Raw genomic sequence first — 54,883 nt, 5'->3', positions numbered from 1 at the left:
GCCCGTCGTCTCCCGCCCGCAGGTGCGGCTCCAGGCTCTCCACGGCCAGCCGCAGGCTGGTCAGCGGGTTGCGCAACTGGTGGGAGGCGTCCGACACGAACGCGCGCTGGCGTTGCACGGCGTTCTCGACCGCGTCCATCATCGTGTTGAACGACTCGGCCAGCCGCCGCAGCTCGGGCGGCCCGGCCTCGGCGTCGGCGCGGATCGTGAGGTCTCCCTGGGAGATGCGCGAGCTGGCCGCGTCGAGTTCGCGTACGGGTCGCAGCACCCACGCCGAGACCGGCCAGGCGACGGCGACGAGCGCGATCAGCGGCAGCAGCCCGAGGCCGGCGAGCTGGGCCCAGCGCAGCAGGATGCGCGAGCGCGTCCTGGTCAGGTCGGAGATCGTCACGACGGCGCCGACGACCTCGCTGTCGCGGCCGACCGGTTCGGCGACGACGAAGGCGGAGTCGTCCCAGGGCGCCCACTGCCCGGACGGTTCGGGCCTGGCCCCGGCGAGCGCGGCGGTGACGATCCGGGGCAGGGTCGGCTCGGCCCGCGCCGCCTGCCGGTACGCGTCCGCCGGGCCGAGCAGCACGGCGCCCGATTTGTCGATCACGGCGACGGGGATGCCGTACAGCTCGTGGTAGCGGGCCAGCTCCTGCTGGAGGGCCTCGGTACGCCCGGTGGACAGCGCGGTCTCGGCCAGCGACGCGAACCTGCCGACGTCGTTGAGCCGGTCCACGTACGTCTCCTGCATCTCGCGCTCGGCGACGGTGACGCCGAGCGGGACCCCGAGGGCCGCGACGAGCAGGACCGCGAGGGGCACCAGGACGACGAGCAGGCGGCGGTGCACGGGACGTCAGCCGTTCGGCTCCGCCGTCAGCCGGTAGCCGACCCCGTGGATGGTGCGGATCAGCGTGGCGGGCCCCAGTTTGTGGCGGAGCGCGGCGATGTGGGTGTCGAGGGTGCGGCTCGACGACTCCCAGGTGGCGCCCCAGATCTGGTCGAGGATGACGTCGCGGCTGACGACGTTGGGCGCCCGGCGGGCCAGCAGCAGGAGCAGCTCGAACTCCTTGCGGGTCAGCGTCACCGGGACGTCGTCGACGGTGACCTCGCGGGTGCCGACGCCGATGCGCATCGGACCGACGACGAGGGGCCCGTCGGGGTGGCTCATCGCGCGGGCGACCCGGGTGCGCCGCAGGACGGCGTCGATCCTGGCCAGCAGCTCGGGGACGCCGAACGGCTTGACGATGTAGTCGTCGGCCCCGGCGCGCAGGCCGCGGACGCGCTCGTGCTCCTCGGAGCGGGCGGTGACGGCGATGACGGCGGTCTCGGGGCGGTCGCGCAGCTTGCGGATCACGTCGAGGCCGTCGCCGTCGGGCAGGCCCAGGTCGACGAGGACGACGTCGGACGGGGCCGCGCGCACGGCCTCGGCCGCCGTGGCGAGGCGGTGCACCTCGAAGCCCGCCTGGGCCAGGACGGTCGCCAGACCCCGCGCCACGCGGTCGTCATCCTCGATGATGGTGATCCGCATACCGGATTGTACGGCCGGGGTCAGCGGCCGGGCCATGCCGTTTCTTGGGATTTCTCTGACATTCACCGCATTCCTTGGGATTCCTCTGACACCATGCGCGCCCTTGTCACCCCAGACTGAGGCCGCGCACTGACGAGGAGCCCCGATATGAGAACGACCAGCAGGTATCCAGCCGCCGCCCGGATGATCGCCGTGATCGGCGTCGTCTCGCTCGCCGCCGCCTGTTCCGGCAACGGCGGCGGGGGCGGCGCGACCGGCGGAGGCGGCGAGGGCGGCGCCTACCCCAGCCAGAACATCACGTTCGTCGTGCCGTTCAGCGCGGGCGGCCCGACCGACACCGTCACCCGCATGATCGCCGAGCCGATGGCCGCCAAGCTCGGCACGAAGATCGTCGTCCAGAACGTCGAGGGGGCGGGCGGCACCATCGGCGCCGGCGAGGTCGCCCGCGGCGAGCCCGACGGCTACACCGTGCTCATGCACCACATCGGCATGTCCACCGCGCCCGCCCTCTACCAGGACCTCGGCTACAAGCCGCTGGAGAGCTTCGAGACGGTCGGGCTCGTCACCGAGGTGCCGATGACGGTCGTCGCCCGCAAGGACTTCGCCCCCGCGACGCTCCAGGACCTCGTGGCGCACGTGAAGTCCAACGCCGACAAGGTCACGATGGCCAACGCCGGCATCGGCGCCGCCTCCCACCTGTGCGGCCTGCTGTTCCAGACGGCCACCGGGGTCAAGCTCCAGGAGGTCCCGTACGAGGGCACCGGGCCCGCGCTGACCGACCTCGTCGGCGGCCAGGTCGACTTCATGTGCGACCAGACGACCAACACCAGCGGCCAGATCTCCGCCGGCGAGGTCAAGGCGTACGCGGTCACCACGCCCGAGCGGGTCAAGAGCCTGCCCGACGTGCCCACGACCACCGAGGCCGGGCTGCCCGGGCTCAAGGTCAGCGTGTGGCACGGCCTGTACACCCCGAAGGGCACGCCGCAGGACGTCGTCCAGAAGCTGTCCGAGGCGCTGAAGTCCGCGCTGGCCGACCAGAAGGTCATCGACCAGATGGCCAAGCTCGGCACCGCGCCGGTCGCGGCCGAGTCCGCGACCCCGCAGGCGCACCGCGCCAAGCTGGAGGAGCAGCTCACCACCTGGGGCAAGGTCATCGCCGACGCCGGGATCAAGGCGTCCTGACGTGGAGCGTCGCCGGTCCTTCCCGGACGTACTCGCCGGGGCCGTGTTCATCCTGATCGGTGGCGCGTTCGTGGCAGGGTCGCTCGGCTACGAGCTGGGCACCCCGCTGCGGATGGGCCCCGGCGCCTTCCCGCTGCTCGTCGGCGCGGTCGTGGCGGCCCTGGGCCTGGCCATCGTGGTCAAGGGCCTGGTGGCCGGCGAGGTGATCGCGTTCGGGCCGATCCCGTGGCGGGCGGTCGGCGTCATCGTGCTCGCGCTGGTGTTCTTCGGCTTCACCGTACGGGGTCTCGGGTTCGTCCCGGCGTCGTTGGTGACCGCCCTGCTCACCACGGTGGCCAGCAAGCGCGTACGGCCGCTCATGGCCGTGGCGGTGGCCGCCGGGCTGACCCTCGCGGCCACGCTCATCTTCGTCGTCGGACTGCAGCTGCGGCTCCCGCTCTGGGGCCCGTGGCTGGGATTCTGACGCGGAATCCGGATTGAGGCATGGAACTACTCGACAACCTCGCGCTGGGCCTCTCGACCGCCCTGCTCGTCCAGAACGTCCTCTACTGCTTCGTGGGTGTGCTGCTCGGGACGGCTGTCGGCGTGCTGCCCGGCATCGGGCCGACGGCGACGGTGGCGATGCTGCTGCCGATCACGTTCAGCTTCGAGCCCGTCACGGCGCTGATCATGCTGGCGGGCATCTACTACGGCGCGCAGTACGGCGGCTCGACGACCGCCATCCTGATCAACCTGCCCGGCGAGTCGTCGGCGGCCGTCACCGCGCTCGACGGGCACGAGATGGCCCGGCAGGGACGGGCCGGCGCCGCGCTGGCCACGGCCGCGGTCGGCTCGTTCATCGCCGGGACCGTGGCCACCGTCGTGCTCGCGGTCGCGGCCCCGCCGCTGGCCAGGGTCGCGTTGCAGTTCGGCCCGGCGGAGTACTTCTCGCTGGTGCTGCTCGGCCTGATCGTGTCGATCGCGCTGGCGCGCGGCTCGGCGCTCAAGGCCCTGGCCATGATCTTCCTGGGCGTCCTGCTCGGCACCGTCGGCCAGGACATCTACACCGGTACGCCCCGGTTCACGTTCGGCCAGCGCGAGCTGTACGGCGGGATCGACTTCGTGTCGGTCGCCGTCGGCATGTTCGGCGTGGCCGAGATCCTGCGCAACCTGGAGAACGAGCAGACCCGCACCGCGATCGTCAGCAAGGTCAAGAACCTGTGGCCCACCCGCGAGGACCGGCGCCGGATCGTCGGCCCGATCCTGCGCGGCACCGGTCTCGGCGCCGCGCTCGGCGTCCTGCCCGGCGGCGGTCACGTGCTGGCCTCGTTCACCTCCTACGCCGTCGAGAAGCGCGTCTCCAAGCGGCCCGAGGAGTTCGGGCACGGCGCCATCGAAGGCGTCGCCGGGCCCGAGTCGGCCAACAACGCCGCCGCGCAGACGTCGTTCATCCCGCTGCTGACGCTGGGGCTGCCCGCCCATCCCGTGATGGCGCTGATGATCGGCGCGTTCATCGTCCACGGCATCACCCCCGGGCCGAACGTCATCACCGAGGAGCCCGCGCTGTTCTGGGGCCTGATCGCGTCGATGTGGATCGGCAACGTGCTGCTCGTGCTGCTGAACCTGCCGCTGATCGGGCTCTGGGTGCGGATGCTGCGGATCCCGTACCAGGTGCTGTTCCCGATGATCATCCTGTTCGCGGCGATCGGGACGTACTCGCTCGGGTTCAACGCCTACGACGTGTACGCGATCGTGTTCTTCGGGCTGCTCGGGTACGTGCTGATCAAGTGCGGGTGCGAGCCGGCGCCGCTGCTGCTCGGCTTCGTGCTCGGGCCGCTGCTGGAGGAGAACCTGCGGCGGGCGCTCATCATCGAGCGCGGCGACGCGACGGTGTTCCTGACGCGGCCGATCTCGGCGGTGCTGCTGGCCCTGGCGGCAGCGGCGCTGGTGGTCGCCGTGCTGCCGGCGATCCGCAAGCGCCGCGAGGTGGTGTTCGCCGAGGAGGACTAGGAGCCGCCGGGCAGGGCCCCGGGCTCACCAGGGCTCGGCGGTCCGCCCGTCGGCGTCGAGGCCGTAACGCGACAGCAGGTCCCATCCCTGCTCCTCGGCCAGGCGCAGCAGCGGGTAACCGTAGCCGGCGTCGGCGGCACGGCGGATCAGCTCCTCGGCCTCGGCCTCGGGGCTGCGCCAGGCCAGGTCCAGGAGCGAGTGGACCTCGTCGGCGAAGGGGTCGCGGGGTGGCAGCGCCACCTTCCGCCGTGGGGCGGGCTCGGCCACCGCCCGGCTGGGCGCGGGCGCGGCCGGCTTCACCGCCGCCGCGCTCTCCGCCAGCCGGGCCGCCTGCTCGCGGGCGCCGGCTCGCCGCCGCAGGCGTGCCAGCACCGCCAGCGCGTGGCCGTCCCCGTGACGGGCCGCGCGGTGCGCGAGCGACTCGGCGGCGGCGTGGTCGCCCGCACGCTCACGCAGGACGGCCAGGGAGCGCAGGGCGGCCGTGCTCCCGCGTGCCGCGGCCTCGGCGGCGAGCCGTTCGGCCGCCCGGCCGTCGCCGCGCCGCTCCCGCATCCAGGCGAGCGTGCGCAGGGCCCGCGGGTCGCCCATCGCCGCGGCCCTGGTGGCCAGGCGTTCGGCCTCGTCGGGGTGCCCCGCGGCCTCGCGCAGGCGGGCCAGCGCCTGCAGGGCGAGCAGGTCGCCCGCGTCCGCGCCCGCCTGGTGGACGCGCGCCGCCTCGCCGGGATCCCCGCGCCGTTCGTGCCACCTGGCGATTGCCCGGAGCCCGGCGTGGTCCCCGGCCAGGAGGCAGAGGCGTTCCGCGTCCCGCCCGGATCCGGCCCGCCGGGCCAGCGTGCGCAGCGGCCGTACGTCACCGGCGTCGCGGGCCAGGAGCGCGACCCGTTCCGCGCCGGGTGCGTCGCCCGCGTCGGCGCGGCGCAGCGCCAGCCGTCCCAGGGGCTGGGTGAATCCCGCGGCGGCCAGCTCCGCCGCCAGCGGCATGACGGCCGCGTCGTCCCCGGCGTCCATCCGCAGCTCGGCGATCCGGTCGAGCGCACTGAGCCCGGCCGCCGCGAAGACGGCGTTCAGCCGCTCGGCGCCCTGCCGGTCGCCTGCCTGCTCGCGCCTGCCCACCAGACGCTCGGCGTGCGCGTGGGGCGGGATCAGATAGTAGCCGGCGGCCAGGGCCTGCGTGACGTAATGCTCGCATTCCGCGTCCGAGCGCCAGGCCATCTCCCACATCGCGTCGACGACGCCCGCGTCGGCGGCGGCCCGGTAGAGCCGCTCCGCCTCGGCCGGATCGTCCGTCACCGCCGCCAGCAGCGCGAACGCCTCCGCCTCCCCCGCGTCGGCGGCGATCCGGTACAACCGGCGCCGACCTTCCCGATCACCGATCGGAATGCGGGCGGCGACCGCCCAGAGCCCGCGCCGATGCCCGAGCCCGTAGGCCCGGACGGCGAACCGCTCGACGTGGGCGGTGTTCCCGAACCGCCAGTGGGCCTCGACGTACCGTTCCACCAGCTCGTCGCCGGCCGCGAGGACGATCCGCTGGGCCTCGGCCTGGTCGCCCTCCTCCTCGCGGAGCATGGCGAGCCCGTAGAAACCGTCGGCGCCCCCGGCCTCCGCCCCGATCCGGTAGAGCCGTTCCGCGCCGTCCCGGTTGCCGGCGATCTCCAGCTGCAGCGCGACCCTGTACAGCGCGTCGAACCGGCCCGCGGACGTGGCCCGGCCGGCGATCAGGGCCGCCTGGCGGTAGCGCAGCCGCTGCAGGGCGGCGGTGGCCAGGGCGTGGAGGTCGTCCGCCGAGGTGACGTGCCGGGCCGCCGCCCGCCAGAACGCCTCGGGCGGCACCGCGAACCGGCGGCTCTGCCTGCCGTGCTGTTCGAGGTAGTCGGCCAGCCGGCAGCTCGGCGTTCCGGCGGATTCGTCCGGACGCGGGCGGTTGAGGGTGAGCGGCCCGGCCACACCCCGGCACGGCGCCGACGTGTAGGCCAGCGCGCGCTCCAGCCAGTCGTCGCCGGCCTCGTTCCACTCCTGGTCGGTGAGGTAGCCGGGGGCGGCGTCGCGGAGCAGCCCCAGCGGCAGCGCGACCCCGGCCCCGAGGCGGCGGGCGTCCATGGCCGCGTGGATCAGCGCGCGGGCCGCCGCGGGGGCGTTGTCGTAGCGCTCCATGAGCACCGGGACGCCCGCCAGATACTGGGTGATCCGCCCCCGCTCGGCCCCGTCGAGGGCCTGCCGGAGCTGGGGGCCGGCGTCGGCGGCGGCCCGTACGGCGGACAGCTCGGCGGTGGAGAAGGCCGGGCGCACCCGGATCGCGCCGCCGATCAGCAGGCGGCGGCCGCGCTCGTACGGGTCCTCGGCCTCGGGCTGCGGCGGCGTGGTGAGCGTGTCCCAGTGCTGCGGCCACAGCGTCCCCAGCACCAGGACCGGCGCCCGGTCGGGGTCGTGCAGCAGCTCGCGCAGCCGGCCGGCGACGTGGTCGGACTTGAGCAGGAACCGCTGCGACTCGTTCAGCCACACGACGGTACGCGGCGCGACCGCGTCCAGCTCGGCCAGGAGCGCCTCGGCCGACTCCGGCGCCCACAGCCGCCAGCTCGCGGGCAGCGCCCTGAGGCACTCCCAGCAGGCGCGGGTCTTGCCCACCGAGGACTCGCCGACCAGGACGGCCAGCCCGCTCCTGCCTCCGGCCGCGCGCCGCGCGACCTCGCCCAGCCGCTGGTCGTGCTCGCGGGGCAGGTACGGCGGCAGCTCCGGGAGGCCGCCGTGGCCGCTGACCTCGACGGCCTGGTGCACGCCCAGCGCGAACGGGTCCGCCACCCGGGGCAGCGGCCTGCCCGGCGGCGCGGCCGCGGTCGCGACGGGACGGCGCTCGTCCTGGGCGGCTTCGACGAGGTCGTTCCACCGCTGCCGGTTCGGCCGCACCCGAGCCCACTCGCTCCAGATCTCGATGAGGTCCCAGACGCGGTCGGAGTCGCCGGGCACGCGCCTCCTGGCCGGGTCGGGGTGCAGCCACGAGGCGATGCGCTGGTCGTGCAGGGTGGCCCCGGTGCGGCGGCGCACCTCGCGGACGGCCGCCTTGCGCGAGGCCGGCTCGCCGTCGGCCTTGCGGGCCCGCCGCGCCCGCTCCTCCAGCGCCGCCAGCTCGTCACGCAGCCGCTGCCCGGCGCCCGCTGCGGGCGCCGCGGGCGGGCCTCCGACCAGCCGCGTCGCGTCTTCTACCCTCATCGCCCCCATTCCCGGTGCGCCGCCGCGTTTCTGATCCATTGTTGCGCTTCATCCACTTCCGGACGAGAGCAAGGAGAACCCCATGGCCGGCAAGCGCGGTATCGTCGCCAGGCTCAGCCGCACCGCCCTGTTCGCCCTCGTACGCGGGCTCGCCGCCGCGGCCGGGTCGGCGCTGGTCGGGCTGGCGGTCTGGTGGCTGCAGCACCGATGACGGCGGCTCAGGAGAACACGACAGCCGAGATGATCACCAGCACGAGCACCAGCAGCAGGCCACCCGCGACCGCCAGCAGGCCGATCATGCATCCCAGGCCGTTCCACGGCTGGGGCGCGGGGCCGAGGGCGCCCTTGGAGTAGGCGAACAGGGGCGCGCGGTACTCCACGTCCAGCGTCCCGCCCGGCTGCAGCCAGATCGACACGTCCGCCGGCCCGATCTGCGCCGGCATCAGGTACGGCAGGTGGACGTGCAGGTGATACTGGCCGGGCGGGAGCGGGATCACGTTGCGCCCCCACCGCCCCAGCATCCGGTGGCCGTTGAGGACGATCACCGGGGAGATCATCTTGAGCATGAACCCGAGCGCGTGCGCCTTGATGTCGAGGGCCAGGTGCGCCTGCCCCGGCTGGGTCCACTGTTGGTGCGGTGCGGGGGGATGCATGGGGCACATGCTACTGATGTGACGTTCTCCGCAAAGCACCTCACAATCGGGCCCGCTGCCGCGTCGGGGTAGAGAGGGCAGTAGCGACCGAGGGAGCCAGGATGACCAGCCCGCCCGACCCGGGCCTCAGCGCGATCATGAGCGAGCGGCGTCAGCTGATCAACCTCGCCTACCGGCTCCTGGGCTCGCTGGCCGACGCCGAGGACGTCGTGCAGGAGACGTACGCCCGCTGGTACGCCATGTCGCGCGAGCAGCAGGAGGAGGTCGGCAACCCCGGCGGGTGGTTGACGAAGGTGGCCAGCCGCATCTGCCTCGACCTGCTCAGGTCGGCGCGGGCCAGGCGGGAGCGGTACGTGGGCGAGTGGATTCCCGAGCCGCTGCCCGACAGCAGCGAGTGGACCAGCACCCCCGCCGGAGGCGACCCGGCCGACCGGGTGACGCTGGACGAGTCGGTCAACATGGCCTTCCTCGTCGTGCTCGACGCGATGACGCCGGCCGAACGGGTGGCGTTCATCCTGCACGACGTGTTCCGCTACCCGTTCGCGGAGGTGGCCGAGATCGTCGGCCGCACGCCCGCGGCCTGCCGCCAGCTCGCCTCGTCGGCGCGGCGGCGCGTCCGCGCGGCCCGCTCCCCCGCCGACCCGCCGACCCCGCCCGCCCGGCAGGCCGACGTGGTCAGGAAGTTCAAGGAGGCGTGGGAGCGCCAGGACATCGACGCGCTCATCGGGCTCCTCGACCCGGACGCCACGGGCATCGCCGACGGCGGCGGCCTCGCCAGCGCCATCCTCCGGCCGATCCACGGCAACGAGCAGATCGCGCACACGTTCGCCAGGCTCGCCAACCGCGGCCTGTCGGTCCTGGAGCGCACCGTCAACGGGCAGCCGGGCCTGGTGGCGGAGCTGGACGGCGTCATCGTGGTGGTCGTGGCGTTCGAGGTCGTCGGCGACCGGATCAAGCACATCTGGGCGGTCCGGAACCCGGAGAAGCTCCGCCCCTGGACCACCGGCTAGCGACCCGAACGTGACCGGCGCCCGCCTAGCGCCTGCCGCCGAACTCCCAGCTGTGCACCTCCACGCTCTCGTACAGCCCGGCCCGCCCGCCGGGGCCCTGCGGCAGCACGGCCTCGGCAGCCTCGCGGTCCGGCAGCTCGGCCATGAGGGCGGTGCCCATCCATTCGGCGCCGTCCTCCGACAGCAGCGTGCCCGCGACGATCACCCGATCCCCCAGGCCCGAACCGGTCAGGTAACGGCGGTAGTCGTCGTCCAGGCCCTCGCGGACGGCGGCCCGGCCCAGCCTGGCGTGACCGATGACGAGGAAGCGCTCGTAGCCGTCGACGCCGCCGGTGTAGTCCCACATCCGGCCGCCGGCGATCGTCCGCCAGCGGCGCATCAGCACGTCGCCGTACACGCCCGCCCGGTAGTTCGGCTCGTCGAACGCGAACGCCCGCGCGGCGGCGGGGTCCGGCAGGTCGACGACGTGCATGCTGCCGGTCGCCGTCTCCTCGTCCAACAGCGTCGGCCCCCGCGCGATCATCGCGTCGCCGTACGGGTCCATGAACGACCAGTGCGCCTCGACCAGTTCCATCCGCCGAGGCATGGAACCGGTCCGGTCCCGGCAATATATGAAATATTCCACTAACGGATCATATGACCTGGTCAGCCGATGCCGCAGAATCGACAGCATGGACCGGCAGGAGATCGCGAGGCTTCGAGGACAGCGCGCCGTGCGGCGGGCGACGCGGCACAAACGCGCGGTGCGACGGGCGCTGAGGAAGGCCGAGGTGGTCATGGGCGCCGCCGCCCTGGTGATCATGCTGCTGGTGGCGCTCGTACTGGAGCTCACGTAGGGCGGGCTCTGGACAAGGGGGGCGTTACGTGATCTGACGGAGAGAGAGGCCGACGATCACGAACAGGAGCACCTGGACATGAGCGACACGCCGCGACTGCACACCGCCGGAACCGACGTACTGGACCGGGCGCGCGCGTTGCGCCCGCTGATCGAGCGTGACGCCGCTGCGGCCGAGGCGCAGGGGAAGCTCACGGAACCGGTCGTGGACGCCCTCCACGAAGCAGGACTTTTCGGGATCTGGGTGCCCGTGCCGCTCGGCGGCGCGGAACTGTCCCCCCGCGAGCTGCTCGACGTGTTCGCCGAGCTCTCCTACGCCGACCCGTCGACGGGCTGGGTCGTCATGGCCACCACGCTGGAGAACGGCACGGCGGGCGCCTACCTGGGCGACGAGGCCGTGGAGCGGATCTTCAAGGGTCCCCGGATGCCGCTCTTCGCGGGCCAGGGCACCCGGCCGGGCGCGGCCGTGCGCGAGGACGGCGGGTTCCGGCTGAGCGGCCGGTGGAGCTTCGCCTCGGGCATGCGGCACGCCCAGTACGTGCACAGCCTGGGCGCCGTCGAGGGCACCGACGAGGTGCGCATCTTCATCACGCCGATCGAGGACGCCGAGCAGCTCGGCAACTGGGACGTGCTGGGGCTGCGCGCGACGGGCAGCATCGACTACGCCATCGACGGCGCCTTCGTGCCGGAGTCGCAGACGCACCTCTTCACGCAGAGCGAGCCGCTGCGCGGCGGCGCCCTCTATCGGCTGGGCCTGCTCGACCAGGCGCTGATCTGCCATTCGGGCTGGGCGCTCGGCGTCGGCCGCCGCCTGCTGGACGAGCTGATCGGCTACGCCGGGGCGCGGGCCGGGCGGCCCGGCCAGATCGCGGGCAGCGACGCCTTCCACGCCGACTTCGCCAGGACCGAGGCCGCGTACCGGGCCGCGAAGGCGCTGGTGCACGAGACGTGGGCCGACGCCGAACGCACGCTGGACTCGGGCGGGACGCTCGACGTGCGCCAGGAGACGATGGTGCGGCTCGCGCTCAACCACGTCACCTCGACGGTCGCCGAGGTGGCCCGGTTCGTCTACGCGTCGGGCGGCACCTCGGCCCTGCGCGACGGGCTGGTCCAGCGGCTGTTCAGGGACGTGCACGCCGGCACGGCGCACATCACCTCGGGCCCGCAGGTGCTGCGCGAGTGCGGGCGCGAGCTGGCCGGCCTGGCCCCGGGCGAGTCGTGGGTGATCTTCGCACTGGAGCCGTGAGACCGGTTCCGGAGGTCAGCGGAGGGTGGCGGTGAACGTGCGGCCGTAGGCGTGGCGGGTGGCCGCCCGCACGAGCGTGCCGCCGGGCACCCGTCGCACCGTGACGCCCTCGTCGGCGGTGACCAGCCGCAGCGGCCGGCCATGGATGACGACGGAGACGCTGTCGCGCTTCATCGTCGGGTCCGACAGGGCGACCGTCGTACGGCTGCCACGCCGGACGATCACGGACGCGGGGCCGTCCACGACCAGGCGCTCGGCGTGGCGGGGGCCGTCGGCGAACACGTTGGCCGCGACGAGGCCGAGCCCCTCGTGCTTGACCGCCTGCACGTGCCGGTCGTTGACCAGCACCTCCGGAGGCGCGTAGCCGCGCACGCGGGCCTCGGTCGCGTTCGGCACCAGCGCGTACGCGACGGCCGGGACGCCGCCGTCGGCAGGATGGGTGATCGAGGCGGTGAACACGTTCTTGGCCACCGCCGTGTCCGGGTTGGACGCGCGGACCACCCGGCGGCTGCGCGTCACCGTCTCCAGCCCGGCGGCGACCGGCTGCCTGGTGAGGAAGGCGTAGCCGATCGCGGTGCCCCGGGCGGCGTTGGCGTAACGCAGCCAGCGCGGCGGCGTCGCGGCGCCCGGCTGCCAGGCGCCGCCGTCCCAGCCCTCGCCGGTGAGCGCGACGGTGTCGCCAGGGGCGGCGATGCGGCTGTCGACCGTGGTCACCGCGTCGCGCCCGCCCTGGCCCGAGACGCCCGCCACCAGCACCACGACCTCGTCGTCCAGCATGAACCACGACTTGGTCGCCCGCGCGTTGCGGTAGGCGACGAAGTCGGCGGGCAGCACGCCCTCCTGCTTGGCGGTGTAGGCCACGTCGTCCGACTGCACCATGCCCGCCACGCCGTACGCCCCCAGCGTGGCCCCGCCGGAGAACGCGTTGCCGCCGCGCGGGAAGTACACGTAGGTGTTCTGCGACTCCGACGACGAGGTGAAGCCGAGCGGGTGCCCCGGGTTCTCGTACCAGAACCGCCCGTACAGGTCGGGCACCGTCCGCCGCTCCTCCACCGGCGCGGTGACCCCGGCCAGCCGGTACGGGGAGACGGCCGTGTAGTAGTCGACGCCGAACACCTCCCGCTGGTCCTCGCCCGCGAGGTAGAGGTAGTAGGCGCCGTCGCCCTGGAACCAGGGCATCAGGTTCTCGCCGTTCATGTACTCGTACTTGCTGATCCGCTCCGAGCTGCGCGCCAGCGCGAACGCGTAGCCGGGGCGGCGGTGGACGGCGCGGTCCATGGCGTTGAACGCCACCGAGCGCTCCGGCGCGTTCAGGTCGGCGGCGGGGACGGCGGTGTCGGCGCGGATGTCGGCGTAACGGGCCAGGCTCACCGGCGAGACGAACGCGGCGGTGTCGGCGGCCGGGAGGTGGCGGACGTACTTCTTCAGCGCGAGCGCCTCGGCGGCCCCGACGTGGCCGGTCAGGTCGGCGATGGCCTCCACGATCACGCCGACGTCGGTGTAGCCGGTGGTGGTGCGCGACACCGCCCGCCCCTTGACGATCTCCATCATCCAGCCCTCGAAGATCAGCGGGGCGAACCCGTCGGCCACCCACCGGTACACCACCTGGGCCAGCCCGGCCCCGCCGTCGCCGGTCGCGCCCTCCAGCATCTTGAGCGTCTGCACCACGCGGGTGAGCAGGATGCGGCCGTAGGAGCCGGTGTAGGCGACCGAATGGTGCTGGATGAACGAGCCGTCACGGTAGTAGCCGTCGGTGACGCCGTGCTTGAGGTCGTACGGGTCGATCGTGGCGAAGACCGTGGCCTGGTCGGCGACGGCCTTGCCGACGCGGGCGTCGTCGCCGGTGAGCGCGCCCTGGAGGATGCGGTTGGCGGTGATGTCGGCCAGGTTCGCGCCGGTGTGGAAACGCGAGTCGAGGTCGACGTCGCCGTTCTTGCCGTTGCGCAGGTAGGCGTCCATCGTCGGGAGGTACGTGGCGGTCAGGTCGCCGCGCACGGCTTCGGGCAGCAGCACCAGCGTCCGGGTGACGTGGGTCGGGATGCCGATCTCCCAGTTGTGCCAGTTGCCGTAGTAGCCGGCCGCCTGGTCGCCGAAGTGGCGCTCGTGCAACCAGCGCAGGCCGTCGGCGACGCGGCGCTGCGCCGTGGCGTCCCCGTCGAGCTCGCCGCCCGGGGTGCGGGTCGCGAGCGCGATCTCGTACAGATACTGGTACGCCTGCCGCAGGTTGACGTCGTTCGAGCCAAGCGCGAGACCGGCGAACAGCTCGCCGTCGCCCGCCTGGTCCATCGCGGTCAGCCGCTGCGCGGCGGTCCTGACGATCGCGGCGACCTTGCCCGCGACCTCGGGCCGGGCGTTGACGTCCGGGGTGCCGGCGAAGATCGACACGGTGTTGGCCAGCAGCCGCGCGTGATCCGTCCCGGCGAGGGCCGACACGGCGGAGGCACGCGCGGGAGAGCTCAGGGAGAGGAGGCCGGCGGCGGGGAGCAGGGAGAGAACCTGGCGGCGGGACATGTGCGGCACGGCGGGCTCCAGGCCGTTGGTGGATATGCCGCGCTCACCATACATGATCTACATTTGCCCGCCCAGGAGCGGCAGGCATGGAGCCAGCCCGTGCACCTCGACGGGGACGGTGCGGTGGCGGTCCCAGTCGTCCCTGGTCAGGCGCAGCCGTTCCTCCATGACCAGCCGCCCGTCGAGCGCGTGCCGCTGGTGGCCGTCGTGCCGGTAGCCGAGCTTGCGGGAGACGGCCAGCGAGGCGGCGTTGTGCGCGAGCGCGCCCGACAGGGCCTCCTCGGCGTCCAGACCGGCGAACGCCAGGTGGAGCACCGCCGCGCGCATCTCGGTGCCGATCCCCTGCCCCTGGTGGCGCCGGCCCAGCCAGGACGTGGTCCGCACCTGCCGCGTCACGCTCAGCTCGCGCGCCGCGAGCACCTGCAGCCCGACCACCGTGCCGGAACGGAACACGGCCAGGTTGAGCGTCCAGTCGCGCGGCGTCCAGGTGCCCAGCAGCTGCCAGTGGCGCTGGATCACGCTGCGGGCGGCCTCGGCCGGCGGCGCGTCGGTCCAGCGCACGAGGAACGGCGAGTCGCCCGCGTCATGGATGCCCTCGGCGGCCACGTCGGCCTGCTCGGCCAGTTCCTCCGGCGAGGGCAGCCGGAGCTCCAGTCGCGGCGTCGTCAGCCGCAGCCCGACAAGCGGGAAATGATCAATCAGCATGGAGCCATCATGCGCCCAGTGCCGAGAAGAGGTCGTTGACCCAGCCGGCGACCATCGCCGGCTCGGTGATCAGGGCATACACCATGATCCCGGACACCACGATCGCTGGCACGAGCACCACGTAGCCGAGGATCAGCCCGGCCACCGCCAGGCCGTGCCCGCCCCTGAGCCCCGGCCGCGTCTTGCCAGTGGCCGCGTGCCCCAGCACGATGGCCACGATCGACGGGATGCCGAACAGGCACCCGCAGCCGATCAGCCCGATGATCCCGAACACGAGGCTGGCGGTGGCGAGTCCCGACGTCGGCGCCTGCCGGCCGTGCGGATCGCCCTCGTAGACGGAACTCATGCGGCCTCCGATCAGGAATGACCATCAGGCCGCCAGAGTCCACCACTTCGGGCACCCGTGCAAGAGCCCGCCGCGAGCGCGGCACCGGCTCCGTCAGCCCTGCTCGGCCTGCTCGGCCCGCTGCGCGTCCTTGGCTCCGAAGGCGTACGAGAGCGCGACGCCGAAGCAGAGGGCCAGCGACACGCCGAGCAGGAGGTCACCGATGGTGGTGCCGAAGCCGAGGCCGATCGCCGTGCCGGCCGCCATGCCGAGCTTCCAGTTGGGGGAGGTGGTCTGCTTGTTCGTCATGCCCATATCCTCGCCCGGCGCGCAGTCCCGGAAATAGATCACGCTGTCACCGGCTGCGAATGACAACTGTCATCCCGTGGACTCTCGCGTATGGGATTGAGCGGGGTGTGCATGGACCGTCTCATCCCGGGTGCGTCATGATTCCAGCATGCTCGTTCTGCCTCTCCTCGCTCTCGTGCTGCACGGCGCCCTCGCGGGCCTCTTCTACGCCTTCTCCATGTCCGTCATGCCGGCGCTCAACGCCGTCGAGCCCGCGCAGGCCGAAACGGTGATGCGCAGCATCAACCGCAAGATCCTCAACCCCTGGCTCTACGTCGCGTTCATCGGGGCGCCGCTGGTGACGCTGGTGGCGGGGCTGCTGGCGGACGGCCCGGCGGCGATGTGGTTCTTCGTCGCCGCCGGGGTGAACTTCGTCGGCTCGTTCCTGGTCACGGCGGGCATCAACGTGCCGATGAACAACGCCGTCGACGCGGGCACGCTGCCGTGGCAGGACTACTCGCCGCGCTGGGTGCTCTGGAACACCGTGCGGGCCGTGGCCTGCTTCGCGAGCCTCGTCCTGGTCGGCGTCGGCCTGGTCAACCTGTGATCAGCGGGCGGCCCACAGCATGCCGCGTTCGATGACGGTGCGGACGCTGTCGTGCCGCAGCACGTCGAGGCTGTGCCCGGGGGTCGCCACGAAGATGCGGCCGTCGCCCCACCGCCGCGTCCAGATCGCCGGCGAGGTGACCTCCCGGTGCCACGGGTCCCATGGCCGGACCCGCTGCGTGGTGGTGGCGAGCACGTCGACGTAGTCGTCCGTCAGCACCCAGTACTGCTCGGTGACCAGGTCGAAGTCCGCAATCCCGGCCGTGATGGGGTGGTCGGCGGCCTCGGGGAGCATGTTCACGGTGTACGGGACGAAGTTGTGCTCCTCGGTGCCCGCGCCTTCCTCGTCCGGGTGCCTGCCCGGGTGGCAGGCGAACTGGCCGCCGATCAGGTGCAGGTAGTCGGAGGAGGCGCGGAAGGAGTCGGCGATGCCGCCGTGCCAGCCCGCCAGCCCGGTCCCGGCGCGGACGGCGGTTTCCAGCCCGCGCAGTTCGTCCGGCTCGATCGTGCCCATCGTGTAGCACTGCACGACGAGATCCACGCCGGACATGAACGACGAATCCGCATAAACGGCCGGCGACTCGGCCCGGTGCACCTCGTACCCGTTCTTCTCCAGGAAGGGGATGAACAGCTCCGTCGCCTCGACCGGCACGTGCCCTGCCCAGCCGCCCCTGACCACCAGTGCTCTCATGCGCCGATCGTCGCACCACCGGCCGCGCCCGGGCGAGAGCAGGAGTGCACCTAGCTGCACCCCCATTCTGAGCCCAGCAGCATTCCGGCCTCCTGACCTGGCCGGTTACCGTCCAGGGGTATCCGGCTGAGGAGGACGAAGGCATGCAGGGCATTCCCACATCATCGGCGGAACGGGCGCCCGCGCCCGACCTGGCTCGCGGGATCATGCTGCTGGCCATCGCGCTCGCGCACGCCCCGCTCTACGTCGAGACGGTCGGCCGGGGGCCCGGCCTGCTCAACGACGTCGTCGGCGTCTTCCACCAGTTCTTCGTCAACAACCACGCCCGGCCGCTGTTCGCGTTCCTGTTCGGCTACGCGCTGGTGCAGTTGTCGCAGCGGCAGGCGGCCCGGGGCGGCGAGCCGGCGGCCGTGCGCAGGCTGCTGCGCCGGCGCGGGTGGTGGCTGGTCGCGATCGGGTTCGCGCACGTGGCGGTGCTCGTGCCGCTCGACATCCTGGCCGTGTACGGGATCACGTCCGTGCTCCTCGCCGGCCTGGTGCGCGCCAAGGACTCGACGCTCCTGGTGACCGCCGGGATCGTCCTGGTGCCCAGCACCGCCCTGGTCGCGCTCGCCATGTGGTTCCCCATGTCGCAGGGCAGGTCCACGTACGAGGCCGGAAGCATCGCCGCCGGGGCCAAGGGGTTCGCCGAGCTGCTCGCGGAACGGCTGACGGCCTGGCCGTTCGCGCTGGTCGCGGGCGTCATCATGGTGGTGCCCGGGGTGCTCGCCGGCGTCTGGGCCGCCCGGCGGCGGCTGCTGGAGGAGCCCGACCGGCCGTTCCTCGTCCGCGCCGCCTGGGTGACGACGGTCGTGTCCGTCGCCGGCGCCCTCCCGGCCGCGCTCATGCAGACCGGGCTCTGGACCGACCCCTCGGCCGCCGCCCTGTGGGCCGCCGCGATCGCCCAGCCGCTCACCGGCTACGCGGGCGGCATCGGCATGGCCGCGATCATCGCCCTCGTCGCCCTGCGGCCCGGCAACGCCGTGTCCACCGCCGTCCAGGCGCTCGGCCAGCGGTCGATGAGCTTCTACCTCTTCCAGTCGATCGTGTTCGTCGCCGTCTTCTTCCCGTACGGGCTCGGCCTCCAGGACGACCTCGGCCTCGCGGGCGCCTCGGGCGTGGCGGTCGCCACCTGGGTGGCGTCGATCGCCGCCGCCGAGCTCATGCGCCGGGCCGGGCACCGCGGCCCCGCCGAGATCCTGCTGCGCCGCCTGGCCTACCGGGCTCCGGCGGCGGCTGCCCGCCCTGATCGAGCAGCCGATCGAGTCTGAGCCGCGAACCCCTGGTCCGCCACCGGATGCCGGCCTGTCAGGGGGTGGTCTGGGGGACGACGCAGTTGTTCTCGGGGGGTGTGCCCAGGGGCCAGGCCACGGTCTTGAGGTGGGGGCGGCCGGTGGCGGCGTCGAGGCGGACGACCGGGAGCGCCTTGTTGTACGGGTTGCCGGCGTTGGTGAGGCAGATCCAGCCGCTGGCTCCCTGGATGCGGTAGGCGGCGTGCAGGCTGGGGAGGCCGTCCTTGATCTGGTCGGTGGTGGGGAGCTCGGTGCCGTAGAGGGCGACGGCCTTGGCCAGTTCGCGGGCGGCGGTGAGGATGACGTCGTGGGTGACGATGGCGCGGCCGTCGGTCAGGTCCACGTTGCCGAGCGCGGCGGCGGACTCGCGGAGCTCCAGCATGGCCTGGCGGGGTTCGGCGAGGTAGCGGGGTACGTCGGGGCCCTGGGCGGTCCAGGCGTCGGGGTGGGCGGGGGCGGCGTACTCGACGGAGACGGCGGGCCTGCCGACGCCGGGGTCGCCGCGGAGCAGGACGCGTTCGGCGTCGCTGAGGCGGCTGGCAAGCGTGGTCGCGTCGGAGCCCGTGATCACGGTGTAGGACTTCTTGCCGGCGCAGTACGTGCCGGCGAGGGTCTTGATGAAGAGCTTCAGGTGGAAGGCCCGGCCGGCGAAGTAGACGAATCGGGCGTTGCACTGGCAGAGGTTGAGCGCGAAGTCGGCGAACTTGTTCGGTGTGATGCCGGCTTCCTCCAGCCCTGGTGAGGCGAAGGTCATGTCCTGCACTCCGGAGCCGGTCCTGCCCCTTCTGGCTTCGGTGAACGCCTGGCGCAGGGAGGCGTTGTAGTTGTCGCCGGGCCGGGTGTCGGCGACGAGCGCGGTCCCGGCGCCGGCGAGGGCGGGGTCGGCGCGGAGCAGGGCGTCGGCCTGCTGCCGGGCGGTCGAGACGACGCGGGTCAGGCCGGGGAACGGGTCCGCCGCCCGGTTCTGTGATTCGGGGTTGGCGAAGTCGCCGGAGGTGACGAGGCCGGCGACGACGGGGATGCCCTGCTGCGCGAGGTGGGCCATCGCGGCGCGGGTGTCGCCGAGGCTCAGGTTGAACCCGGCGACGACGCGCAGCCGGGGTTCGCGGGTGACGAGCTTGTCCACGGCGGCGCGCCAGTGGGCGTAGCCGTTCCCGGGGTTGGCCAGGACGAGGCGGATGGGCGGCTTGGCGGATTCGGGGCCGTTGACGCGGAGCTGGGCCAGGTAGGCGCCTTGCACCTCGCTGAGGATCTGCTCGCGTACGGCCGGGATGCCGGACTCCATCGGGATCATCAGCGCGACGGTCGCGTGCTCGGCGGTCGCGATCCGTTCGTTCTCCGCCTCGATCCTGCCGAACACCTCGCGCATGCCCTTGACGGCGGGCATGAACACGTCGGTGCCGTCGGAGACGCCCACGCATTCGGCGCCGATCAGCTCCAGCCCTTCGCCGCAGCTCTCGGGCCCGGACACGACGAACGCGCCGTAGCCGAGCAGGGCCGCCCCGGCCAGCGCGACGGTCGCGGCGGTGACCGGGCCGGTGCGGCCGACGCGCTGCTTTCTGGCGGGGGCGCCGGCGCCGAGCGTCACCCGCAGCAGCCTGCTGGGCAGCGGCACGTCGCGGTCGCGGCTGCGTTCCTCGGCGACCTCGCGCCGCCGCGCGAACAGCGCGGGAACGGCCTCGGCCAGCGCGTCGGCCGCGACGGGCTCGTTGTCGCCGCGCGGCGGCGGCGCCCCGCCGGGCGCCGAGGTGGCGATGACGACGGGGTGCACGCGCAGGCCGCGTGACTTGCCGTCGTAGGCGGCGAGCAGCGTGTCCCTGATCACGCGCCGGGCGGGCACCCGGTCCACGGCCGGCAGCAGCACGACGGGCCGGCGCGCCCGGTTGAGCCGGCGGAAGAGCCCGTAGTGGGCGTCGATGTCGGCCAGCATCGCGTCGACCAGCAGGAGCTCCTGCTCGTGCGCCTCCTTCTTCCGCCAGGTGGCCAGCTCGCGGATGAGCACCCGGGTGGTGCGCAGCGGCCGGGTGCCGAACCCCTTGGTGCGGTACCAGCGCACGGTGCGGAAGTGCGGGAACCGGAACGCCCCCGCCACCCGCAGCACGAACCCCACCAGCCCGCCGAGCTGCTGTTCCACGTACGGGTCGCGGGTCAGCCCGCCGAAGCGCTGGCGCACCCGGCGCAGCACGTCACGCCGGGCCTCGCCGATCGCCTGCTTGACCCGTTCCTCCAGCTCGGCGTTGAGGTCGGCCTTGGTGCGCCGCGACTCGTCCGGCTCCCAGGCGACGAGCACCGTGTAGGCGACGGCGAACCGGGGAACACGATCGGGAGGTGGTAGGCGGGCCGCCCGTCGTAGCCGCAGCCCTGGGCGATGTCGAGCAGCTCGTCGGCGACCTGCTTGGGCGCGGCGGGCACGTCGGCCGGCTCGTTGACGGGCGCGACGCCCGAGTAGGACCGGTGGAACTCCTCCAGCCACGCCCGGGTCTCGGCCTCGCCGCCCTCGATCTGGAGCACCAGGGGGCCGGTACGCCTGCCGTACCGGATCCTGCCGCGCCGGAGGCGGTCCCTGATCGCGAGCTCCGCCAGCACCTCTTGCAGTTCCACCGCCGCCCCCGTGGAGCCCTCGACATGTGCAGGTGGTGAGGACTGTAAAGGCTTCGAAGGTCACCCGCCGGAAATCGGGAAAACAGCCGTCGGCGAACCGGGGCGTGCGAGTGCTCGTTTGGGATTAGGCTCGGCTGTATCCCGGATCACATGAAGGCATCCCCTCATATGGCACGTTTTGGCGATAATCAGCCAGATAACCGAAGACGGTGGGAGCGCATCGGAGAGCCGATGATCGCGGCCGTCGTGGGCACCGTCCTGGGCTTCCTTCTTCAGCCGCTCATCAATTTCTACGACACGCTGCCGCCCTATGTGTCCCTGTTGACGATCGGCGGCGTCGCGCTCTTTTTTCTTGCCATATCTCTCATTAGAGTCATTCCGATATTCGTCAGGCGGCATTCACGCATCGCGTCGGGCGTGCTGGTGGCACTCACCGGCCTGTGGGCAGGCTTCCTGATCAGCCCGGAGCCCGAGCGCGCCTGCCCCGCCCCGACCGAGCTGCGGCTGATCACCGCCCCCGAGAACCTGGCCGGGCTCGACCGGCTCACCAGGCAGTACGTGCACGACAACCGCGACGCCGAGGGATGCCCGGCCGTCCACATGACGGTGGCCGCCGCGCCTCCCCCGATCCACCTGCGTGACGCGTTCGCCAACAACTGGGAGCGCGTCGAGGACCGGCGAGGCCGCCCGTACGCCCGCCTGTACGACCTCCAGCCGGACGCCTGGGTGGCCACCTCCTCGACCGGGCCCGACGAGCTGCGCGGCGACGGCGTCCCCTGGCTGGGCGACGGCGGCTCCGACCTCGTCGTCGGCCAGGACGAGCTGGTCCTGGCGATGACCGAGAGCCGCCGCGAGGAGCTGCTGGACCACCAGAAGTACCCCGACCGCTACCCCCTGTCCGAGGTGTGGGCGACGCTGCGCGACAAGATGGGCATGACGATCGCCCGGCCGTTCCCCGAGACCTCGATGAGCGCGCTGATCGGCACCGACGACCTGGTCCGCGGGCTGAAGCTCTCGCCCGGCGCGTACGAGAAGCTGGAGAACGAGCTCGTCGCCGAAGGGCTCGGCGCCGACACCGTCACCGCGCTGCTGTGCGAGTTCAGCCGGCTGTCGGCGCCCAACGCCGCCGCGCGGGAGCTGCCCGGCGGGCCGAAGATCGCCCTGCTCGTCCCCAGCCACAGCGTCGACGACTACAACGCGGGCCGGGTGCCCGGCTGCGCGGGCACCGGCGGCGGCGAACGGCTCATCGCGGTCCACCACCCGGCGTTCAGCAAGCTCGAATACCACTACGTCGGCGTGAGCCTGCGCGGCCAGGCGTCCAAGGGGCGGCAGGAGCTCGTCCGGAAGTTCGGCGAATGGCTCAAGGCGCGGCAGCTCTTCCCCGGCACCCAGGTGGCGGGCACGGTCAAGGCCGACAAGGGCCGGCTCGCCCAGCTGGAGACCCGGCTGCTCGACCACCTGCGGCCCGAGCTCGACCTGCGGCTGCTCGTCGACACCTCCGGCTCGGCGGACCGGCCCGTACGGGTCCAGGCCGCCGAGGCGCTGCGCGGCCAGAGCCGCATCCTTGGCCCGCGCGACCACGTCGAGGTGCTCGCGCTGGGCAGCCCGGCGGCCGGCGGCCGGGCGGACGTGACCGCGATCGCCGCCCAGAGCACGCGCAAGCAGCTCGGCGCCGTCTCCGCCATGATCGAGGACACCCCGTTCGACCGGTGGGACGCGCCCGTCTCCGCCGCGCTCCGCAGGCTCGGTGACCGGGGCACGTCGGCGGCCTCGCCCGTCGTGCTGCTCACCGACGGCCGCCTGTTCGACGACGAGAACGGCGACGGCGCGGCCCTGGCCATCGGCAGGGCGCTCCAGGACGCCTCCTCGGTCTCCGGCCTGTACGTGGTCGTCTTCGGACAGAACCGGTGCGCGGTGCCGGAGCTGATCGGCACCGGCAAGCCGTACCACTGCGTGCTGGCGGGCGACCGGGTGACGGAGACGATCACCCGGGCGATCATCACGGTTCGGAGCTGGCGATGAGAAGCGAGGACCTGCGCCCCTTCGCGGTGCTGTTCGCGTGCGCGCTCGTGGTGGCGTTCACGATGCGGGTGTTCTGGCCCTCGGGCGCCGCGCCGCCCGCCGCCAAGCCGACGCCGCCCGTCACGCCCGTCCCGGTGCCGACGACGGCCCCCGCCGACTGCGGCGACGAGGGCGCCCTGCTCGTGGCCACCGGCGACGACATCAGCACCGGCAGCGTCCGGCGCGAGAAGTTCGACGAGTGGAACCGCGTCAGGAAGCCGCCCGGCCATCCGCCCGCCAAGCTCCTGGAGCTGTCCGGCAGCACCGACGTGCGGCGCGCCCAGATGGCCGCGCTGGCCCAGGCCGGCAGCTGCCAGTATCACGTGCTCGTGCTCGACCTGGCGTGGGTGGCCGAGTTCGCCAGGCACGGCTACATCCGGCCGATCGACCTGGACGACCCCGGCACGTTCCTGCCCGGCCCGCTGCGGGCGGCCCAGATCGACGGGAAGCAGTACGGTGTGCCGTTCGCCGCCGACGCGCCGCTGGAGTATCGCCGGACCGATGTGACCTCCGGCGGCTACCTGCTGCAGCTCGGCGACAAGGAGGCCGGCACGATCAACTTCCTGGAGACGATCGAGTTCGGCGGCGGGCGGGTGCTCGACGGCGCCGAGCGCACCGGCGTCGTCCTCGACGAGGCGAGCTGGGGAGCGCTGAAGTCGCCCACCCGCAAGGCGTTCGGCACCGGCGCCGACGTGCCCGTGCTGCGCGAGTCCCTCCACCTGGACGAGGACGCGAGCACCACCGCGTTCAAGGACGGCTGGGTCGGCGTCCGGCCCGTCTCCTACATGCGCAACTGGCCGATCGCCTACCACCAGCTCGCGGCCGACCCGCGCATACGCGACGAGCACGGCAAGCTGCGCTTCCAGGTGCACGCCCCGCCGGGGCGCGGCGGCGTCCTCGGCGGCTCGGTGCTGGCCATCTCCGCGCACATCCCCCCGGACAAGCTGCAACCGGCCAAACACCTCATCGAGCACCTCACCGGTGACGAGGTGCAGTCCCACCTGTTCGCCTGCGGCGGCTACGGGCCGGTGCTGGCCTCGGTCTACGACGGCTTCCAGGCGGGCCGCGGTGCGCCGTGCCGGTACGAGGGCGGCGCGGAGATCATCGCACCGACCGCGCAGGAGCTCGCCCAGCTCGCCGCCGCGACCAGGCAGTCGGTCGAGCGGGCCGAGCCGAGACCCAAATCGCCCTACTACGCCCAGTTCAGCGAGTCGTTCCGGCGGTGCGCGCGCGGCGTGTGGGAGCAGCAGGTGGTACGCGACACGTTCCTGTCGTCGGCTGACATGCTGCGGGAGGCTCTGGACGGCAGGGTCACCGGCGACAGCCCGGCCTGCTGACCGGGCCGCCTTCGTCAGCGCCGGACGTCCTCCGCCGGGCAGGTCACGCGCGTGTTCCACGGCTCGAACGGGCCCTTGGGATTGCGCTTGAACAGCCAGACGTGCAGGTCGTAGTGGATCGCCATGCCGTCCTCGTGCGGCTCCATCGGCCCCTGGAACGGGCGGCCGAGCAGCCGGGGGCGGTCGTCGGCCGTCGCGATGAGCTGGTCGCGGTCGTTCTTGAAATACTCGACCGCCCCCAGCCTCCGCCCGCCGCGCCCGTCCGGGACGTAGACCAGCACCTCCGGCCGGTAGAGGTCGATGTCCTGGTCCCCGGCCAGCGCGGGGTTGACGTAGTGATAGCCCATCCCGCCGAGCCGCCTGCCGCTCGCGTCCTTGTACGGATGCTCCGCGCAGTTGTCCGTGGGCCGATAGCCGTACCGCTCGGCGACCCGGGGATCGCGGAACTTGGCCATCGCCCGCCGCAGCCGATCCAGCCGATCCAGCCGATCGGACCGGCCGGTGCGGCGGGCGCGGCCGGTGCGGAGTTTCGGCTCCGGCGGCTGGGTGAATGCGGCGCGCTCCGGTTTCACGGTGTCCGCGGTGTGCGCGGTGGCGGCGGGCGGGGGAAGGAATACCGGCCCCGCGCAGGCGGCAGCGAGCAGCGCGGCTGCGATTCTTCTCATGCCCGTTGTTCTCTGCCACGGGTCCGCCCGGCAAACGCATGCCCCGGGTAAAAGAGGGCGCCCGGCGATTATATCGGGGGAATTTATTCCGATTTATAGGCGTTGCGGCGACCCCCGAAGAGGCCGCCGCAACACCCTTCCACCCCCCAGCCACCGAGCGTCCAGCAGAACGCCACAGGAAATTCCGCGAACGCTGCGAATGGCGGCTGACAAACGCTAGATCAGCGCCGTCTTCATGAAGCTTCGGCCCCAACAAAGCGCCTGTCAAGCCTGAAATTCCCCGTAATCATCCCGCTACAGAATGTTTCGGAAATTCCGCTGACCGGGGGAAAACACCGGAACGGAAACATGAATCATTCAATCGGCTGGGCCGCCCACGGGGACGAAGCCGGTGCCCGCCCGATAGTTGGGCGACTGGTGACGGAAGTACGTGTTGTACACCTGGCAGTAGCGGCCACCCCGCGCCAGCAGCGTCGCGTGGTCGCCCTCCTCGACGATCCGGCCGTGGTCGAGCACGATGATGCGGTCGACGTGCTCGATCGTCGACAGCCGGTGCGCGATCACGATCGACGTACGGCCCGCCAGCACCAGGTCCAAGCCCTCCTGGATCTGCGCCTCCGTCAACGGGTCGACGCTGGCCGTGGCCTCGTCGAGCACCACGATCGCCGGATCCTGCACGAGCAGCCTGGCCAGGGCGACGAGCTGGCGCTGGCCCATCGACAGGGCGCTGCCGTGCTCGCCCACGTCGGTCCGCAGCCCGTGCGGCAGCGCGTCCACCCAGTCGCCGCCGCCCACCGCCGTCGCCGCGGCCAGCACCTCCTCGTCGGTCGCCGCCGGCCTCGGATAGCGGATGTTGTCGGCCACCGTGCCGCTGAACAGGAACGGAGCCTGCGGGACCGCACCGATCTGCCTGCGGTAGACGGGCAGGTCGAGGCTGCGGATGTCCCGCCCGTCGATCAGCAGCTCACCCGCCTGGAACTCGTAGAACCGGGTGATCAGCTTGCTCAGCGTCGACTTGCCCGCGCCCGTGTGGCCCACCAGCGCCACCGTCTCGCCGGCCTCGATCACCAGGTCGAAGTCCCGCAGCACCGGGTGGGCGGCGTCGTAGCCGAACGTCACCTTCCGGAACTCGATCCGGCCCGCCAGCCTGCCCGGGTCGTCCGCCGCCGTCTGCACCACCCGGGGCGGCGCGTCGATCAGCGCGAACACCCGCTCCGACGCCGACAGCCCCTGTTGGAACTGCGACCAGAACGCCGCGATCGACGTCAGCGGGAACCAGAAGAGCGACACCCCCTGCAGGAACAGGTACCAGTCACCGGCCGTCAGCCCGCCGCCGAGCACCGCGTCACCGCCGAACTTCACCAGCGCGACCGACGCCAGCCCCGCCACCAGGAACAGCACCGGGAAGATCGCCGAGAACACGAACCCCTGCCGCAGCGTCACCTGATAGCTCTGCCGGTTGATCGGCCGGAACTCGTCGTAGACCTGCTGCTCCTGGCGGAAGTTCTTGGCCACGGCGATGCCGCCCATGGTCTCCTGGAGATTGGCGTTGACCCGGCTCAGCGACCGCTGCGCCTTACGGGTGCTGGCCCGCGCCAACCGCCTGAACAGCAGCGCCAGCCCCATCACGACCGGCACCACCAGCAGCGTCAGCAGCGCCAGCTCCACACTCCGGACGAACAGCAGCACCGTGACGAACCCCACCATCAGCACCTGGCTGATCAGGTCCATCGTCAACGTCGACACCGTCGCGAAGTCGTCGGTGTCGGACGTCACCCGGCTGACGATCTTGCCGGACGGTGTCTCGTCGTAGAACGACAGGTCACGCTCCAGCACCGCGTCGAACGCGTCCTCACGCAGGCGCAGCACCACATCCCCGGTGACCCTGGAGCTGTTGCGCTGCCGTACGTAGTTGAACGCCCAGCCCAGCGCCCCCGCCAGCAGCAGGGCCAGCGTGAGCTGCCAGCCCACCTCGCCGATCGTCCCGTCGCTGATCGCGTCGACGGCCCAGCTCGCCACCAACGGCATCGCCGCCTGCGTCATCGACGTCAGCACGATCATCGTCGCGACCACGAACATCGCGCCCAGCTTGGGGCGGAAGTAGGACAGGATGCGGCGAAGCAGATCCCGGTCGTTGTAGGTGCGGTCGTAGTCCTCGGCCTCAAGGCCGTCCATCAGGAACCCCATCAGCGCTGCCCTCCCCACGCCCCGCCCTGGACGTTCTCAGTCATCCCAGCGGCGTCGACCGATTCGGCAGCGCCGACCGCCTCGGTGGCCCCGACCGCCTCGGAGCCTTCCGCCATCCCGGCCGCTCCGGGCGAGCGGGCCGTACCGGCTGCTCCGGGCGAGTGCGCGGCACCGACCGCTCCGGTTGAGGAGCCCGTATCAGCCGCTTCCGCCGCGTCGTCCGCTTCTGCCGCTCCGGTCGCGTCGGCTGCTGCCGCCTCGGCCGGTCCGGTCGAGCGGGCTGTCTCGGTCGCTCCGGTTGAGCGGGTCGTCCCGGCCGCTCCGGGCGAGGAGGCCGTATCGGCCGCTTCCGCCGTTCCCGTCGGGGAGGCCGTATCGGTCGCTTCGGTCGTCTCGTGGACGGGAGCGTCGTTCACGCCGGCTTCGTCGTAGTGGGAGAAGATCCGCCGGTAGAGGCGGCTGCGCTCGATGAGCTCGTCGTGGGTGCCGTAGTCGACCAGCTCGCCGCGCCTGAGCAGCAGGACCTTGTCGGCCCATCGGATCTGCGAGAGCCGGTGGGTGATGAGCAGCGTGGTGCGCCCGTCGAGGATGCGCCCGATCGCCTGCTGGATCTTGTCCTCGGTGGCGGAGTCGATGGCGCTGGTCGAGTCGTCGAGCACGAGGATCGCCGGGTCGGTCAGCAGCGCCCGCGCGATCGCCAGCCGCTGCCGTTGCCCGCCTGACAGCGTGACGCCCCGCTCGCCGATGACGGTGTCGTAGCCGTCGTCGAGCTCGGCGATGAACTCGGCCGCCTGAGCGTCCTCGGCCGCCCGGACGACGGCCTCGCGGTCGGCCCGCTGCCCGAGGCTGAAGGCGATGTTCTCGGCGACCGAGCGGGAGAACAGCACGATGTCCTGCTCGATCGTGGAGATCTGCGAACGCAGCGAGTCGAGGTCCCAGTCGCGCACGTCGACCCCGTCGACGAGGATGCGCCCCTCGGTGACGTCGTAGATGCGGGGCACCAGCTTCGTCAGCGTGCTCTTGCCGGACCCGGTCTCGCCGACGATGGCCACCGTCTCGCCCGGTTTCACGGTGAACGTCACGCCGCGCAGCACCGGGTCGCCTTCGTCGTGCCCGAAGGTCACGTTCTCGAAGGCGATCTCGCCGGTGATCGGCGCGCTGTGGGCGTCGGCCCGCTGCTCCAGCTCGGTCTCGGAGGTGATGACGTTCAGGATGCGCCGGGACGACACGATGCCGAGCTGCACCAGCGAGAACGTGAAGATCGACATCTGCGTCGGGAATCCCAGCATGGCCAGCAGCCCCATGAACGACACCAGCTCGCCCAGCGTGATCACGCCGGTGCCCTGGAGGTGGAGGCCGTGCCACAGCCCTCCGGCCATCGCGAACGCGAACAGCAGGGTCGGCAGGTAGCGGGCCTGCACCAGCCCGTTGCGTACGAACGAGTCGCGGTAGCGGCGGGCGTTCACCTGGAACCTGCGCCGTTCCTGCCCCTCCTGCGCGGTCACCTTGATGACCTCGATGCCGCGCACGGCCTGGTTGAGCCCGGCGTTGAGGTCGCCGAACTCCTCCCGCATCCGCGTGGCCACCGGGTTGAGCTGCCGCATGTAGTGCCACAGCGCGCCCGCGAACAGCACCGCGAACACCCCCGGCACCAGCAGCAGCCGCGGATCGATCGCGCCGATGAAGAACAGCGGCACCAGCCCGGTGAGCCCGGAGTCGACGATCAGGTCGATCCCCGGCGTGATCATGATGGACAGTTGCCGGATGTCGTTGGCCGCCCGGGCCATGAGATCGCCGACGCGCTGCCGGTTGTGGTAGGTCTGGCTCTTGCCCAGCAGGCTCACGTAGAGCTCGTCACGCGCGTCGCGCTCCAGTCGTTTGGCCAACACCTCGCTCGACAGCCGCGCCACCAGGTCGAACAGTCCCCGCACGGTCACCACGGCCAGCAGTGTGAGCGCGATCATCCCGAGCGCGTGGATCGCCTCGGCCCGCTCCCCCAGCACGGCGTCGAACGCCCCGCCGGTGAACTGCGGCACCATGGCGTTGAGCACCACCATGACCAGCGACCCGCCGAGGAAGCCGAGCAGCTGGAGCGGGTGGCGGCGCAGGTGTGACCACAGCCAGCGCACCGGGCCGCGCCGGTTGTAGCGGGGACCGTCGACGGAGAACTCCGAACTGCTGGTGGTCACGTGCAAGCCCCCCGGCCGCGGAATGGCGGACAACGACCCTGTTTTCTACCACTCGGCACCGACAGAATCCCAACGCTTTTCCACCCAAAAATGCCTGGTACGCCGCATTTCCCTAGGCCCAGCGCCCATCCCCGGCGGGCCCGGGTCAGGGAATCCGCACCGCTCCGGAAGCCCCCGCCGGCGGGCTCACTCTCGTACGGCGCGCACCGCCCGTGCCGCCCGGCGGCGGCGGATCACGGCCGGGAGCCAGGGGGCGGCCCCGATCGCCAGCAGCAGCGCCAGCAACGGCGCCGGCCACCAGGGCGAGACGGTCGCCTCCGGCGGGGACGGCGGCGGCGTCACCCACGGCAGGGCCGTCTTCGACCACGCCAGGAAGGCGTCACCGATGGGCATCAGCCCGAACGCGTAGCGCTTGGTCCACGGCGTGCCGACCGGCAGCCCGACCAGCTCGCCGTAGTCGGCCAGCGCCCCGGCGAGCGCGGCGTCACCCTGGACCTGGGCGGCGCCGAGCGTGACGACGCTCGCCGACAGGCTCACCCCGAGCGGCAGCGGCCCGGAGTCGACGTCGCCCGGCCCGTCCAGACCGACCGGGTATTCGCGGGTCGCCGGCCCCAGCCCGAGCGGCGACACGACGAACCGCTCCCGGAAGCGCACGTACTGCTCCCGGGCGAATCCCGGGTCCACCTCGACCAGGAACCGCTGGATCACACTCTGCGAGCTCCCCCGAGCCCCCTCCACCGGCTCCCCGGCCCCGGGCAGTCCCGCCGAACCCTCCGCCACGGCGGCCCGGTGCGGGAGGAGGCCCGTGCGCGGGTCGAGTCGTTGCCGGACCGCCCGCAGCCACCGCTCCGCCGTCCCGCCGTAGCGGGGCGGCAGCAGGGCGTCGTGCAGCCGCAGCGACGCCACGGCCACCGTGGAGTCGACGGGCCACGCCTGCCCCGGGTAGGCGGCCAGATAAGGCGAGCCGGAGGCGGCACGGGAGGCGGCAAGGGAGGCGTCGAAGGCGGCGCCGAGCGCGGCCGAGTCGTCGGCGAAGCGCCGCACCTCGCCCGCGTCGCGCACGGCGGCGGGCTGCAGCGCCAGCACGCCGCCGCGCAGCCAGTTGGTCCAGCCCCGGTAGAAGACCCCGTAGGACGGGACGAGGTCGGGGCTGAACGGCTCCCGCCCGGCGGGGGAGTCGAGCCGGGCCAGCGCCCACCGCGCCTCCCGCAGCGCGTCCGACCGTTCGCCGGCCGGCTCCCGCATCCCCAGCTCGACCCAGGCCAGGCCGTAGAGCGCGTGCAGGAAGAAGAACCCCTCGGGGAACAGCTGTTGCGCCTCGTCCCCCGCCCCGGCGTCGAGCGCCGACCGCAGGAACGCGAGCTGCCGCCGCACCCCACCAGGCTCCCCGGCCCCCACCGGCGAACCTACCCCCGAACCGGCCGCCGACCCCACCCCCGGGCCCGGCGACGTGCCTGCGGTGGCCGGGACGGTGAGGCGGACCACCCCGACCAGGGCGCACACGCTGACCCCCGCAGCGATCACCCGCAGCACCCGGCGGGAGATCGGCGCCTTCTTGGACATCCGATGATCGTAACCACCTCAAGCCACCCCATGTCAGGTCACTTCCTTGCGAGCCACCCGGATCATCCCGGCCACCCCCGGCAGCACGATCCAGAACGTCGCCGCCACGGCGAGCCGCAGGGCGTCACCACCGGTCAGCTCACCGTCCATGAGAGGCGTGGCGGCGGTGTTGAGGTCGAGCCATTCGGCGAGCGTCGCGCCGACGTCGCCGAGCAGGCGGACAGTGCTCCACACGAGGGTCGAGGTCAGGGTGATGACGATCGCGGCGGGCGCGTTGAGCAGCAGCAGCCCGAGCGCCAGCCCCATGGCGACGCCGAGCACGCAGCTGACGGTCCAGCCGAGCAGGGCGGCCACGTCGATCTCCCAGGAGGCCGCCACGCCCTCGACCCCGGCGATCACGGCGGTGACCGGGACCGCGACCAGCATCGCGAACGCGACGGCGACCACGGCCGTGACCAGCGGCGGGACGCACTTGGCCGCCATCACCCGCCACCGCCGGGGTTCGAGCGCGAACGTCGTCAGCGCGGTGCGGTGGCTCCACTCGCCGGTGACGGTGAGGATGCCGAGCACCGGCAGCAGCGTGCCGTAGCCGATCCCGGCGGTGCCGAGGAGCAGCTGGTAGTCGGGACCGGCGACCAGGCCGCGGGCGGCGATGGCGGCGACGGTCAGGGCGGCCAGGATCGCGGTCATGACCTTGCCGCTGCGGGTGTCGAAGAGCTTGCGCGTCTCGACGGCCAGCAGTCTGGGGAACGGGATCGGCGCGGCGGTGGCGGTCATGCGTGGCTCCGGTCGGCGTGGGAGGTCAGGTCGAGGAAGGTCTCTTCGAGGGTGCGGCCCTGGCTGAGCTGGGCGGGGCTGCCGTGGGCGAGGACGCGGCCCCGGCCGATCAGCACGAGGTCGTCGGCGACCTGCTCCACCTCGTGCAGCAGGTGGGAGCTGAGCAGCACGGCGCAGCCCGCGTCGGCGAGGCCGCGCAGCAGCCCGCGCATCCACTGGATGCCCTGCGGGTCTAGGCCGTTGGCGGGCTCGTCGAGGATGAGCGCGCGGGGGCTGCCGAGCAGCGCGTGGCCGATGCCGAGCCGCTGGCGCATGCCGAGGGAGTAGCCGCCCACGGTGCGGCGGCTCTCCTTGCGCGACAGGCCGACGAGGTCGAGCACCTCCTCGACGCGCCTTCTGGGCAGCCCGAGCGTCATCGCGCCGAGCGTGAGCACCTCCCGCCCGGTGCGGCCGGGATGCTGGGCGCCGGCGTCGAGCAGCATGCCGACCTGGGCGGCCGGGTTGGGCAGCGCGGCGTAGGGCCGCCCGAGCACGGTGGCGGAGCCCGAGGTGGGCCGCGCGAGACCGGCCAGGATGCGCAGCGCGGTCGACTTGCCCGCGCCGTTGGGCCCGAGGAACCCGGTCACGCTGCCCGCCTCGACGGTGAACGACACGTCGTCGAGCGCCTTCACATCCCGGTAGGCCTTGGTGAGATTGCTGAGCTCGATCATGCGCCCAAGTTCATCGAATTCGGGCGCGTACCTCATCAGTCCCGGGTCGAGCGATGCCGACCGGAAAGTAGACCTGGGTACGTCAGGCCGTAGACCCAGGTCGCTGGTAGGTCACGTGGGTGACCATGCTGTTGCCGGAGACCTTGACGGGTTCGAGCGTCATCGGCCCGACCCCGTCGAACAGCCGCTCCCCCGCCCCGATGACCACGGGCGCGATGTGCAGCCGCAGCTCGTCGATCAGCCCGGCGGCCAGGTACTGGTTCACCGTGTGGGCGCCGCCCGCGATGGCGACGTCGGCCGCGCCCGCGACCTTGCGTGCCTGGTCGAGGGCCGATTCGATGCCGTCGGTGACGAAGTGGAAGGTGGTGCCGCCGAGCATCTCCAGCGGCTCGCGCCCGTGGTGGGTGAGGACGAAGACCGGCGCGTGGTAGGGCGGCTCGTCGCCCCACCAGCCCTTCCAGTCGAGGTCCCACTCGCCGCGGCCGGGGCTGAACATGTTGCGTCCCATGATGTACGCGCCGGCCGTGGTGATGGCCTTGACCTCCTCGGCCTCGGGGTCGGCGAACATCCACTCGTGCAGGCTGTCGCCGACGCCGTCGCCGAACGGGTTCTCCAGAGTCTGGTTCGGCCCGGCGGCGTAGCCGTCGAGGGAGATCGCCAGGTCACAGGTCACCTTGCTCATGGTCTTTCCTTCAGCTCGTGAGGCTCGTTCTCATGAGGAGGTCGTAGCCGCTTGCGCGTCCTTGACACGGCCGGGAGCTTTTTTCTGAAGAGAATCCGGCAAGGCGACGAGGGACCTGACGAGCGGGTTGGCGTCGCCGCGCCGCCAGGCGAGGACGAGACGGCTGGGCGGCAGGTCGGTGAGCGGGACGGAGGTGAGCCCGTCGGGCAGCTCGTGGGCCAGCGGCGTGAGCCCGACCGTGCCGTTCCACAGCACGGCCTGCATGCACTCCTGGGCGGTGCGCACCACGGGGCCGTCGCCGCGGACCCAGTAGGCGCGCCACACGGGGTCGGTCCCCTCGGGCAGCCGGAACCAGCGCCGCCCGTCGAGATCGCGCAGGCGCAGGCTGTCGCGCCCGGCGAGCGGGTCGTCGGCGCGCAGGACCACCCCGACGGGGTCGGTCCGGAGCACGCGCACCGCGATGCCGGTCTCGTCGAACGGGGTCCGAGTGAGCGCGACGTCGACCAGCCCGGCCCGCAGCCCGGCGGTCGGGTCGGTGAAGTCGGCCTCGCGGATGTGGATGCGGACCGCCGGGTGCCGCGCCCGGAACCCGGCGACGAGCCGGTCGCCCGCCTGTTCGACGCTGTCGGCCAGCGTGCCGATGGTGAGCGTGGCGGTGGAGACCCTGGCGCGCAGCCGCTCGGCCTGTTCCAGCAGCGCCCGCGCCTCGTCGTACAGGACGGCTCCGGCGTCGGTGAGCGTGACCCCGGTGGGCGTGCGGTGCAGCAGGACGGCGCCGAGATCGGCCTCCAGCCGTTTGACGGCCCGGCTCAGCGGCGGCTGGGTCATGTGCAGCCGCGCGGCGGCGCGCCCGAAGTGTCGTTCTTCGGCCACCGCCACGAAGTAGCGCAGCGAACGCAGGTCCATCACCGGCTACCATACCCGGACGGTATCGGCGCTGCGCGACCGGTGTTGGACGCCGCCGCGCGCCGCGCGCTGCACTGGACCCCATGACCGACTCCATGACCGGCCCCATGACCGAACCCGTCGTGCAGCTCACCGACGTGCGGGAACTCGCCCGCGACCTGGTGGTGATCCCGGACCGGCGCGTCCAGCTCGTGCCCAACGTCGGCCTCGTCGGCGGTACGCACTCCGTGCTGGTGATCGAGACCGGAATGGGCCCGCGCAACGCCGAGACCGTGCTGGGCTTCGCCGCCGAGTACGCCAGGGGCCGCAGGCTCTACCTGACCAGCACCCACTTCCACCCCGAGCACGCCTTCGGCGCCCAGCCGTTCGCGGGCGAGGCCACGTACCTGATCAACCGGGCCCAGGCCGAGGACCTGGCCGCCAAGGGCGCGGGCTACCTGGAGATGTTCCGGGGGCTCGGCGAGCCGGTGGCCCGGCAGCTGGAGGGCGTCGAGCTGCCCGTCCCCGACCTGGTCTACGACAGCTCGTACGAGCTCGACCTGGGCGGGCGGACGGTGCGGCTGGAGGCCACCGGGCGGGCGCACAGCCGCGGCGACCAGGTGGTGACGGTGCCGGACGCCGGGGTGATGTTCACCGGCGACCTGGTCGAGGCGGGGCAGTTCGCGATCTTCCCGTGGTTCCCGCCGCACGACACGGACGTGTCCGGCCTCGGCTGGATCGGCGTGATGGAACGGCTGATCGCCGCGCGCCCGCGGGTGGTGGTGCCCGGTCACGGCGACTGCGGCGGGCCGGAGCTGCTGGCCGACGTGCGCGACTACCTGCGGCTGCTGCGCGACGAGACCTGGGCGCGCCGCGACTCCGCGATGGGCGAGGAGACGATGGTCGCCGAGATCACGGCCCTGATGATCGAACGGCATCCGGATTGGGAGGGCCGCGAGTGGATCGAGAAGGGCGTCGTCTGCATGTGCGCCACCTGACCCCGATGGCATCCTGGGGAGCATGTCCGGCACTTCCGCACGACTGCTGAAGCTCCTGTCCCTGCTGCAGTCCCCGCGCGAATGGCCCGGCAGCGAGCTGGCCGAACGTCTGGGGGTCAGCGGGCGCACCATTCGCCGCGACATCGAACGGCTGCGCGAGCTCGGCTACCCCGTCGAGGCCACCCGGGGCGGCGACGGCGGTTACCGCCTGGTCGCGGGCACCGCGATGCCGCCGCTGCTGCTCGACGACGAGGAGGCGGTGGCCATCACGGTCGGCCTGCGCACCGTGACCCGGCATGCCGTCGACGGCATCGACGAGGCGTCGGTCCGCGCCATGGCCAAGCTGCAACAGGTGCTGCCGTCGCGGCTGCGCCACCGCGTCGGCGCGCTGAACACCGCCACCGCCCCCGCGCCCCAGCTCGCAGGGCCGGGCATCGACCCGGAGCTCCTGACCGTGCTCGCCACGGCCGCCGCGCACGGCGAGCGCCTGCGCTTCCTGTATCGGGCGGAGCGGGAGAGCAGGCGTCACGTGGAGCCGCACCGCCTGGTCACGGTGGGCCGCCGCTGGTACCTGGTGGCGTACGACCTGGACAGGGACGACTGGCGCACGTTCCGCGTCGAGGAGCCCCGGCCGACCGGCGCCCGCGCCACGCCCCGGCAGCTCCCCGCCGACGACGCCGCCGACTTCGTCACCTCCCGGCTGAACGCGCTCGCGCCCACCTACCAGGCGGTCGCCACGCTGCACGCGCCGATCGAGCAGGTCGCGGTGCGGCTCGGCGACGCGACCGAGCTGGAGCCCCTGGACGAGCGCCGCTGCCTGATGCGCAGCCGCGGCGACACGCTGGACTGGCTGGCGTTCCGGCTGCTGGCGATCGGCTGCGAGTTCGACGTGCACGAGCCGCCCGAGCTGGTCGAACACCTGCGCGCCCTGGCCGCCAGAACCCTGCGTGCCGCTCAGGACAGAAACTGACCTATACGGCTCCTACGGTCGAGGGCATGACGAACTTCAAGCCCGAGGGCTACACGACGGTGACGCCGTGGATCATCTCCCCCGACACCGCCGCCCTCATCGACTACCTGACGGAGGCGTTCGGCGCCGAGGAGCTGGGCCGCGTCGTCGACGACAGCGGCGTCATCGGCCACGCCGAGGTGCGGATCGGCGACGCGATCGTGATGCTGTTCGACTCGCCCCCCGGCTGGCCGCCGACGCCCGCGTTCCTGCGCCTGTACGTCGAGGACGCGCGGGCCGTGCTGCGGCAGGCGGTCAAGGCCGGCGGCGTGGTGGTCAGCGAGGTCACCCACCTGGCCTTCGGCGACCTCGTGGGCCGGGTGCGCGACCCGTACGGCAATCTGTGGTGGATCCAGACCCGCATCGAGGACGTGACGGCCGAGGAGCTGGAGCGCCGCTGGAGCGACCCCGGGTTCGCGGCGGCCATGGAGTACATGCAGAACCCGGAGACCGACTTCTTCGGCGGCGAAATCGGGTCGACAAGGGGCCCGCGTACGGACTGAGATGGTCCGGACACGTCCCGACCGCAGGAGCCGTACGTGCCCTTGATCGACGACAAGCTGGCCAGACGCCTGGTCGACACGCAGTTCCCGCAGTGGGCCGGGCTGCCGCTGGAGCTGCTCGACCCGGCAGGCTCCGACCACGTGATCTACCGGCTGGGCGAGAAGCTGTCCGTACGGCTGCCCCGCCACGACGGCGCCATCGGGCAGGCCGCGAAGGAGGCCGCGTGGCTGCCCCGGCTGGCCCCGCACCTGCCGCTCGCGGTCCCGGCGCCGGTCGCGGTCGGCGAGCCCGCCTTCGGCTACCCGTGGCCGTGGGCGGTGTCGCGCTGGCTGGCCGGCGAGGTGGCGACCGTCGAGACGCTGGGCGACTCGGCCGAGGCCGCCGTCGAGCTGGCGGCGTTCCTGACCGCGTTGCAACGGCTCACCCCCGTGCCGCCGCGCGCCGGGCTGCGCACCGAGCCGCTGTCCGGCCGCGACCGCGACACGCGGGCGGCGATCGCCGCGACCGGCGGCGTGTTCGACGCCGCCGCGATGACCGCGCTGTGGGACGCGGCGCTGGCCGCACCCGCCTGGGACCGTCCGCCGGTGTGGGTGCACGGCGACTTCCACACCGGCAACCTGCTGGTCGACGGCGGGCGGCTGAGCGCGGTGATCGACTTCGGCGGGCTCGCCGTGGGCGACCCGGCCTGCGACCTGATGATCGCCTTCACGCTGATGTCGCCCGGCAGCCGGGCCGTCTTCCGCGCGGCGCTCGGCGTGGACGACGCCACCTGGCTGCGCGGACGCGGCTGGGCGCTGGCGACGGGCCTCAACGCCTACACCGCGTACGCCGCCACCAGCCCGCGCGTCGCCGCGCAGACCGCCCGCCAGATCACCGCCGCCCTGGACCCCTCACCGTGAACGCGGCCTCGCGCGGACGTGCATGCGCTCCCCCTGGCGGCCGAACAGGTTGATCACCTCCACCGGCGACTCCCCCGCGGGCCCGAACCAGTGCGGCAGCCGGGTGTCGAACTCGGCCGCCTCCCCCGCCTTCATGACCAGGTCGCGATCGCCCACGACGAGCCGCATGCGCCCGGACAGCACGTACAGCCACTCGTAACCCTCGTGCGTGACCAGCTCGGGCCGGTTCTGGTCGGCCGGGATGATCGACTTCCACGCCTGCAGCGGCCCCGGCTGGGTGGTCAGCGGGATCACCGTACGGCCGTTGTGCACCCGCGGCCTGACGTGGACGCGCGGGTCGCCGACCGCCGGCGCGCCGACCAGCTCGTCCAGCGGCACCTGATGGGCCAGCGCGATCGGCAGCAGGAGCTCCAGGCTGGGGCGGCGCTGGCCCGTCTCCAGCCTGGACAGCGTGCTCCTGGAGATGCCGGTGGCCTCGGCCAGCGCCGACAGGCTGACCTCGCGCCGCTCGCGGATGCGCCGGAGCCGGGGGCCGACCTCGGCCAGCGTCGCGGCGATCGGCGGCCGGTCCGGGGATTGCTCGTCCATAAGTCCATTCCACCGCCCGCGTCCCAGAAATGGCAACGTAAGTTGCTGCCCGATCCGCGTCCCCAGCACCATCGGCGCGGAGGTGATCACCGTGATCAAGACAACCGAGGAACCGGGCGGCGACAGCACACGACAGGCCGACGGTCCCCCACCGGCCCCGCGGGGAAGGCTGCCGTTCGGCGTCTACCTGCTGGCCTTCAGCCTGTTCGCGATGGGCAGCGCGGAGTTCCTGCTGGCCGGGGTGCTGCCCGCGGTCGCGGACGACCTGCGCATCACGCTGCCCGCCGCCGGCGCGCTGATCTCCGCCTTCGCCGCCGGCGTCGTCGTCGGCGGGCCGCCCTTCGCCATCCTGAGCCTGCGCTGGCCGCGACGCACCACGCTGGTGACCACCCAGGCCGTCTTCGCCGCCTCGGTGGCGATCGGGCTGGTGACCGACGACTACCCGGTGCTGCTGGCCAGCCGCTTCGCCAGCGGCCTCGCCTACGCGGGCTACTGGGCCGTCGCCGCCGTCACCGCCGTCGGCCTCGTCACACCCGACCGCACCGCGCGCGCGTCCGGCGTCGTCGTCAGCGGGCTCAGCCTCGCGATGATCGCCGGCGGCCCGGCCGGCGCGCTGGTCAGCCACCTCGCGGGCTGGCGGGGCGGCTTCTGGCTCGTCGTCGCCCTGACCGTCGCCGGAGCGGTCACCGCCCTGGTCGCGATGCCCGCCACCAGCGCGGGCGTGGAGCCGAGCGTACGCCGCGAGCTGCGCACCCTGCGCCGCCCACAGCTGTGGACGGTCCTCGCCGCCACCATCCTCAGCACCGCCGCGTACATGATCTCGTTCAACTACCTGGCGGCGCTGCTGACCGGCGTCACCGGCCTGCCGGGCGTCTGGGTGCCCGCGGTCCTCGCGCTGTTCGGCATCGGCGCGTTCGCCGGGCTGTCCGCCGGCGGCAGGATCGCCGACCGGCGCCCCTTCCACGCGCTGCTGACCGGGGCGATCGGCATCCTCGTCGTGTCCGTCCTGCTCGCCCTTCTCGCCCGGTACGCGCTCGCCGTCGTCCCCCTCGTCCTGCTGCTCGGGATCGCCGGGTTCATCCTGAACCCGGCCATCTACGCCCGCGTCTTCGCCATCGCCTCGGCCGCGCCGACGCTCGCCGGAGCGACCACGGTGTCCGCGTTCCAGCTCGGCATCAGCCTCGTCCCGGTGCTCGCCGGCGCCGCGCTCAACACCGGCGCCGACCTCACCGCCGTCGCCTGGATCGGCGCCGCCCTGGCCGCCGCCCTCATCCCGCTCATCCTCCTCGACCGCACAACCTCCCGCAGGGCCACGCAGGTCTAGCCTGACGGACGCCTTGCCCAACCACCGCGGTAGTCATACGGTCACGCTGGGCGTCCGTCCAGGCGAGGGAGATCGACATGATCGAGGCCGGGCTCCGTGGGCTCCGTGGGCTCCTGGCCGAGCGGCTCGAGGCGGCCGGTGACCTGCCGCCCGAGTGGCGGAAGGCGTACGATGCCGCGCCCCGGCACGTGTTCGCCCCGGCGCGCGGCTGGGCCGTCCCCGACGGCGGCGGCGCCGGCCACGCGATCGACCGCGACACCGACCCCGACGCCTGGTGGGAGAGCGTCTACTCCGACGCCTCCCTGATCACCCAGACCGACGACGGCGCGGGCGATCCGGCTGGGGGACGAGCACGTCACCACCGTGGAGGTGGACCCGGCGGTCGCCGACCAGGCCGCCAAGAACCTCGCCGTCTGCGGCCGGAGCCCCCTCCTGGTGGTCGGCGACGGCGCGCTCGGCCACGCCGCCGGAGCTCCGTACGATCGCGTGCACGCGACCTGCGGCGTCCAGCGCGTCCCGTGGGCGTGGGTCGAGCAGACCCGCCCCGGCGGCGTCATCGTGACGCCGTGGTCACCCGGCTGGGCGTACGGCCACCTGCTGCGGCTCACCGTGGGCCGCGACCGCGCGGTCGGACGGCTCGTGGGATCGGCCGGCTACATGATGATGCGCGCCCAGCGCCACCCGGTCCCCGGCCGCCTCGGCACCCGCCCCGAACACCGCACCACGCCGATCGACCCCCGCGACGTCGCCTGGGACGACTACGGAGCCGACGTGGCCATAGCCGCCCTGGTGCCCGGCGTGGTGAGCGCGACGACCAGTGAAGGTGACGACACGATGGAGGTACGGGTATGGGACGGCGACGGATCATGGGCGACGACCGGATACCGACAGGGCCGCCGCGGGTTCGCCGTGGCGAGCCATGGGACTAGACGGCTGTGGGACGAGGTCACCGACGCGTACCTGACCTGGGTGGAATGGGGCAGGCCGGCCCGCGACCGCTACGGCGTCACGGTCACCGCCGAAGGGCAGCAGATCTGGCTCGACACCCCGGACCGCGTCATCGGCCCCTTGTCCCCGACGTGACCTGAGACCGCCTGCCCGCCACCGAAGCCGGGTGGCGGGCAGGCGCCTTCCTAGCGCCTCAGCCAGTGGTCCCGGCCCGGGTGAAGGCGAGGGGGACGCCGCAGGCGTCGTCGGCCGGGACGTAGAAGCCGTCCGGCGTGGAGCGGGTGGCGATCTGGTTGCCCTCGACGAGCTTGCGGGCGTGCCCCAGGTCGCGTACGGCCACGGTGTGGGCCGCCAGCAGGGGCAGGCCAGGCAGGGCGTGCCCGGGGAGGACCTCGTCCAGGGACGAGTGCGGGATGATCTCGACGCGCCCCTCCCGCAGGGGCAGCACCCGCCGGGCGCCGTCGATCCATACGTCGGCGTCCAGGATGCGGGCGTGGCGTTCCTCGTGCTCGTCCAGCTCGTCGTCGGGCACCACGAGCAGCACGCTGTGCAGGCCCACGGCGCCGTTCGGGTGGTCGAGGTAGCGGGGCTGGTGGACGTGCTCGGGAGTGAGCTGCTGGGTTGCCTGGAGGGCGCCGCCGGGGGTGTGCGCGGGGTCGACGCGAATGCTGTCGGCGCGCACGGTGCGGAGGCCGTCGAGGGTGTCGACCTGGCGTTCGAGGGCGCGGATGCCGGTGGAGGCGAGTCCGGCGGCGTGGAGCCGGGCGGCGGTGGTGCGGATGTCGCGGGAGCCGAGCGTCATCAGGAGGCCGTGGTAGGTGCGGCGCAGGTGGTGTACGCCCCACGGGTCGGGGGCGGCGGGGTCGACGATGCCGAGCAGTTCGATGAACGAGCGGCCGAAGTAGGCGCACCGGTTGGCGGTGCAGGTGGGCATCAGCGGGCCGCCGGGGCGTTCGGCCAGGTGGTGGGGCGAGGCGGGGCTGAGGGTGAAGCCGAGCGCCGCGAAGCGGGCCGAAGCGGCGGAGAGGTCGGTCGTGATGAGGACGGTGTGGTCGATGTAGTCGATGTCGGGGGCTTCGCGGTGGTTCATGGTGATGTCCTTCGGTGGCGAGGATCACATGGCCGAGGCGATGGCGGCGGCGACGAAGAGCACCTGCAGGGCCGTACGGGCGGGCAGTGGGGTGACGGGCTTCCCGCCGAGGGTGAGGCCGCGGCGGGCGGCCGAGACGTTGGCCGGGAACATGGCGATCATGAGCAGGGCCAGGCAGACACCCGCGTAGGGGGCGAGGCGCGGGATCAGGAGCCCGGCGGCGCCGGCCAGCTCCAGGACGCCGGTGAGGGTGACCAGCAGGGCGGGGCGCGGGAACACCGGCGGCACCATCGCGGCGAAGTCGCGCCGCCACGAGGGCAGGAAGTGCGGCACCCCGGTGAAGGCAAGCATCAGGGCGAGCGCGCCGCGCAGGGCGGGCTGCCAGGCGTCCAGGGCGTCGACGCCGGCCACGCCGAGCAGTCGCAGGACGACGAAGCCGCCCGTGAGGGCGATGAACGGAACCATCCCGTCCTCCAATCTTGTCATCGGCAAGATTGGAGGACGGGTCGCTATCTTGTCAATGTCAAGATAGGGTGAGTGCGTCACAGCGGAGGTGAGGGAGATCAGCCAGCCGTCCTACCACCACGGCAACCTGCGGCGCGTCATCATCGACGCCGCGCTCCAGGCCATCGGCGAGTCCGGCCCGGCCGGGTGGAGCCTGCGCGAGCTGGCACGCCGCGCGGGCGTCTCACACGCCGCCCCCGCCCACCACTTCGGCGACAAGCAGGGGCTGCTGACGGCCGTGGCGGTCGAGGGCTTCACGCTGTTCTCCGACGCGCTGGAGGAGGCGGCGGCCGACGTGTGGGAGGTGGGTGTCGCTTATGTCCGGTTCGCCATCGACCATCGGCCCTATTTCGAGGTGATGTTCCGGCCCGAGCTCTACCGCGCCGACGACCCGGACGTGCGGAGCGCGCAGGAGCGGGCGGCCGGGGTGCTCGTCGACAGCGCGCGGACGCTGTCGCCCGGCGCGGAGCACGACCGGATGACCACGATCGCCGCCTGGTCGCTGGCCCACGGCTTCGCGAGCCTGTGGCTGAGCGGCGCCCTGCCGGAGAGCTCCGGCGGCGACCCGGAGGCGCTCGCCCGTTCGATGATCCGGCTCGTCTTCGGCGCCCTTCGCTGAAGAATCCCGGGCGGCAGGCGGGAGCCGACCCGGTGCCGAAAGTGCGGTGAAATCAAAAGTAAAGCGGCCCGATCTATCGTTTCTCACGACCACGAATCCGATGAGGAGGGTCCGAGAATGCGAGCACGGAAACACCTGCCGGCGGGCATCGCCGCCGCCGCGCTCCTGGCCGCGATCGGGATGGCTGCACCCGCCGCCGCCACCAGCGGTTCCATCTGCCTCTACTCCGGCATCCAGTCCGTCTGCGTCACCCCGTCGCCCGGCTACATCCCGCTGGCGCGCGAGATCACGTCCGCGCGTAACAGCAGCCCGTACGCGGCGCGTCTGGTCCCCGCCGAGGGCGTGAACATCGGCTGTCTGCAGCCGGGCGAGACGGAAACCTACTCGCAGCCGCGCAAGATCTCCGGTATTCGTGTCTACGCCGGCGGCACCTGTCCTCTGTAGGCGGTCGTCCTCACCGGTGGAGCCGTGCCCCGGAGACGACATGCTCGCGACATACCGGGCTTCGGTAGGAATGCCGTCGCCGAAGTCCTGTGCTCGAAAGGCTGACATATGCGCGACGCGCTTCCTCCCCTTCTGGTCACTCCCCCGTGGGAGCGGAAGCCCCCGGTGATCCCGGGGCTTCTGCCTCCCGCGGGACGGGTGGTCGACTGGTTACCGGGGGAACGCGAGGAACTCAGGCAAGGACTTCCCGGTCGTTCCCATCTGACGGCCGAGCTCAAGGAGGTCCTCCAGCGGGAGGGGTGGGAGGGTGTCGTACGGGAGTTCGTGAACGGGCGGATCGTCCGCGAATCGGCGCAGTTCTCGCTGTTCGAGCTGGCTCCGGAGGAGCTGGTCCGGCCGCTGCTGGGGAGCTGGAAGCTGAAGCTCAGGCGTTCGTCCGACTTCTCGATCCTGCGGACCGTCACCGTGCGGTTCGAGGCCGACGCCCTTCCCGTGGTGTTCCCCAACGCGAAGACGCACCGGTCCGGCTGGGCGCTGATGCCGTTCCGCGACGTCGAGGTGGCCCGGTTGATGGCCGCCTGGCTCGGCAGGGCCGCGACGCGCCACCACGCCCGGGAGTGGTTCGCCCGGCACGGGACGGCGGCGGTGCCGTACCTGGTGCCGGACGCGCTCGGCACCAGGCGGGCCGCACGCGACAAGGCGGGGGCGGCGCTGTTCCACATCGTCTCCGGGCACGGCAGGGCGGCCGTGGTGGCGGCCGCCAGGACCTACGGCGACGAGGTCGCGGACGCTGTCACGCTGATCCTGGACGGGGGCGCGCCGACCAGCAGGCCGCGCGCCCTCTCCTGGCTCGACGTGGACACGCTGCCCGAGGTCCGGCTGCGCGACGGCCGGCCGCTGCCCGCCGACGCGGTGCGCAACCTGGTCGGCGCGCTCACGCTGTCGCCCGGCGTCCAGTGGAACGCCCCGGCCGAGATCTATCCCGGCCTGCAGGACGTGCTCGACCTGTGCGAACGCACGTCGCTGGCGGCGTTCGGCTGGGCCGTGTACGAGGCGTGGGAGGCCGCCGGGGCGCCGTCCGGCAACCGCTGGGTGGTCGATCAGCTCATCTGGCTGGCCGACGACGAGGTCACCGGCCGGCTCGGCTGCCTGGCGCTGAACGGCCCGGCGAACATCTCCAAGGACGTCACCGGCGTGCTCGGCGACATCGGCACGGCCACGGCGCTGGCCCAGCTCGAGTACGTGGCGCGGCGGGCCAAGCCGGGGTTGCGCGGGACGGCCAAGGAGCGGATCGCCTGGGCCACCAAGCGGCCCGGAACCCGGGCGCCCAGGCCGCGCGTTCACCGGACATGACGAGACCTCAGCTCGCCTGTCCCCTCTGCCAGGGCACCGAGTTCCAGCAGGAGCAGGGCCGCCTCGACAGCCGGTGGGGGATGACCTCCCACCGGATGACGCTGATGATCTGCACGCGCTGCCGCTACATCCTCCACTTCTACGACAAGCACTCCATTTTCGACTTCGACTGAGCCGAGGCGGCGGCCTCAGGCGCCGATGAGGGGCAGCAGCAGGTCGTCGACGATCGCTTCGATCTGCTTGTCGGTGCTCCTGGGCTGACCGCTGAGGCAGTGGTAGAAGATCATCGCGGGCCCCGCCGTGGCGATCGCCGTCTCGTTGCGGCCCGGGGCGGCGCCGCCGTGCATGCCGATCAGCTCGGCGATGCGCCTCTCGCACGGCTCCGTGGCCGATTCGCGGAAGAGGGCGCGTAGCTGCGTGGTCTGCGCCACGCCCGCGGCGGCGACCGCCTGGAAGGCCGCGCCGTTGGAGTCGTACAGCACCCGGTTCAGGTAGGAGAGCAGCATCACCAGGCCGTCGCGCAGCGGCGTGGCCGGGGTGACCTCGGGCGGGCCGGGGATCAGCTCGCGCAGCGCGTCGCGGATGAGCTCGTCCTTGTTGCGCCAGCGCCGGTAGAGGGCCGCCTTGCCGGTGCCCGCCGCCGCCGCGATCCGGTTGGTGCTCAGCTTGGCGTAGCCGACGGTCCCGAGCTGCTCGATGACCGCATCGAAGATCACTCGCCGGAGCTCCTCGCCGCGCCGCCGTGACGCGGGCGGCTCGCGGGACTCGGGCGGCTCGACGGGATCGGCAGGCTCCGCGGGCTCGGGTCGGGCGGACCGTTCGGCCGTGGTGGCCATCAGCACCTCCTCCTTGCGATCCCACCCTACCCTCGCTCTATAGTGAACCACCTGGTTCCCTATTGAGGAGTGAACGTGTCACGCCTGCGCGAAAGAACCGCCGTCCAGAGCGCCGGCGCGGTGACGCTGGCCGTCATCGTGTCCTGCGAACTGGTGCTGATGCTCGACGCGACGATCGTCAACGTCGCGCTGCCCGAGATCCGGGGCGGGCTCGGGTTCACCCCGGCCGGGCTGTCGTGGGTCAGCAACGCCTTCCTGCTCGTCTACGCCGGTCTGCTGCTGCTCGGTGGCCGTGCGGGCGACATCCTCGGACACCGCCGGATGTTCCTCGCGGGCATGACGGTGTTCACCGTCGCCTCCCTGGCCGGCGGGCTGGCGACCGCTCCCGGATGGCTCGTCGCCGCCCGCGCCCTGCAAGGACTCGGCGCCGCGCTGGCCGCACCGAGCACGCTCGCGCTGCTGACCACGAACTTCCAGGGTGAGGGCCGGGCGAAGGCGCTCGGCGTCTACTCGTCGGTCACCGCGTCGGCCATGACGCTCGGGCTGGTCCTGGGCGGGATCATCACCACCGCGCTGTCCTGGCGCTGGGTGCTGTTCGTCAACGTGCCGATCGGGCTGATCGTGATCGCGCTGGCGCCGCGCGTCCTCGCCGAGGCGTCGCGCCGGCCCGGGCGCTTCGACGTGGCCGGTGCGCTGACCTCGGTCGCCGGGCTCGGCGCGGTGGCCTTCGCGCTGGCCCGCGCCGCCGAGCACGGCTGGCGGGACGCCGCCGCGCTCGTCGCGCTGGCGTGCGGCGCCGGGCTGCTGACCGCCTTCGTCCGGGTCGAGGCGCGGGCGCGGCAGCCGATCCTGCCGCTGCGGCTGTTCGCCGACCGCGCCCGCGCCGGCGCCTTCGCCGGGCTCCTGCTGCTCCCCATGGTGACGATGAGCACGCAGTTCCTCATCGTGCAGTTCCTTCAGGAGGTCCTCGGCCACAACGCGCTGCAGGCGGGCCTGGCGTTCCTGCCCATGGCGCTCGGCATGCTGCTGACCGCGCAGAGCGCGCCCAGGGTGATCACCCGGCTCACCGCCAGGGCCGTCGCGATCACCGGCGTGGCCCTGATCGGAGCGGGCGTCGCCTGGCTGGTCCCGATCTCCGCGACGACCGGGTACGTCCCCGGCATCGCCGGCCCCCTGCTGCTGGTGGGGGCCGGGCTCGGGCTCGTCGTCGTGCCGTTCAACCTGGCGATCATGTCCACCGTCGCCCCCGCCGACACGGGCGCGGCCGCCGGGGTGCTCCAGACCGCGATGCTCACCGGCGCGTCACTCGGCATCGCGATCCTGTCCAGCGTGTACGCCTCGGTCGCCGGGAACACGGGAAGCCGGGGAAGCGCGGGCAGCGCTGTCGCCGTCGCCGACGGCATGGGAGCCGCCTTCACGGTCGGCCTGGGCATCACCGCCCTGGCGCTCGTGCTGGTGATCCTGACCCTGCCCGCTCAGCGGTAGCCGGTGGCGTCGGCGGGGCGGCCCGGGTCCTGCACCTCGACGAGGTAGCGCCAGCAGTCCGGCTGGGAGCCGTCCACGTCGGTGAACCCGTACTCGCGGGCGAGCTGCCCGCTGGACAGCGACTGGCCGCTCCAGCGCATCACGTCCGGGTCCGTCGCCAGCGCGGCGACGGCCCGGCCCACGTAGCGGGGCGTCTCGGAGATCACGAAGTGCGGTTCGCGGGCCGTGGCGTCGCGCCAGTTGTCCTCCGTCACCTCGAACAGGTCCAGCATCAGCTCCGACCTGAGCCAGCCCGGCGTCAGCGTCACCGCCACGCAGCCGTGCTGCCGCAGCTCGTGCGCCTGCGCGAAGCCGAGCCTGATCACCGCGCTCTTGGCGTGGTCGTAGAAGAAGGACACCCGGTAGTTGTCGTCGTTGTACGCCTTCGTCCCGTCGGTCATCTCGACCACGAGGCCGCCCGGCCGCCTGATCAGCAGCGGAAGCGCGTAGTGGCTGGTGATGATGTGCGTGTCGATGGCCAGGCGGAGCAGCCGCAGCCCCTTGTCCAGGTCGTGCTCCCACAGCGGCGAGTCCCATTCGGCCAGCAGTTCGCCGCCCCAGATGTCGTTGACCAGGACGTCCAGCCGCCCCTGCTCGCGTTCGATCCGCTCGACGAGGGCGCGCACCTCGTCGCGTTCGAGATGGTCCACCCGGACGGGGATGCCCTCCCCGCCCGCCTCGGTCACCAGGGCGGCGGTCTCCTCGATGGTCTCCGGCCTGCCGTACTCCGAGCGGCTCTCGCCGGAGGTCCTGCCGGTCACGTACACCGTCGCCCCCGCCGCCCCGAGTTCCGTCGCGATGCCCCGGCCGGCGCCCCGCGTCCCCCCGGCGACCAGCGCGACCTTGCCCTTCAACGTGTTGTGCATGAGCCGAACGTAACCGCGATACCCGACAGCGTCTGTCATCTTTTCCCGGACTTCGGCGACGGCCCGGCGCTAGGTTGGGCGCATGGATCTGATGCAGCGGGCCGGGGAGCTCAAGGGCGAGCTGTCGGAGTACGCGAGGTCGCCGAGGTTCCAGCGGGCCACCAGGAACATGATCCAGCGCGCGTTCCCCGACGGGGTCAGTGACGAGATGGTCTTCTCGACCGCTCTCGACGCCTTCGTCCTCACCGAACGCCTCGAAGGCGGCCAGACCGTCCTCGGCTCGTTCGCCGAGCGCTTCACCGGCGCGGACCGGGCGCTGCTGCTGTCGTGGGCCGACTACGTCCAGGGCGTGTTCGAGATCAAAGAGCCATACGGCGACGACGGCGTCATCGCCGTCAACCACGTCGACGAGCTGACCTACCGGATCAGGTCCAACATGGGCGCCGAGGGCGTCGAACAGCTCACGCCCGGCGTCGTCATGGTCGGCGGCCTCGTGCCCGTCGGCGACGACTGGATGATCAGCGGCGCCGCGACGGCCTACTCCGCCGACGACGTCGCCGCCGTCCTCGCCGGCGTGCGCACCCTCCAACTGCAGAACCCGCGCATGGTCTTCCGCAACCCGGACAAACTCGCCCAGGCCCGCGCCCTCCAGGCGCGGCAGCGCGCCTCCTTCATCGACCTGTACGGCAGCGACCTGGTGCTTGTCGCCGGCGACGCGGTCCAGGAGACGATCCTGGCCTTCTACCGCCACGACCACGAACGCAACGGGGGCGAGCCCGGCGCATGGCGTGAGCCCGAGCTGCCCGACCTCGGCCTGTCCGGCGCGCCCAGCCTCGCGGTCGTCTTCGACGAGGAGGAGGGGCTCAGCTTCTTCCCGGGCTTCGACCTCGCCCAGGCGGCGTTCGCCGACCCGTCGCTCCTGGTCCGCCGCCCGTACCGCGACGTGATCAGCGGCTACCTGCGCGGCGCCGACACCGGCCCCGGCATCCTGCGCCGCCTGGCCGCCCCGGACCCGGCCAAGGCCGACCGGGTCTTCCGCAAGCTGCTGAACAAGCCCGGCTTCTCCTGGCAGCGCGACGGCGAAGCCCTGCTGCGCAAGCACAAGCCCACCTGGTTCGACACCCCGATCCTGCCCCGGGTGATCCCCCTGTAAGGACACAGGTTCACAGGGGAAGCGGGGCGCGTGAAGATCACCTCACGGGGTTCTTACCGAGAAGGGTGACACATGCGTAATCGAGTCTTCACCACACTGGCCGCCGCCGTCGCGTTCGGGGGGCTGGCGGTGGTGCCGTCGGCGGCGCAGGCCGCCGAGAGCTGCCCGAAGGGCTACATCTGCTTCTACTACGGCTACAACCAGAGCGAGGGCATGTCGTTCAAGACGAACAAGAACTGGGAGGGCGAGGCCTACGCCAGGTCCTACTTCAACAACGCCTACGCGGAGGAGGGCTCCGACCACGTCAACCTCACGGTCAGGTTCGTCGGGACGCGATGCGTGCACTTCGGTGACCCGGACGGCAAGGGGAACATCTCGGCGCCGCCGGCCTCGATTCGCACGGTGACCAAGGTGACGTGGCGCGGGGAGTGCTAGACCCGCGCGTGTGAGGCGAAGTCCGTCAGGGCCGTGAGGAAGGCGCGGGGTTTGTCGTCGTGGATGACGTGCCTGGCGTCGATGCGGCGGTAGACGGTCTGGGGGGCGAGGTCGCGGACGCGGCGGGCGTCGTCGTCGTCCATCGCGCCGACGAGGCCGTGCTTGACGAAGCGGTTCCAGTTGGCGTGCATGAGGAGGACGGGGCCGCTCACCGCCCGGAGTGCGGCCTCGTGGGAGAAGTCGCCGTAGAAGCGGCCGTCGACGAACGCCCTGGCGAAGTCGGGGTCGAACATCGAGACCGCCCGGATCGTCTCGTCCAGGGAGCGCGGCAGCCAGCGGACGCCGAGGCTCGCGGGGCGGCCGGGGTGGCGGCGGGCGTGCCGGGTGACCAGGCGGTCGAGGAGGTCGACGAACCGGTCGGGCATCCGGATGCTCTTGTCCTCGGCGATCGGGATGTCCTGGCGGAAGATGTCGGCCGGGCGGCCGTTCTCGGCGACCTCGGCGGTGTGGACGAGGCTGGCGTAGACCCAGCGGTCGCGGTCGCGGAAGCGCGGCATCTCGACCGAGAAGATCGGCGGGTCCTCCAGGACGGTGGCGGCGACCAGGTCGGGGACGTTGGCGGCGCACCACAGGGCGAGGACGCCGCCGGAGGAGTTGCCGCTGACGATCGCGGGCCTGCCGATGACGTCGCGCAGGAATCGCGCCAGGTCGCCGCCGGCGGAGTCCCACGAGTAGTCGCCCGGGGTCCACGAGGAGGCTCCGTGGCCCCGGACGTCGACGGCGTAGACGGTGAAGCGGCGGGCGAGCTCGGGCATGACGCTGCGGTAGCTGCTCCACAGGCTCATCTGGCCGGGGATCAGCAGGAGCGGGGTGCCCGACTCGGGGCCGCGGACGTAGTTGATCAGCACGCCGTCGAGCTCGGCGGACTCCTGGCGGAAACCGGACAGCGCGGCGGGCAGCGGCTCGCGCAGGCCGTGGTACGGGTTCACCGGTGGGTTCACTGCTCCGGCTCGCTCTGCGCGGCGAGGACTCCGGTGGCGAACTGCCGGAACCTCTCGTTGTCGACGAGCGCGATGCCCTGCTTGGGGTCGACGAGGACGAGCAGCGTGTCGCCGGGCTCGATGCCGAGCAGGTCACGGGCGTCCTTGGGGATGACGATCTGACCCTTCTCGCTGATCTTCACGGTGCCCACGATGTACCGGCCGTCCGGCCCTTCGATCATTTTTCCGGTCATGGGTACGACTTTACCTACTTTTCCTACTTTCTGCACGCATCACGGCCCCTGCCGGTGTCCCCGCCGAGACCGTCGTCGGCAGGGGCAGCATCACCTCCACCCGCGTGCCCCCGCCCGGTTCGCCGGTGATGACGCAGATGCCGCCCAGCTCCGCCGCCCGCTCCCGCATCGAGGAGAGCCCGACGCCGGGCCGGTGGGACTCGGGCAGGCCGCGCCCGTCGTCGGTGACGGTCACCCGCAGCACGCACCGTTCCCGGCGCAGCGTGACGGTGACGGTCTCGGCGTCGGCGTGCCGCCGGATGTTGGTCAGCGCCTCCTGGACGATCCGGTAGACGGCCACCTCGACGGCCGCCGGCAGGTCCGACAGCGCCCCCTCGACCCGCACCGGCACCTGCGGCCCCGCCAGCTCACGCAGCGCGCGGGCCAGGCCCAGGTCGTCGAGCGCGGGCGGGCGCAGCCCGTGCACCAGCTCGCGGACGTCACCGGCCACCGCGTCCATGCCGGTACGCAGATCCTGCAGCAGGGCGTCGGCGGAATCGGGCGAGTCCTTGAGCCGGCTGCGCGCGATGTTGATGATCATCGCCATGCTCGACAAACTCTGGCCGAGCCCGTCGTGCAGATCCCGGCGCAGGCGGCGGCGCTCCTCCTCGCGGGTGCTGAGGATCCGTTCGCGCGAGCGTTGCAGGTCGGCGGCCATGCGCACGGCGTGCGCCACGTCGGCGGCGTACGGGGCGAGCGTGGCCAGCACGCGCTCGTTGTGCGCGGCCGGGAAGCGCCGCGGGCCGGGGGCTCCCACCAGCAGGCGGCCGACCTGCTCGCCGTGCCAGACCAGCGGCACCCGCCGCGGCGCGGCGCCGACGCGGCCGTTCTCGACGTAGCGCGGCTCACCGTCGGCGACCTCGACGGCCACGCCCTCCACCGCCAGCCCGTCCTTCAGCACCGCCACGACCGACGTGAGCGCCTCGGCGGGATCACCACGCCGGATCGCCTGGGTCAGCCGCTCGGCCAGCAGGGCGGGGTCACCGACCCTGCCGTACAGCAACCGGTCCACCAGCCGCTGCAACCACCGCCGCAACGGCTGGAAGAACGCCCCCGCGAACAGGGCCGAGGCCAGACCGGCGATCTGGTCGTACCCCGAGACCAGCACGGAGGAGACGGCGCCCACGCCGAAGTACACGGCGCTCACCACCACCAGCAGCCCGGCCGCCACGAACGTGCGGCTGACCACGGTGTCGATCCCGTACAACCGGTAACGCATCACCGCGAACGCCATCGCGACCGGGATCAGCGCCGCCCAGGTGATCGACAGCCACATCAGCTCCGGCACGGCCCCGCCCACGACCAGGAACACGATGTAGCCCGCGAAGGCGTACATCGGCCAGCCGATCTGCCGCCTGCCGACCGGGTCGGCCCGCCGCATCCGCAACGCCATCGAGCACGCGGCCAGCGCCATCGAGGTGTAGATGAGCGTCCACCCGGCCACGGTCATCACCTGGAGGTACGGGCCCAGCGCGGGCACCGCCAGCGGGTTGGTGATGACGACCGGGTACGGGTAGTCGGCGAGGGACGGGTCGGGGCGCACGACGGCGCGCAGGATGTTCAGGCTGAGCCCGGCGACGCTGAGGACGATGACCCAGCGCCAGCGCGGCGACAGCAGCCGGCCGTCGGGCGAGTAGAGCGGCAGCACGGCGGTGAGCGTCGCCCCGCAGATCCCCCACGGGATCAGCGTCGCGATCCGCAGCCAGCTCGACACCTCGTAGCGGCCGAGGCCGGCGTAGTGGAACAGCAGCGCGTTGGTGATGTCACTGGCCGCGCCGGCGAGCCCGCCCAGGCACATGACCCACGCCATGCCGAGCTTGGGCCGGTGGAAGATCAGGACCGCGCCGACCACGGGGAACGCCAGGGCGGCGGCCGACTGCGGGGTCGCGGTCTGCGCCGGGGTCCACTCGGGCGGCAGCGACTGCCAGATCGCCAGCGCCGCGAGTTCGAGCAGCGGGGACAGCACCGCCAAGGTGACGGCCGCGGCCCGCGCTGCCACGATGGCGTTCCGAGCCATGCTGGTCCCTGCCTCTCCTGGAGCTGGACGCATTATGCACGGCTTCGTATTGATAAATCGTCATAAAAAGGTTGCTCACCTGCTGAACGACCTCATCGCCCCCCGCCCGTCCGACACCGCGACGCTCTTCTCCGACGCCAGCACCAGCTCGTCGTCCCCGTCGCCGTCGTAGTCCCCGGCGGTCAGCGGCGACAGCCCGCGCCCCGCGCCGATCGGCCCCGCGTCCCGCAACCCCCCGGGACCGCCCCGGAACAGGCGCGGCCCCGACGGCGTGTCGGGCCAAAACCCGCCGAAGGCCACGTCGTCGTCACCGTCGCCGTCGAAGTCGCCCGCCGCCGCCCCGCCCTTGGCCCCGCGCAGGCTCTCGACGCGGCCGCCCGCGTAGTAGACGGTCAGCGTCCGGTCCACGCCCGGCGGCTCGGTCTCGAACCCGGGCTCGTTGTTGCGGCCGCCGTCGTCGCCGACCGCGACGTCCTCCCGGCCGTCGCCGTCGAAGTCGCCGAACGCCGAGGCCATCCCCGCGTTCAGCCTGCGGACCGGCTCCCCCGGCCCCCGGAGGAGCCGGCTCGCGACCTGCTCGCCGTCGTCGCCCTCGTACACGAGCAGCCCGGTACGGCGCCCCGCGCCGATCGGCCCGGCGGCCAGGCGCCAGAACTCCCCTCCTGACGGGGACGGCCGGGTCTCCTCGCGGGCCGGGACGCCCTCGCGCGTGAACGGGCCGTACAGCAGCACCAGGGCCGTGCGCCCCGAGGCCGGGGCCGCCACGTCGGCCACGCCGTCACCGTCGAAGTCGCCGGTCACCGGGTGCAGCAGGCTCTTCCTGCCCACGCGCACGGGGACGAGGCCGACGCCCTGCGGGCCGCCCCAGAGGACGTGCGGGGCCATCTCCCCATCGGGCGGGCCGCCGTGCACCACGACGTCGCCGTAGCCGTCGGCGTCGAGGTCGGCGTGGACGCTCTGGCTGATCAGCCACACCCGGAACCGGTCGGCGGGCACGGACACGCGGGTGGCGGGGTCCAGGCCGGTACGGGAGCCGCGGACGACGTCGAGGCGGTCACCCGAGGCGAAGACCAGGTCGGCATAGCCGTCGCCGTCGAGGTCGCCGGGCCGGCCCCGGCCAACCGGCTTCCCCGCCGACGGGCCGGACGAGGTGGCGGGCGGACCGGACGTGGTGGGCGGACCGGGCGTCGCGGGCGGACCGGACGTCGTGGGCGAGCCGGACGTCGCAGGCGGACCGGAGGTCACCGGCGGGCCGGACGTGGCAGGCGGGCTGCCGGTCTCGGGCGGGGGTGCGCAGGCGGCGAGCGTCACCAGCAGCATCACCGCGCCGACGACTCGCCTCATACCCGCCCATCGTACGGCTCAGGCGCCGTCGAAGGCCTGCGCCACCGCCAGGCTGTCCTCGTACACGTGGTGCCGCGTCACCAGCCCGTCCTCCACCGTGAGGTGGAGCGCGAACCTGGACCGGTAGGCCCGGCCGGTCGGGCGGGCGGTCTGGCGGATCTCCCCCAGCACGACGGCGTGCTCCCCGTCGACGAGCACCCGCTCGACCACCGTGGCGACCTCCTCGGGCACGTGGTGCTCGGCGATCTCCCGGTAGTGCGCCTCGGCGTCGGCGCGGGTGACGCGGTGGCGGATCCACGGGGTCGCGGCGCGGCCGTGCTCGGCCTCGGGCCAGTCGAGCTTCCAGTCGGCGTCGTCGGCGTACAGCTCCGCGATGCGCCGGGGGTCGCCCTCGCCGATCCTGCGCAGCAGCTCCTGGACGACGTCACGTGTGGACATGCGGTGCTTCCTCCCCGTTCGGACGACCCGGGAAGCCTGGCAGAGGCGCGGCCAGGGGCGCCATTACGTCGCAGGTAAGCGCCTTGACAATTTTATTTGTCGGTGAGACGCTCAGGGCATGGAGAACACGGTCACTTCCCAGGACGGCACCACCATCGCCTACACCCGCGTCGGCCACGGGCCGGCGGTCATCCTCGTCGACGGGGCGATGTGCCACCGCGCCTCCGGCCCCAACCCCGCCCTGGCCGCCGAGCTCGCCGGCAGCCACACGGTCTACACCTACGACCGGCGCGGGCGCGGCGGCAGCGGCGACACCGCGCCGTTCTCGGTCGAGCGCGAGATCGACGACCTCGCCGCGCTGATCGAGGCGATCGGCGAGCCCGTCTTCCTGTACGGGATCTCGTCCGGCGCGGCGCTGGCCCTGGCCGCCACCGCCGCCGGGCTCCCGGTCACCAAGGTCGCCGTGTACGAGCCGCCGTTCGTGGTCGACGGCACCCGCGCCCCCATGCCCCACGACTACGAGGAGCGCATCCGCGGCTTCATCGCCGCCGGCCGCCCGGCCGACGCCATCCGCTACTTCATGCGCACGGGCGTCGGGCTGCCCGGCATCATGGTGGCCATGATGCGGCTCATGCCCGGCTGGTCCGGCATGAAGGCGATCGCCCACACGCTGGCCTACGACGCGGCGTTCGTGGCGCGCTTCGGGCAGGGCAAGCCGCTTCCGGAGCGCGAGTGGGACGCGGTGAAGGTGCCCGCGCTGGTGATCGACGGCGGCAAGAGCCCGGCCTGGATCCGCAACGGCGCCGCCGACCTGGCCCGCGTGCTGCCCGACGCCGCCGCGCGCACCCTCGACGGCCAGACGCACCTGGTCAAGGCGCGCGCGCTGGCCCCCGTCCTGAAGGGCTTCTTCGCATGAGCTTCCGCACCACCGTCGAGCTGGCGGGCAGGACCGCGACGGGGTTCGAGGT

56 protein-coding genes (2 of these 56 cut by a window edge) are annotated in these 54,883 nt (G+C 72.7%); 26 read left to right on the top strand and 30 right to left on the bottom strand.

Annotation, left to right across the window (positions count from 1 at the left end; all coding sequences use genetic code 11):
* On the bottom strand, positions 1-835 hold the 5' portion of the coding sequence (locus AB0J53_RS36610) for a HAMP domain-containing sensor histidine kinase (RefSeq protein WP_364180762.1). 566 nt of this gene lie to the left of the window's left edge; the window shows 835 of its 1,401 coding nt (coding positions 1-835); its start codon is at positions 833-835; its stop codon lies off the left edge, out of view.
* A 6-nt stretch (positions 836-841) separates the two neighbouring features.
* On the bottom strand, positions 842-1,516 hold the full coding sequence (locus tag AB0J53_RS36605) for a response regulator transcription factor (protein ID WP_364180759.1): 675 nt from the start codon (positions 1,514-1,516) through the stop codon (positions 842-844).
* Between the two features lie 147 nt (positions 1,517-1,663).
* Between AB0J53_RS36605 and AB0J53_RS36600 the strand changes: the two genes are divergently transcribed.
* From AB0J53_RS36600 to AB0J53_RS36590, 3 genes are read left to right on the top strand one after another with little or no spacing between them, the layout of a single operon-like run.
* Positions 1,664-2,698, top strand: a complete 1,035-nt coding sequence (locus AB0J53_RS36600; RefSeq protein WP_364180756.1) for a tripartite tricarboxylate transporter substrate-binding protein — start codon at positions 1,664-1,666, stop codon at positions 2,696-2,698.
* Position 2,699: 1 nt separating this feature from the next.
* On the top strand, positions 2,700-3,161 hold the full coding sequence (locus AB0J53_RS36595) for a tripartite tricarboxylate transporter TctB family protein (protein WP_364180753.1): 462 nt from the start codon (positions 2,700-2,702) through the stop codon (positions 3,159-3,161).
* Positions 3,162-3,181: 20 nt separating this feature from the next.
* Positions 3,182-4,687 (top strand): tripartite tricarboxylate transporter permease, encoded by a 1,506-nt coding sequence (locus AB0J53_RS36590; protein ID WP_219500065.1) that lies wholly within the window; start codon positions 3,182-3,184, stop codon positions 4,685-4,687.
* 24 nt (positions 4,688-4,711) lie between these two features.
* On the opposite strand, the gene AB0J53_RS36585 is transcribed toward AB0J53_RS36590, so the two are convergent.
* On the bottom strand, positions 4,712-7,891 hold the full coding sequence (locus tag AB0J53_RS36585; protein ID WP_364180749.1) for a hypothetical protein: 3,180 nt from the start codon (positions 7,889-7,891) through the stop codon (positions 4,712-4,714).
* An 82-nt stretch (positions 7,892-7,973) separates the two neighbouring features.
* Between AB0J53_RS36585 and AB0J53_RS36580 the strand changes: the two genes are divergently transcribed.
* Complete coding sequence (locus AB0J53_RS36580) at positions 7,974-8,102, top strand: hypothetical protein (protein WP_364180746.1); 129 nt, start codon at positions 7,974-7,976, stop codon at positions 8,100-8,102.
* Between the two features lie 7 nt (positions 8,103-8,109).
* On the opposite strand, the gene AB0J53_RS36575 is transcribed toward AB0J53_RS36580, so the two are convergent.
* The gene (locus tag AB0J53_RS36575; RefSeq protein ID WP_219500061.1) at positions 8,110-8,544 is read right to left on the bottom strand and encodes a hypothetical protein; all 435 of its coding nucleotides are present in this window, start codon (positions 8,542-8,544) and stop codon (positions 8,110-8,112) included.
* Positions 8,545-8,645: 101 nt separating this feature from the next.
* On the opposite strand from AB0J53_RS36575, the gene sigJ reads away from it, so the two are divergent.
* Positions 8,646-9,554: an RNA polymerase sigma factor SigJ gene (gene sigJ / locus AB0J53_RS36570; RefSeq protein ID WP_364180742.1), complete on the top strand. Its 909-nt coding sequence runs from the start codon at positions 8,646-8,648 to the stop codon at positions 9,552-9,554.
* A 25-nt stretch (positions 9,555-9,579) separates the two neighbouring features.
* Here the strand turns inward: sigJ and AB0J53_RS36565 are convergent, their stop codons facing one another.
* Entirely contained in the window at positions 9,580-10,227 is a 648-nt protein-coding gene (locus tag AB0J53_RS36565) for a YciI family protein (RefSeq protein ID WP_364180739.1), read from the bottom strand.
* Here AB0J53_RS36565 and AB0J53_RS36560 point away from each other — a divergent pair.
* Together AB0J53_RS36560 and AB0J53_RS36555 are read left to right on the top strand one after the other, a co-directional pair.
* Complete coding sequence (locus AB0J53_RS36560) at positions 10,226-10,390, top strand: hypothetical protein (protein WP_364180736.1); 165 nt, start codon at positions 10,226-10,228, stop codon at positions 10,388-10,390. The genes AB0J53_RS36565 and AB0J53_RS36560 overlap by 2 nt on opposite strands.
* 78 nt (positions 10,391-10,468) lie before the next feature.
* Positions 10,469-11,635, top strand: a complete 1,167-nt coding sequence (locus tag AB0J53_RS36555; RefSeq protein ID WP_219500055.1) for an acyl-CoA dehydrogenase family protein — start codon at positions 10,469-10,471, stop codon at positions 11,633-11,635.
* A 15-nt stretch (positions 11,636-11,650) separates the two neighbouring features.
* On the opposite strand, the gene AB0J53_RS36550 is transcribed toward AB0J53_RS36555, so the two are convergent.
* From AB0J53_RS36550 to AB0J53_RS36535, 4 genes are all read right to left on the bottom strand, one after another.
* Positions 11,651-14,200, bottom strand: a complete 2,550-nt coding sequence (locus tag AB0J53_RS36550) for a polysaccharide lyase family 8 super-sandwich domain-containing protein (protein WP_364180732.1) — start codon at positions 14,198-14,200, stop codon at positions 11,651-11,653.
* Between the two features lie 3 nt (positions 14,201-14,203).
* On the bottom strand, positions 14,204-14,851 hold the full coding sequence (locus AB0J53_RS36545; protein WP_364180730.1) for a GNAT family N-acetyltransferase: 648 nt from the start codon (positions 14,849-14,851) through the stop codon (positions 14,204-14,206).
* Between the two features lie 7 nt (positions 14,852-14,858).
* On the bottom strand, positions 14,859-15,197 hold the full coding sequence (locus AB0J53_RS36540; RefSeq protein WP_364180727.1) for a DUF4190 domain-containing protein: 339 nt from the start codon (positions 15,195-15,197) through the stop codon (positions 14,859-14,861).
* 93 nt (positions 15,198-15,290) lie between these two features.
* Positions 15,291-15,485, bottom strand: coding sequence for a hypothetical protein (locus AB0J53_RS36535; RefSeq protein WP_357586009.1), 195 nt, complete (start codon positions 15,483-15,485; stop codon positions 15,291-15,293).
* 148 nt (positions 15,486-15,633) lie between these two features.
* On the opposite strand from AB0J53_RS36535, the gene AB0J53_RS36530 reads away from it, so the two are divergent.
* Positions 15,634-16,071 (top strand): anthrone oxygenase family protein, encoded by a 438-nt coding sequence (locus AB0J53_RS36530; RefSeq protein WP_364180724.1) that lies wholly within the window; start codon positions 15,634-15,636, stop codon positions 16,069-16,071.
* Here the strand turns inward: AB0J53_RS36530 and AB0J53_RS36525 are convergent, their stop codons facing one another.
* A complete protein-coding gene (locus AB0J53_RS36525) occupies positions 16,072-16,761 on the bottom strand; it encodes a ThuA domain-containing protein (RefSeq protein ID WP_364180722.1) in 690 nt (229 codons plus the stop codon). It abuts the gene before it with no gap.
* A 143-nt stretch (positions 16,762-16,904) separates the two neighbouring features.
* On the opposite strand from AB0J53_RS36525, the gene AB0J53_RS36520 reads away from it, so the two are divergent.
* Entirely contained in the window at positions 16,905-18,071 is a 1,167-nt protein-coding gene (locus tag AB0J53_RS36520) for a DUF418 domain-containing protein (protein ID WP_364180720.1), read from the top strand.
* A 37-nt stretch (positions 18,072-18,108) separates the two neighbouring features.
* Here AB0J53_RS36520 and AB0J53_RS36515 read toward each other — a convergent pair whose 3' ends face one another.
* The gene (locus tag AB0J53_RS36515; RefSeq protein ID WP_364180718.1) at positions 18,109-20,382 is read right to left on the bottom strand and encodes a hypothetical protein; all 2,274 of its coding nucleotides are present in this window, start codon (positions 20,380-20,382) and stop codon (positions 18,109-18,111) included.
* Positions 20,383-20,753: 371 nt separating this feature from the next.
* On the bottom strand, positions 20,754-21,092 hold the full coding sequence (locus AB0J53_RS36510) for a hypothetical protein (protein ID WP_357586003.1): 339 nt from the start codon (positions 21,090-21,092) through the stop codon (positions 20,754-20,756).
* Between the two features lie 18 nt (positions 21,093-21,110).
* On the opposite strand from AB0J53_RS36510, the gene AB0J53_RS36505 reads away from it, so the two are divergent.
* Positions 21,111-22,715, top strand: a complete 1,605-nt coding sequence (locus tag AB0J53_RS36505; protein WP_364180715.1) for a hypothetical protein — start codon at positions 21,111-21,113, stop codon at positions 22,713-22,715.
* Entirely contained in the window at positions 22,712-24,091 is a 1,380-nt protein-coding gene (locus AB0J53_RS36500) for a hypothetical protein (protein WP_364180713.1), read from the top strand. The genes AB0J53_RS36505 and AB0J53_RS36500 overlap by 4 nt, the downstream gene beginning before the upstream one ends.
* Positions 24,092-24,105: 14 nt before the next feature.
* Here the strand turns inward: AB0J53_RS36500 and AB0J53_RS36495 are convergent, their stop codons facing one another.
* The 8 genes from AB0J53_RS36495 to AB0J53_RS36460 form a co-directional block, all read right to left on the bottom strand.
* Positions 24,106-24,756, bottom strand: a complete 651-nt coding sequence (locus tag AB0J53_RS36495; RefSeq protein WP_364180711.1) for a hypothetical protein — start codon at positions 24,754-24,756, stop codon at positions 24,106-24,108.
* Positions 24,757-25,113: 357 nt separating this feature from the next.
* Positions 25,114-26,931, bottom strand: a complete 1,818-nt coding sequence (locus AB0J53_RS36490; protein ID WP_364180709.1) for an ABC transporter ATP-binding protein — start codon at positions 26,929-26,931, stop codon at positions 25,114-25,116.
* A gap of 11 nt (positions 26,932-26,942) precedes the next feature.
* On the bottom strand, positions 26,943-29,132 hold the full coding sequence (locus AB0J53_RS36485; protein WP_364180707.1) for an ABC transporter ATP-binding protein: 2,190 nt from the start codon (positions 29,130-29,132) through the stop codon (positions 26,943-26,945).
* A 186-nt stretch (positions 29,133-29,318) separates the two neighbouring features.
* Positions 29,319-30,695, bottom strand: a complete 1,377-nt coding sequence (locus AB0J53_RS36480; RefSeq protein ID WP_364180705.1) for a hypothetical protein — start codon at positions 30,693-30,695, stop codon at positions 29,319-29,321.
* 33 nt (positions 30,696-30,728) lie between these two features.
* Entirely contained in the window at positions 30,729-31,472 is a 744-nt protein-coding gene (locus AB0J53_RS36475) for an ABC transporter permease (RefSeq protein ID WP_219500029.1), read from the bottom strand.
* The gene (locus AB0J53_RS36470; protein WP_364180703.1) at positions 31,469-32,182 is read right to left on the bottom strand and encodes an ATP-binding cassette domain-containing protein; all 714 of its coding nucleotides are present in this window, start codon (positions 32,180-32,182) and stop codon (positions 31,469-31,471) included. The genes AB0J53_RS36475 and AB0J53_RS36470 overlap by 4 nt, the downstream gene beginning before the upstream one ends.
* Before the next feature lie 82 nt (positions 32,183-32,264).
* A complete protein-coding gene (locus tag AB0J53_RS36465) occupies positions 32,265-32,864 on the bottom strand; it encodes a dihydrofolate reductase family protein (RefSeq protein ID WP_364180701.1) in 600 nt (199 codons plus the stop codon).
* A 30-nt stretch (positions 32,865-32,894) separates the two neighbouring features.
* Entirely contained in the window at positions 32,895-33,770 is an 876-nt protein-coding gene (locus AB0J53_RS36460) for a LysR substrate-binding domain-containing protein (RefSeq protein WP_364180699.1), read from the bottom strand.
* A gap of 83 nt (positions 33,771-33,853) precedes the next feature.
* On the opposite strand from AB0J53_RS36460, the gene AB0J53_RS36455 reads away from it, so the two are divergent.
* The 4 genes from AB0J53_RS36455 to AB0J53_RS36440 are packed head-to-tail and all read left to right on the top strand — an operon-like array spanning position 33,854 to position 37,159.
* Positions 33,854-34,747, top strand: coding sequence for an MBL fold metallo-hydrolase (locus AB0J53_RS36455; protein ID WP_364180696.1), 894 nt, complete (start codon positions 33,854-33,856; stop codon positions 34,745-34,747).
* A 22-nt stretch (positions 34,748-34,769) separates the two neighbouring features.
* The gene (locus tag AB0J53_RS36450) at positions 34,770-35,717 is read left to right on the top strand and encodes a YafY family protein (RefSeq protein ID WP_364180694.1); all 948 of its coding nucleotides are present in this window, start codon (positions 34,770-34,772) and stop codon (positions 35,715-35,717) included.
* Between the two features lie 26 nt (positions 35,718-35,743).
* Complete coding sequence (locus tag AB0J53_RS36445; RefSeq protein ID WP_364180692.1) at positions 35,744-36,259, top strand: VOC family protein; 516 nt, start codon at positions 35,744-35,746, stop codon at positions 36,257-36,259.
* Between the two features lie 36 nt (positions 36,260-36,295).
* A complete protein-coding gene (locus AB0J53_RS36440) occupies positions 36,296-37,159 on the top strand; it encodes an aminoglycoside phosphotransferase family protein (RefSeq protein ID WP_364180690.1) in 864 nt (287 codons plus the stop codon).
* Here AB0J53_RS36440 and AB0J53_RS36435 read toward each other — a convergent pair.
* Positions 37,151-37,747 carry an XRE family transcriptional regulator gene (locus AB0J53_RS36435; RefSeq protein WP_219500014.1) on the bottom strand — a complete coding sequence of 199 codons (597 nt, stop codon included), beginning with the start codon at positions 37,745-37,747 and terminating at the stop codon, positions 37,151-37,153. The two genes, AB0J53_RS36440 and AB0J53_RS36435, sit on opposite strands and share 9 nt — an antisense overlap.
* A gap of 91 nt (positions 37,748-37,838) precedes the next feature.
* Between AB0J53_RS36435 and AB0J53_RS36430 the strand changes: the two genes are divergently transcribed.
* Complete coding sequence (locus AB0J53_RS36430; protein ID WP_364180687.1) at positions 37,839-39,071, top strand: MFS transporter; 1,233 nt, start codon at positions 37,839-37,841, stop codon at positions 39,069-39,071.
* A 363-nt stretch (positions 39,072-39,434) separates the two neighbouring features.
* Positions 39,435-40,154 (top strand): hypothetical protein, encoded by a 720-nt coding sequence (locus tag AB0J53_RS36425; protein WP_364180685.1) that lies wholly within the window; start codon positions 39,435-39,437, stop codon positions 40,152-40,154.
* Between the two features lie 58 nt (positions 40,155-40,212).
* On the opposite strand, the gene AB0J53_RS36420 is transcribed toward AB0J53_RS36425, so the two are convergent.
* Complete coding sequence (locus AB0J53_RS36420; protein ID WP_364180683.1) at positions 40,213-41,109, bottom strand: VOC family protein; 897 nt, start codon at positions 41,107-41,109, stop codon at positions 40,213-40,215.
* A 24-nt stretch (positions 41,110-41,133) separates the two neighbouring features.
* Positions 41,134-41,595 carry a hypothetical protein gene (locus AB0J53_RS36415; protein ID WP_364180681.1) on the bottom strand — a complete coding sequence of 154 codons (462 nt, stop codon included), beginning with the start codon at positions 41,593-41,595 and terminating at the stop codon, positions 41,134-41,136.
* Between the two features lie 67 nt (positions 41,596-41,662).
* Here AB0J53_RS36415 and AB0J53_RS36410 point away from each other — a divergent pair, with 67 nt between their 5' ends.
* From AB0J53_RS36410 to AB0J53_RS36395, 4 genes are all read left to right on the top strand, one after another.
* The gene (locus tag AB0J53_RS36410) at positions 41,663-42,232 is read left to right on the top strand and encodes a TetR/AcrR family transcriptional regulator (protein WP_364180679.1); all 570 of its coding nucleotides are present in this window, start codon (positions 41,663-41,665) and stop codon (positions 42,230-42,232) included.
* Positions 42,233-42,349: 117 nt separating this feature from the next.
* A complete protein-coding gene (locus AB0J53_RS36405) occupies positions 42,350-42,676 on the top strand; it encodes a hypothetical protein (RefSeq protein ID WP_357585977.1) in 327 nt (108 codons plus the stop codon).
* Between the two features lie 165 nt (positions 42,677-42,841).
* Positions 42,842-44,029 carry a hypothetical protein gene (locus AB0J53_RS36400; RefSeq protein ID WP_364180677.1) on the top strand — a complete coding sequence of 396 codons (1,188 nt, stop codon included), beginning with the start codon at positions 42,842-42,844 and terminating at the stop codon, positions 44,027-44,029.
* The gene (locus AB0J53_RS36395) at positions 44,026-44,202 is read left to right on the top strand and encodes a hypothetical protein (protein WP_364180675.1); all 177 of its coding nucleotides are present in this window, start codon (positions 44,026-44,028) and stop codon (positions 44,200-44,202) included. Before AB0J53_RS36400 ends, AB0J53_RS36395 begins: the two co-directional genes overlap by 4 nt.
* Before the next feature lie 15 nt (positions 44,203-44,217).
* Here AB0J53_RS36395 and AB0J53_RS36390 read toward each other — a convergent pair whose 3' ends face one another.
* Positions 44,218-44,865, bottom strand: coding sequence for a TetR family transcriptional regulator (locus tag AB0J53_RS36390; RefSeq protein ID WP_364180673.1), 648 nt, complete (start codon positions 44,863-44,865; stop codon positions 44,218-44,220).
* A gap of 75 nt (positions 44,866-44,940) precedes the next feature.
* Between AB0J53_RS36390 and AB0J53_RS36385 the strand changes: the two genes are divergently transcribed.
* Entirely contained in the window at positions 44,941-46,350 is a 1,410-nt protein-coding gene (locus AB0J53_RS36385) for an MFS transporter (protein WP_364180671.1), read from the top strand.
* Here the strand turns inward: AB0J53_RS36385 and AB0J53_RS36380 are convergent.
* Entirely contained in the window at positions 46,341-47,255 is a 915-nt protein-coding gene (locus tag AB0J53_RS36380; protein WP_364180669.1) for an SDR family oxidoreductase, read from the bottom strand. The genes AB0J53_RS36385 and AB0J53_RS36380 overlap by 10 nt on opposite strands.
* Positions 47,256-47,337: 82 nt before the next feature.
* Here AB0J53_RS36380 and AB0J53_RS36375 point away from each other — a divergent pair, with 82 nt between their 5' ends.
* A complete protein-coding gene (locus AB0J53_RS36375; RefSeq protein WP_364180667.1) occupies positions 47,338-48,408 on the top strand; it encodes a hypothetical protein in 1,071 nt (356 codons plus the stop codon).
* Positions 48,409-48,480: 72 nt separating this feature from the next.
* On the top strand, positions 48,481-48,843 hold the full coding sequence (locus AB0J53_RS36370; protein ID WP_364180665.1) for a peptidase inhibitor family I36 protein: 363 nt from the start codon (positions 48,481-48,483) through the stop codon (positions 48,841-48,843).
* Here AB0J53_RS36370 and AB0J53_RS36365 read toward each other — a convergent pair.
* From AB0J53_RS36365 to AB0J53_RS36345, 5 genes are all read right to left on the bottom strand, one after another.
* Positions 48,840-49,844, bottom strand: coding sequence for an alpha/beta fold hydrolase (locus tag AB0J53_RS36365; protein WP_364180663.1), 1,005 nt, complete (start codon positions 49,842-49,844; stop codon positions 48,840-48,842). The genes AB0J53_RS36370 and AB0J53_RS36365 overlap by 4 nt on opposite strands.
* The gene (locus AB0J53_RS36360) at positions 49,841-50,077 is read right to left on the bottom strand and encodes an AbrB/MazE/SpoVT family DNA-binding domain-containing protein (RefSeq protein ID WP_231619066.1); all 237 of its coding nucleotides are present in this window, start codon (positions 50,075-50,077) and stop codon (positions 49,841-49,843) included. The genes AB0J53_RS36365 and AB0J53_RS36360 overlap by 4 nt, the downstream gene beginning before the upstream one ends.
* Positions 50,078-50,087: 10 nt before the next feature.
* A complete protein-coding gene (locus AB0J53_RS36355; protein WP_364180660.1) occupies positions 50,088-52,133 on the bottom strand; it encodes a sensor histidine kinase in 2,046 nt (681 codons plus the stop codon).
* A gap of 75 nt (positions 52,134-52,208) precedes the next feature.
* Positions 52,209-53,477 (bottom strand): VCBS repeat-containing protein, encoded by a 1,269-nt coding sequence (locus AB0J53_RS36350; protein ID WP_364180658.1) that lies wholly within the window; start codon positions 53,475-53,477, stop codon positions 52,209-52,211.
* 18 nt (positions 53,478-53,495) lie between these two features.
* A complete protein-coding gene (locus AB0J53_RS36345) occupies positions 53,496-53,915 on the bottom strand; it encodes a nuclear transport factor 2 family protein (RefSeq protein ID WP_219506419.1) in 420 nt (139 codons plus the stop codon).
* Between the two features lie 118 nt (positions 53,916-54,033).
* Here AB0J53_RS36345 and AB0J53_RS36340 point away from each other — a divergent pair, with 118 nt between their 5' ends.
* Positions 54,034-54,831 (top strand): alpha/beta fold hydrolase, encoded by a 798-nt coding sequence (locus AB0J53_RS36340; RefSeq protein ID WP_364180656.1) that lies wholly within the window; start codon positions 54,034-54,036, stop codon positions 54,829-54,831.
* Positions 54,828-54,883, top strand: the beginning of a protein-coding gene (locus AB0J53_RS36335) for a YdeI/OmpD-associated family protein (protein WP_364180654.1). Its footprint extends 391 nt past the window's final position; 56 of the gene's 447 nt are visible here — the first part of the coding sequence; its start codon is at positions 54,828-54,830; its stop codon lies off the right edge, out of view. The genes AB0J53_RS36340 and AB0J53_RS36335 overlap by 4 nt, the downstream gene beginning before the upstream one ends.

Source organism: Nonomuraea sp. NPDC049725 (assembly GCF_040674795.1).
In the GTDB taxonomy this organism is placed as follows: domain Bacteria; phylum Actinomycetota; class Actinomycetes; order Streptosporangiales; family Streptosporangiaceae; genus Nonomuraea; species Nonomuraea ceibae.
This window is presented reverse-complemented; position numbering and strand designations above follow the sequence as displayed.

Coding starts and splice junctions, on each gene's coding strand:
- AB0J53_RS36605 (WP_364180759.1), bottom strand. CDS start 1,516: ATGCGGATCACCATCATCGAGGATGACGACCGCGTGGCGCGGGGTCTG.
- AB0J53_RS36600 (WP_364180756.1), top strand. CDS start 1,664: ATGAGAACGACCAGCAGGTATCCAGCCGCCGCCCGGATGATCGCCGTG.
- AB0J53_RS36590 (WP_219500065.1), top strand. CDS start 3,182: ATGGAACTACTCGACAACCTCGCGCTGGGCCTCTCGACCGCCCTGCTC.
- AB0J53_RS36585 (WP_364180749.1), bottom strand. CDS start 7,891: ATGAGGGTAGAAGACGCGACGCGGCTGGTCGGAGGCCCGCCCGCGGCG.
- AB0J53_RS36580 (WP_364180746.1), top strand. CDS start 7,974: ATGGCCGGCAAGCGCGGTATCGTCGCCAGGCTCAGCCGCACCGCCCTG.
- AB0J53_RS36575 (WP_219500061.1), bottom strand. CDS start 8,544: ATGCATCCCCCCGCACCGCACCAACAGTGGACCCAGCCGGGGCAGGCG.
- sigJ (WP_364180742.1), top strand. CDS start 8,646: ATGACCAGCCCGCCCGACCCGGGCCTCAGCGCGATCATGAGCGAGCGG.
- AB0J53_RS36560 (WP_364180736.1), top strand. CDS start 10,226: ATGGACCGGCAGGAGATCGCGAGGCTTCGAGGACAGCGCGCCGTGCGG.
- AB0J53_RS36565 (WP_364180739.1), bottom strand. CDS start 10,227: ATGCTGTCGATTCTGCGGCATCGGCTGACCAGGTCATATGATCCGTTA.
- AB0J53_RS36555 (WP_219500055.1), top strand. CDS start 10,469: ATGAGCGACACGCCGCGACTGCACACCGCCGGAACCGACGTACTGGAC.
- AB0J53_RS36550 (WP_364180732.1), bottom strand. CDS start 14,200: ATGTATGGTGAGCGCGGCATATCCACCAACGGCCTGGAGCCCGCCGTG.
- AB0J53_RS36545 (WP_364180730.1), bottom strand. CDS start 14,851: ATGCTGATTGATCATTTCCCGCTTGTCGGGCTGCGGCTGACGACGCCG.
- AB0J53_RS36540 (WP_364180727.1), bottom strand. CDS start 15,197: ATGAGTTCCGTCTACGAGGGCGATCCGCACGGCCGGCAGGCGCCGACG.
- AB0J53_RS36535 (WP_357586009.1), bottom strand. CDS start 15,485: ATGACGAACAAGCAGACCACCTCCCCCAACTGGAAGCTCGGCATGGCG.
- AB0J53_RS36530 (WP_364180724.1), top strand. CDS start 15,634: ATGCTCGTTCTGCCTCTCCTCGCTCTCGTGCTGCACGGCGCCCTCGCG.
- AB0J53_RS36525 (WP_364180722.1), bottom strand. CDS start 16,761: ATGAGAGCACTGGTGGTCAGGGGCGGCTGGGCAGGGCACGTGCCGGTC.
- AB0J53_RS36520 (WP_364180720.1), top strand. CDS start 16,905: ATGCAGGGCATTCCCACATCATCGGCGGAACGGGCGCCCGCGCCCGAC.
- AB0J53_RS36510 (WP_357586003.1), bottom strand. CDS start 21,092: ATGCCGCCTGACGAATATCGGAATGACTCTAATGAGAGATATGGCAAG.
- AB0J53_RS36500 (WP_364180713.1), top strand. CDS start 22,712: ATGAGAAGCGAGGACCTGCGCCCCTTCGCGGTGCTGTTCGCGTGCGCG.
- AB0J53_RS36495 (WP_364180711.1), bottom strand. CDS start 24,756: ATGAGAAGAATCGCAGCCGCGCTGCTCGCTGCCGCCTGCGCGGGGCCG.
- AB0J53_RS36490 (WP_364180709.1), bottom strand. CDS start 26,931: ATGGACGGCCTTGAGGCCGAGGACTACGACCGCACCTACAACGACCGG.
- AB0J53_RS36480 (WP_364180705.1), bottom strand. CDS start 30,695: ATGTCCAAGAAGGCGCCGATCTCCCGCCGGGTGCTGCGGGTGATCGCT.
- AB0J53_RS36475 (WP_219500029.1), bottom strand. CDS start 31,472: ATGACCGCCACCGCCGCGCCGATCCCGTTCCCCAGACTGCTGGCCGTC.
- AB0J53_RS36470 (WP_364180703.1), bottom strand. CDS start 32,182: ATGATCGAGCTCAGCAATCTCACCAAGGCCTACCGGGATGTGAAGGCG.
- AB0J53_RS36465 (WP_364180701.1), bottom strand. CDS start 32,864: ATGAGCAAGGTGACCTGTGACCTGGCGATCTCCCTCGACGGCTACGCC.
- AB0J53_RS36460 (WP_364180699.1), bottom strand. CDS start 33,770: ATGGACCTGCGTTCGCTGCGCTACTTCGTGGCGGTGGCCGAAGAACGA.
- AB0J53_RS36455 (WP_364180696.1), top strand. CDS start 33,854: ATGACCGACTCCATGACCGGCCCCATGACCGAACCCGTCGTGCAGCTC.
- AB0J53_RS36450 (WP_364180694.1), top strand. CDS start 34,770: ATGTCCGGCACTTCCGCACGACTGCTGAAGCTCCTGTCCCTGCTGCAG.
- AB0J53_RS36445 (WP_364180692.1), top strand. CDS start 35,744: ATGACGAACTTCAAGCCCGAGGGCTACACGACGGTGACGCCGTGGATC.
- AB0J53_RS36435 (WP_219500014.1), bottom strand. CDS start 37,747: ATGGACGAGCAATCCCCGGACCGGCCGCCGATCGCCGCGACGCTGGCC.
- AB0J53_RS36420 (WP_364180683.1), bottom strand. CDS start 41,109: ATGAACCACCGCGAAGCCCCCGACATCGACTACATCGACCACACCGTC.
- AB0J53_RS36415 (WP_364180681.1), bottom strand. CDS start 41,595: ATGACAAGATTGGAGGACGGGATGGTTCCGTTCATCGCCCTCACGGGC.
- AB0J53_RS36405 (WP_357585977.1), top strand. CDS start 42,350: ATGCGAGCACGGAAACACCTGCCGGCGGGCATCGCCGCCGCCGCGCTC.
- AB0J53_RS36395 (WP_364180675.1), top strand. CDS start 44,026: ATGACGAGACCTCAGCTCGCCTGTCCCCTCTGCCAGGGCACCGAGTTC.
- AB0J53_RS36390 (WP_364180673.1), bottom strand. CDS start 44,865: ATGGCCACCACGGCCGAACGGTCCGCCCGACCCGAGCCCGCGGAGCCT.
- AB0J53_RS36380 (WP_364180669.1), bottom strand. CDS start 47,255: ATGCACAACACGTTGAAGGGCAAGGTCGCGCTGGTCGCCGGGGGGACG.
- AB0J53_RS36375 (WP_364180667.1), top strand. CDS start 47,338: ATGGATCTGATGCAGCGGGCCGGGGAGCTCAAGGGCGAGCTGTCGGAG.
- AB0J53_RS36370 (WP_364180665.1), top strand. CDS start 48,481: ATGCGTAATCGAGTCTTCACCACACTGGCCGCCGCCGTCGCGTTCGGG.
- AB0J53_RS36360 (WP_231619066.1), bottom strand. CDS start 50,077: ATGACCGGAAAAATGATCGAAGGGCCGGACGGCCGGTACATCGTGGGC.
- AB0J53_RS36355 (WP_364180660.1), bottom strand. CDS start 52,133: ATGGCTCGGAACGCCATCGTGGCAGCGCGGGCCGCGGCCGTCACCTTG.
- AB0J53_RS36350 (WP_364180658.1), bottom strand. CDS start 53,477: ATGAGGCGAGTCGTCGGCGCGGTGATGCTGCTGGTGACGCTCGCCGCC.
- AB0J53_RS36345 (WP_219506419.1), bottom strand. CDS start 53,915: ATGTCCACACGTGACGTCGTCCAGGAGCTGCTGCGCAGGATCGGCGAG.
- AB0J53_RS36340 (WP_364180656.1), top strand. CDS start 54,034: ATGGAGAACACGGTCACTTCCCAGGACGGCACCACCATCGCCTACACC.